Annotated in this window: 46 protein-coding genes; 29 read left to right on the top strand and 17 right to left on the bottom strand. The window is 71.9% G+C overall.

Annotation, left to right across the window (positions count from 1 at the left end):
• Positions 1-130: 130 nt before the first annotated feature.
• A complete protein-coding gene (gene tkt, locus RIN80_RS09370; RefSeq protein WP_309095063.1) occupies positions 131-2,218 on the bottom strand; it encodes a transketolase in 2,088 nt (695 codons plus the stop codon).
• 346 nt (positions 2,219-2,564) lie between these two features.
• On the opposite strand from tkt, the gene RIN80_RS09375 reads away from it, so the two are divergent.
• From RIN80_RS09375 to RIN80_RS09385, 3 genes are all read left to right on the top strand, one after another.
• On the top strand, positions 2,565-3,518 hold the full coding sequence (locus RIN80_RS09375) for a heme o synthase (protein ID WP_309095064.1): 954 nt from the start codon (positions 2,565-2,567) through the stop codon (positions 3,516-3,518).
• 67 nt (positions 3,519-3,585) lie between these two features.
• Positions 3,586-3,918 carry a hypothetical protein gene (locus RIN80_RS09380; protein ID WP_309095065.1) on the top strand — a complete coding sequence of 111 codons (333 nt, stop codon included), beginning with the start codon at positions 3,586-3,588 and terminating at the stop codon, positions 3,916-3,918.
• A gap of 157 nt (positions 3,919-4,075) precedes the next feature.
• Positions 4,076-5,191, top strand: a complete 1,116-nt coding sequence (locus RIN80_RS09385; RefSeq protein WP_309095066.1) for an amidohydrolase family protein — start codon at positions 4,076-4,078, stop codon at positions 5,189-5,191.
• Positions 5,192-5,200: 9 nt separating this feature from the next.
• Here the strand turns inward: RIN80_RS09385 and RIN80_RS09390 are convergent, their stop codons facing one another.
• The 4 genes from RIN80_RS09390 to RIN80_RS09405 are packed head-to-tail and all read right to left on the bottom strand — an operon-like array spanning position 5,201 to position 8,795.
• The gene (locus RIN80_RS09390; protein WP_375141655.1) at positions 5,201-6,250 is read right to left on the bottom strand and encodes a heme A synthase; all 1,050 of its coding nucleotides are present in this window, start codon (positions 6,248-6,250) and stop codon (positions 5,201-5,203) included.
• Between the two features lie 4 nt (positions 6,251-6,254).
• Complete coding sequence (locus tag RIN80_RS09395; RefSeq protein ID WP_309095068.1) at positions 6,255-7,031, bottom strand: ABC transporter permease; 777 nt, start codon at positions 7,029-7,031, stop codon at positions 6,255-6,257.
• Complete coding sequence (locus tag RIN80_RS09400; protein ID WP_309095069.1) at positions 7,028-7,951, bottom strand: ABC transporter ATP-binding protein; 924 nt, start codon at positions 7,949-7,951, stop codon at positions 7,028-7,030. Before RIN80_RS09400 ends, RIN80_RS09395 begins: the two co-directional genes overlap by 4 nt.
• A gap of 49 nt (positions 7,952-8,000) precedes the next feature.
• Complete coding sequence (locus RIN80_RS09405; protein WP_309095070.1) at positions 8,001-8,795, bottom strand: AAC(3) family N-acetyltransferase; 795 nt, start codon at positions 8,793-8,795, stop codon at positions 8,001-8,003.
• 161 nt (positions 8,796-8,956) lie between these two features.
• On the opposite strand from RIN80_RS09405, the gene RIN80_RS09410 reads away from it, so the two are divergent.
• From RIN80_RS09410 to RIN80_RS09445, 8 genes are read left to right on the top strand one after another with little or no spacing between them, the layout of a single operon-like run.
• Positions 8,957-9,700: an ArsR family transcriptional regulator gene (locus RIN80_RS09410; protein WP_309095071.1), complete on the top strand. Its 744-nt coding sequence runs from the start codon at positions 8,957-8,959 to the stop codon at positions 9,698-9,700.
• Positions 9,697-11,118 carry a Fe-S cluster assembly protein SufB gene (sufB, locus tag RIN80_RS09415; RefSeq protein WP_309095072.1) on the top strand — a complete coding sequence of 474 codons (1,422 nt, stop codon included), beginning with the start codon at positions 9,697-9,699 and terminating at the stop codon, positions 11,116-11,118. The genes RIN80_RS09410 and sufB overlap by 4 nt, the downstream gene beginning before the upstream one ends.
• 54 nt (positions 11,119-11,172) lie before the next feature.
• Positions 11,173-12,393 carry a Fe-S cluster assembly protein SufD gene (sufD, locus tag RIN80_RS09420; protein ID WP_309095073.1) on the top strand — a complete coding sequence of 407 codons (1,221 nt, stop codon included), beginning with the start codon at positions 11,173-11,175 and terminating at the stop codon, positions 12,391-12,393.
• On the top strand, positions 12,390-12,707 hold the full coding sequence (locus RIN80_RS09425) for a non-heme iron oxygenase ferredoxin subunit (protein WP_309095074.1): 318 nt from the start codon (positions 12,390-12,392) through the stop codon (positions 12,705-12,707). Before sufD ends, RIN80_RS09425 begins: the two co-directional genes overlap by 4 nt.
• A gap of 7 nt (positions 12,708-12,714) precedes the next feature.
• Positions 12,715-13,479 carry a Fe-S cluster assembly ATPase SufC gene (sufC, locus tag RIN80_RS09430; RefSeq protein ID WP_309095075.1) on the top strand — a complete coding sequence of 255 codons (765 nt, stop codon included), beginning with the start codon at positions 12,715-12,717 and terminating at the stop codon, positions 13,477-13,479.
• Positions 13,476-14,732, top strand: coding sequence for a cysteine desulfurase (locus RIN80_RS09435; RefSeq protein ID WP_309095076.1), 1,257 nt, complete (start codon positions 13,476-13,478; stop codon positions 14,730-14,732). Before sufC ends, RIN80_RS09435 begins: the two co-directional genes overlap by 4 nt.
• An 18-nt stretch (positions 14,733-14,750) precedes the next feature.
• A complete protein-coding gene (gene sufU, locus RIN80_RS09440; protein ID WP_062926164.1) occupies positions 14,751-15,221 on the top strand; it encodes a Fe-S cluster assembly sulfur transfer protein SufU in 471 nt (156 codons plus the stop codon).
• Positions 15,218-15,550: a metal-sulfur cluster assembly factor gene (locus RIN80_RS09445; RefSeq protein ID WP_006131178.1), complete on the top strand. Its 333-nt coding sequence runs from the start codon at positions 15,218-15,220 to the stop codon at positions 15,548-15,550. Before sufU ends, RIN80_RS09445 begins: the two co-directional genes overlap by 4 nt.
• Positions 15,551-15,607: 57 nt before the next feature.
• Here the strand turns inward: RIN80_RS09445 and RIN80_RS09450 are convergent, their stop codons facing one another.
• Entirely contained in the window at positions 15,608-16,441 is an 834-nt protein-coding gene (locus tag RIN80_RS09450) for an AbfB domain-containing protein (protein ID WP_309095077.1), read from the bottom strand.
• A 199-nt stretch (positions 16,442-16,640) separates the two neighbouring features.
• Between RIN80_RS09450 and RIN80_RS09455 the strand changes: the two genes are divergently transcribed.
• The 4 genes from RIN80_RS09455 (at position 16,641) to RIN80_RS09470 (ending at position 19,111) form a co-directional block, all read left to right on the top strand.
• Positions 16,641-16,961, top strand: a complete 321-nt coding sequence (locus tag RIN80_RS09455; RefSeq protein ID WP_309095078.1) for a multidrug efflux SMR transporter — start codon at positions 16,641-16,643, stop codon at positions 16,959-16,961.
• Positions 16,961-17,512, top strand: coding sequence for a TetR family transcriptional regulator (locus tag RIN80_RS09460; protein WP_309095079.1), 552 nt, complete (start codon positions 16,961-16,963; stop codon positions 17,510-17,512). The genes RIN80_RS09455 and RIN80_RS09460 overlap by 1 nt, the downstream gene beginning before the upstream one ends.
• Positions 17,513-17,785: 273 nt before the next feature.
• Complete coding sequence (gene dapD, locus RIN80_RS09465; RefSeq protein ID WP_309095080.1) at positions 17,786-18,775, top strand: 2,3,4,5-tetrahydropyridine-2,6-dicarboxylate N-succinyltransferase; 990 nt, start codon at positions 17,786-17,788, stop codon at positions 18,773-18,775.
• A gap of 105 nt (positions 18,776-18,880) precedes the next feature.
• A complete protein-coding gene (locus RIN80_RS09470) occupies positions 18,881-19,111 on the top strand; it encodes a hypothetical protein (RefSeq protein WP_309095081.1) in 231 nt (76 codons plus the stop codon).
• Positions 19,112-19,236: 125 nt separating this feature from the next.
• On the opposite strand, the gene dapA is transcribed toward RIN80_RS09470, so the two are convergent.
• Complete coding sequence (gene dapA / locus RIN80_RS09475) at positions 19,237-20,133, bottom strand: 4-hydroxy-tetrahydrodipicolinate synthase (protein ID WP_309095082.1); 897 nt, start codon at positions 20,131-20,133, stop codon at positions 19,237-19,239.
• A 152-nt stretch (positions 20,134-20,285) separates the two neighbouring features.
• On the opposite strand from dapA, the gene RIN80_RS09480 reads away from it, so the two are divergent.
• The 5 genes from RIN80_RS09480 to RIN80_RS09500 all read left to right on the top strand — a co-directional run bounded on the left by RIN80_RS09480 (position 20,286) and on the right by RIN80_RS09500 (position 23,039).
• Positions 20,286-20,462, top strand: coding sequence for a hypothetical protein (locus tag RIN80_RS09480; RefSeq protein ID WP_309095083.1), 177 nt, complete (start codon positions 20,286-20,288; stop codon positions 20,460-20,462).
• Positions 20,459-21,172, top strand: coding sequence for a hypothetical protein (locus RIN80_RS09485; RefSeq protein WP_309095084.1), 714 nt, complete (start codon positions 20,459-20,461; stop codon positions 21,170-21,172). Before RIN80_RS09480 ends, RIN80_RS09485 begins: the two co-directional genes overlap by 4 nt.
• A 52-nt stretch (positions 21,173-21,224) precedes the next feature.
• Entirely contained in the window at positions 21,225-21,644 is a 420-nt protein-coding gene (locus RIN80_RS09490; RefSeq protein ID WP_309095085.1) for a phage holin family protein, read from the top strand.
• On the top strand, positions 21,641-22,012 hold the full coding sequence (locus tag RIN80_RS09495; protein ID WP_309095086.1) for a DUF3618 domain-containing protein: 372 nt from the start codon (positions 21,641-21,643) through the stop codon (positions 22,010-22,012). The genes RIN80_RS09490 and RIN80_RS09495 overlap by 4 nt, the downstream gene beginning before the upstream one ends.
• A 328-nt stretch (positions 22,013-22,340) precedes the next feature.
• Positions 22,341-23,039, top strand: coding sequence for an antibiotic biosynthesis monooxygenase (locus RIN80_RS09500; protein WP_309095087.1), 699 nt, complete (start codon positions 22,341-22,343; stop codon positions 23,037-23,039).
• Between the two features lie 43 nt (positions 23,040-23,082).
• On the opposite strand, the gene RIN80_RS09505 is transcribed toward RIN80_RS09500, so the two are convergent.
• Positions 23,083-24,912 (bottom strand): endonuclease/exonuclease/phosphatase family protein, encoded by a 1,830-nt coding sequence (locus RIN80_RS09505; protein WP_309095088.1) that lies wholly within the window; start codon positions 24,910-24,912, stop codon positions 23,083-23,085.
• Positions 24,913-25,217: 305 nt separating this feature from the next.
• Here RIN80_RS09505 and RIN80_RS09510 point away from each other — a divergent pair, with 305 nt between their 5' ends.
• From RIN80_RS09510 to RIN80_RS09525, 4 genes are all read left to right on the top strand, one after another.
• Entirely contained in the window at positions 25,218-26,633 is a 1,416-nt protein-coding gene (locus RIN80_RS09510) for a hypothetical protein (RefSeq protein ID WP_309095089.1), read from the top strand.
• Positions 26,634-26,784: 151 nt separating this feature from the next.
• The gene (locus tag RIN80_RS09515; RefSeq protein WP_309095090.1) at positions 26,785-28,227 is read left to right on the top strand and encodes an alkaline phosphatase PhoX; all 1,443 of its coding nucleotides are present in this window, start codon (positions 26,785-26,787) and stop codon (positions 28,225-28,227) included.
• A gap of 113 nt (positions 28,228-28,340) precedes the next feature.
• On the top strand, positions 28,341-28,982 hold the full coding sequence (locus RIN80_RS09520; protein WP_309095091.1) for a GntR family transcriptional regulator: 642 nt from the start codon (positions 28,341-28,343) through the stop codon (positions 28,980-28,982).
• 29 nt (positions 28,983-29,011) lie between these two features.
• Positions 29,012-30,028: a 1-aminocyclopropane-1-carboxylate deaminase gene (locus RIN80_RS09525; protein ID WP_309095092.1), complete on the top strand. Its 1,017-nt coding sequence runs from the start codon at positions 29,012-29,014 to the stop codon at positions 30,026-30,028.
• A gap of 31 nt (positions 30,029-30,059) precedes the next feature.
• On the opposite strand, the gene RIN80_RS09530 is transcribed toward RIN80_RS09525, so the two are convergent.
• Positions 30,060-30,575, bottom strand: a complete 516-nt coding sequence (locus RIN80_RS09530) for a DinB family protein (RefSeq protein ID WP_309095093.1) — start codon at positions 30,573-30,575, stop codon at positions 30,060-30,062.
• 314 nt (positions 30,576-30,889) lie between these two features.
• Between RIN80_RS09530 and RIN80_RS09535 the strand changes: the two genes are divergently transcribed.
• The 3 genes from RIN80_RS09535 (at position 30,890) to RIN80_RS09545 (ending at position 33,100) form a co-directional block, all read left to right on the top strand.
• Entirely contained in the window at positions 30,890-31,294 is a 405-nt protein-coding gene (locus RIN80_RS09535) for a VOC family protein (RefSeq protein WP_309095094.1), read from the top strand.
• 108 nt (positions 31,295-31,402) lie between these two features.
• Positions 31,403-32,440: a LacI family DNA-binding transcriptional regulator gene (locus RIN80_RS09540; protein ID WP_309095095.1), complete on the top strand. Its 1,038-nt coding sequence runs from the start codon at positions 31,403-31,405 to the stop codon at positions 32,438-32,440.
• Positions 32,441-32,524: 84 nt separating this feature from the next.
• Complete coding sequence (locus RIN80_RS09545; protein WP_309095096.1) at positions 32,525-33,100, top strand: helix-turn-helix domain-containing protein; 576 nt, start codon at positions 32,525-32,527, stop codon at positions 33,098-33,100.
• Between the two features lie 154 nt (positions 33,101-33,254).
• On the opposite strand, the gene RIN80_RS09550 is transcribed toward RIN80_RS09545, so the two are convergent.
• The 8 genes from RIN80_RS09550 to RIN80_RS09585 all read right to left on the bottom strand — a co-directional run bounded on the left by RIN80_RS09550 (position 33,255) and on the right by RIN80_RS09585 (position 40,924).
• Positions 33,255-34,457: a TerD family protein gene (locus RIN80_RS09550; protein ID WP_309095106.1), complete on the bottom strand. Its 1,203-nt coding sequence runs from the start codon at positions 34,455-34,457 to the stop codon at positions 33,255-33,257.
• 64 nt (positions 34,458-34,521) lie between these two features.
• Positions 34,522-34,743 carry a hypothetical protein gene (locus tag RIN80_RS09555; RefSeq protein WP_309095097.1) on the bottom strand — a complete coding sequence of 74 codons (222 nt, stop codon included), beginning with the start codon at positions 34,741-34,743 and terminating at the stop codon, positions 34,522-34,524.
• A gap of 74 nt (positions 34,744-34,817) precedes the next feature.
• Positions 34,818-35,807: a zinc-dependent alcohol dehydrogenase family protein gene (locus RIN80_RS09560; protein WP_309095098.1), complete on the bottom strand. Its 990-nt coding sequence runs from the start codon at positions 35,805-35,807 to the stop codon at positions 34,818-34,820.
• Entirely contained in the window at positions 35,804-36,655 is an 852-nt protein-coding gene (locus tag RIN80_RS09565; RefSeq protein WP_309095099.1) for a carbohydrate ABC transporter permease, read from the bottom strand. Before RIN80_RS09565 ends, RIN80_RS09560 begins: the two co-directional genes overlap by 4 nt.
• A complete protein-coding gene (locus RIN80_RS09570; RefSeq protein WP_309095100.1) occupies positions 36,652-37,593 on the bottom strand; it encodes a sugar ABC transporter permease in 942 nt (313 codons plus the stop codon). Before RIN80_RS09570 ends, RIN80_RS09565 begins: the two co-directional genes overlap by 4 nt.
• A complete protein-coding gene (locus RIN80_RS09575; RefSeq protein WP_309095101.1) occupies positions 37,590-38,963 on the bottom strand; it encodes a sugar ABC transporter substrate-binding protein in 1,374 nt (457 codons plus the stop codon). Before RIN80_RS09575 ends, RIN80_RS09570 begins: the two co-directional genes overlap by 4 nt.
• A gap of 81 nt (positions 38,964-39,044) precedes the next feature.
• Positions 39,045-39,812 (bottom strand): DeoR/GlpR family DNA-binding transcription regulator, encoded by a 768-nt coding sequence (locus RIN80_RS09580; protein ID WP_309095102.1) that lies wholly within the window; start codon positions 39,810-39,812, stop codon positions 39,045-39,047.
• Between the two features lie 302 nt (positions 39,813-40,114).
• The gene (locus tag RIN80_RS09585) at positions 40,115-40,924 is read right to left on the bottom strand and encodes an NAD(P)-dependent oxidoreductase (RefSeq protein WP_309095103.1); all 810 of its coding nucleotides are present in this window, start codon (positions 40,922-40,924) and stop codon (positions 40,115-40,117) included.
• A 223-nt stretch (positions 40,925-41,147) separates the two neighbouring features.
• Here RIN80_RS09585 and RIN80_RS09590 point away from each other — a divergent pair, with 223 nt between their 5' ends.
• Entirely contained in the window at positions 41,148-42,089 is a 942-nt protein-coding gene (locus RIN80_RS09590) for a 5-dehydro-4-deoxyglucarate dehydratase (protein WP_309095104.1), read from the top strand.
• A complete protein-coding gene (locus RIN80_RS09595; protein WP_309095105.1) occupies positions 42,086-43,249 on the top strand; it encodes a hypothetical protein in 1,164 nt (387 codons plus the stop codon). Before RIN80_RS09590 ends, RIN80_RS09595 begins: the two co-directional genes overlap by 4 nt.
• Positions 43,250-43,371 lie beyond the last annotated feature (122 nt).

The raw sequence follows: 43,371 nt of genomic DNA on the forward strand, positions 1-43,371 counted from the left end.
CTCGGCGAGGTTGCCGGACGTGATCCGCTTGCGCGACAGGTCGTCCAGCCAGATCGCGACGCCCTCCTCGGAGAGGCGCTTGAGTGCGTCTGTCATGGAAATTCCATCTCCTACGTGTCGTATATGAGCGTCAGCGCTGGGCTGCGGCGATCGATTCCCGGGCGGCGGCGGCCACGTTCTCGGCAGTGAAGCCGAACTCCCGGAAGAGCACCTTGCCGTCGGCCGAAGCACCGAAGTGCTCCAGGGAAACGATGCGGCCGGCGTCCCCGACGTACTTGTGCCAGGTGAGACCGATCCCGGCCTCCACCGCGACACGCGCCTTGACGGACGGCGGCAGGACGCTGTCCCGGTACCCCTGGTCCTGCTGCTCGAACCACTCCACGGACGGCATCGACACCACGCGCGTGGGCACGCCGGCGCCCTGGAGCTGCTCGCGCGCCTCGACGGCGACGTGCACCTCCGAGCCGGTGGCGATGAGGATGACCTCCGGCTCGCCGCCCTCGGCCTCGAACAGGACGTAGCCGCCCTTGGCCGCGTCGTCGTTGGGCTCGTAGGTCGGCACACCCTGCCGGGTCAGCGCCAGGCCGTGCGGCTGGCCCTTGCCGAACTCCTTCGTCCAGCGCCGGAGGATCTCGCGCCAGGCGATCGCGGTCTCGTTGGCGTCCGCCGGGCGCACGACGTTCAGGCCCGGGATGGCGCGCAGCGAGGCGAGGTGCTCGACCGGCTGGTGGGTGGGGCCGTCCTCGCCGAGACCGATGGAGTCGTGCGTCCACACGTACGTCACCGGCAGGTGCATCAGCGCCGACAGCCGCACCGCGTTGCGCATGTAGTCGGAGAACACCAGGAAGGTGCCGCCGTAGATGCGGGTGTTGCCGTGCAGCGCGATGCCGTTCATCTCCGCGGCCATCGCGTGCTCGCGGATGCCGAAGTGGATCGTGCGGCCGTACGGGTCCGCCTCCGGCAGCGGGTTGTCCGCCGGGAGGAAGGAGCTGGTCTTGTCGATGGTGGTGTTGTTGGAGCCGGCCAGGTCGGCCGAGCCGCCCCACAGTTCGGGGACGACCGCGCCGAGGGCCTGCAGCACCTTGCCGGACGCGGCACGCGTCGCGAAGCCCTTGCCGACCTCGAAGACCGGGATCTTCTCCTCCCAGCCCTTGGGCAGCTCACCCTTGGCGACGCGGTCGTACTCGGCGGCGCGCTCGGGGTTGTTGTCCCGCCACTGCTGGTACGCCTTGTCCCACACCGCGCGGGCCGCCTTGCCCCGCTCCAGCGCCTTGCGGGTGTGCTCGATGACCTCGTCGGAGACCTCGAAGGACTGCTCCGGGTCGAAGCCGAGGACGCGCTTGGTGGCCGCGACCTCGTCGTCGCCGAGCGCCGAGCCGTGGGCGGCCTCGGTGTTCTGCGCGTTCGGCGCCGGCCAGGCGATGATCGAGCGCATCGCGATGAACGACGGCCGGTCCGTGACGGCCTTGGCCTGCTGGATCGCCTCGTAGATCGCGGCCGGGTCCAGGTCGCCGTTCTCCTGCGGCTCGACACGCTGCACGTGCCAGCCGTAGGCCTCGTAGCGCTTGACGGTGTCCTCGGAGACGGCCGTCTCGGTGTCGCCCTCGATCGAGATGTGGTTGTCGTCCCACAGCAGGATCAGGTTGCCGAGCTTCTGGTGGCCGGCCAGCGAGGACGCCTCGGCGGAGATGCCCTCCTGGAGGCAGCCGTCACCGGCGATGCAGTAGATGTAGTGGTCGAAGGGCGACTCGCCCTCCGGGGCCTCCGGGTCGAACAGGCCGCGCTCGTAGCGGGCGGCCATCGCCATGCCCACCGCGTTGGCGACACCCTGGCCGAGCGGGCCGGTCGTGGTCTCCACACCGGTCGTGTGCCCGTACTCGGGGTGGCCGGGGGTCTTCGAGCCCCAGGTGCGGAAGGACTTCAGGTCGTCCAGCTCCAGGCCGAAGCCGGCCAGGTAGAGCTGGGTGTAGAGGGTCAGGGACGAGTGGCCGGCGGACAGCACGAAGCGGTCCCGCCCGACCCAGTCGGCGTCCGCCGGGTCGTGCCGCATCACCTTCTGGAAGAGGGTGTAGGCGGCAGGCGCCAGGCTCATCGCCGTACCGGGATGGCCGTTACCGACCTTCTGTACGGCATCGGCGGCCAGGACACGCGCGGTGTCGACGGCCCGCTGGTCCAACTCGGTCCACTCGAGGTCTGTGGTGGTCGGCTTGATGCTCACCCTGGGTCAGGGCTCCTCTCCACATGTCGGATGCCGGTGTCTCGGGGCGCCCACCGGCCGCAGCCGAGCCTACCCCCGTGGGACGTGCGTTCTTCCGAGTCACTCCAGAGTGCAGGGACTCATTCCGATCCGCCTCCTGACCGGTCCGTACCGCATTCGACAGGTGAATACGGAGCCGCTCATCCGGGTGCTCAATCGAGCTTCCGGCCGCCCGTCGGAAGCCGCCCTCCAACACGAGGCGACCCCCGCGAATGTCCGACTCTGGGCAACGTCTAAAGTGGCGTGGTACGCGCGAGCCTTTACCGTCACTTCACACGGTGGGGCTCGCTGGACTGTCTCTGTAGGGGTGTGCGTGACGGCCGTTGAATCCCGTCCAGCGGGTCTGCTCGGGACGGACCAGAGCCCGGCCCACCGGCCGTTCGGGGCCCGTGTCATGGCGTTCGTGGCTCTCACCAAGCCGCGGATCATCGAGCTGCTGCTGATCACGACGGTGCCGGTGATGTTCCTGGCGCAGCAGGGCGTGCCCGACCTGACGCTGGTGCTGCTGACCTGCGTCGGCGGCTACATGTCCGCGGGCGGGGCCAACGCCCTCAACATGTACATCGACCGCGACATCGACGCGCTGATGGACCGCACCTCGCAGCGGCCGCTGGTCACCGGCATGGTCAGCCCGCGCGAGTGCCTCGTCTTCGGCATCACCCTGGCGATCGCGTCCACCCTGCTGTTCGGCCTCACCGTGAACTGGCTGAGCGCCTGGCTCTCCCTCGGCGCGCTCCTGTTCTACGTGGTCGTCTACACGATGATCCTCAAGCGCCGCACCTCGCAGAACATCGTGTGGGGCGGCATCGCCGGCTGCCTGCCGGTGCTGATCGGCTGGTCCTCGGTCACGAACTCGATGTCCTGGGCGCCGATCATCCTGTTCCTCGTCATGTTCTTCTGGACGCCGCCGCACTACTGGCCGCTGTCCATGAAGGTCAAGGAGGACTACGCGCGCGTGGGCGTGCCGATGCTGCCGGTGGTCGCCTCCAACAAGGTCGTGGCCAAGCAGATCGTGATCTACAGCTGGGTCATGGTCGCCGTCTCGCTCCTGCTGACCCCGCTCGGCTACACCGGCTGGTTCTACACGGCCGTCGCCCTGCTGGCCGGCGGCTTCTGGCTCTGGGAGGCGCACGGTCTGCAGAACCGCGCGAAGGCGGAGGTGACGGGCGCGAAGCTGAAGGAGATGCGCCTGTTCCACTGGTCGATCACCTACGTGTCCCTGCTGTTCGTGGCGGTCGCGGTCGACCCCTTCCTGCGCTGACGCGACCGGCGTACGTCACAGGGCCCTGCCCTCGCCAGCCGATCTACTCGTGAGTAGCATCCTGGTCATGGCAGAGACGCAGCAGGTTGACCCGAAGGCCGAGCGCAAGGCCGCCCGGCTCGCCCAGCAGATCAGCTCCTTCTCCAAGGCCCACGGCGGCGCCGAGGGCCAGGTCGCCTACCTCGGCGAGCGCGGCGCCCGCATCGTCCTGGTCGGCGAGGACGGCAACTGGGGCGACCTGGTCGCCCCGTCCTACGAGATCGCCGAGAAGGCCGTGGAGAAGTCGGGCATCACCCGCCACGAGTCCTTCGACGGCGAGTTCGCCGCGAAGGTGAGGACGGGCCGCTACGAGTGGTCGCGCATGGCGGGGATCCAGGTCGGCGGCCCGAAGAACGACTGACCTTCCTCCCAGGAGCGCGGGCGCGGGGAACGCCGCGAGCGACCACACTCGACCCGCACCCGCCGAACCACACCGGCCCCGCACCCGAACCGCGACCTCGAACCCGGTTCACCCGTTAGGACCCCTGAGAGCACAGGGTCCACACCGGGGAGCCCGGATGATCGAAACGCCGTCCCTAGTGGACCAGTACTGCCACGGAGTACTCCGCACGGAGCTGGGCCTCGGCACCTTCGAGGCCCACCTCTCCCGCACCGAGGGCCCGCCCGCCCCCGGCACCACCCTCTTCGACACCCAGACCGGCTTCGCCGTGCGGCGCTGGTGCCCGCCCCTGCTCGGCCTGGAGCCGCACTGCGCGCCGGCCCGCTACCTGGCCCGCCGCCGCGAGCTCGGCGTGCTGGAGTCCGGGCGAAGACTCCTGCGCGGCAGCGGCATCACCACGTACCTGGTCGACACCGGCCTCCCCGGCGACCTCACGGAACCCGGTGAGCTGGCCTCCGCCGGAGCGGCCGAGGCCCATGAGATCGTCCGGCTCGAACTGCTCGCCGAGCAGGTCGCCGACACCTCCGGCACCGTCGAGTCCTTCCTCGCCAACCTCGCCGAGTCGGTGCACGCGGCCGCCGCGCACGCCGTCGCCTTCACCTCCGTCGCCGGGGTACGGCACGGCCTCGCGCTGGCCCCGGAGCCGCCCGGGCCGGGGGAGGTGCGGGGGGCTGTGGGCCGGTGGCTCGCCGGGCGCGGCGTCGGCGGGGAGCTGAGCGACCCCGTGCTGCTGCGGCACCTGCTGTGGAGCGCGGTCGCCTCGGGGCGGCCGCTGCAGCTGCACGCGGGTCTCGGCGCACCCGGCCTGCGCACCGACCGTACGGATCCGGTGCTGCTGACGGACTTCGTCCGGGCCACCGCCGGGCTCGGCACGGACCTGGTGCTGCTGCACGGGTACCCCTACCACCGGCACGCGGCCCATCTCGCCGGCGTCTTCCCGCACGTCTACGTCGACTCCGGCGCCGCCCTGGTCCGCACCGGCGCCCGGGCCGCGACCGTCCTGGCGGAGATCCTGGAGCTGGCCCCCTTCGGCAAGATCCTCTTCTCCACGGGCGCCCAGGGGCTGCCCGAGCTGCACGTGGTGGGCGCCAGCCTGTTCCGTGAGGCGCTCGGGCGGGTCCTGGGCACCTGGGTCGCCGAGGGTGCCTGGTCCCTGCACGACGCGCAGCGCGTGGCGGGCATGCTGGCGTCGGCGAACGCGCGCCGGGTCTACGGGCTCGGCCAGGGCGGCTGAGCGCCCGGCCTAGGCCTTGGTGAGGGTGGCCTCGCCGGCGGGAGCCGGTACGTCGGCCAGGACCTCCGGGCGTTCGCGCAGCGCCAGCACCACGCGCAGCACCCAGATCCACATCACGGCCGAGCCGAACATGTGCAGGCCGACCAGGATCTCGGGCAGGTCGGTGAAGTACTGGACGTAACCGATGGCGCCCTGGGCGAGCAGGATCAGGAACAGCTCGCGGGTGCGGCGCAGCGGGCCCTCGGGCGCGTCGACGGCCTTGAGGACGAACCACAGGGCGAACGTCAGCGTCACCACGATCCACGCCAGCACGGCGTGCAGCTTGCTCACCGTCTCCCAGTCGACCGGCATCCGCTCGACCTCGCTGGAGTCGCCGGCGTGCGGGCCCGCGCCGGTGACCACCGTGCCGACCAGGATGAGCAGGACCGCCGCGGCGACCAGGAACCACACCAGCTGCTGCACGGCCTTGCCGACCAGCGGGCGCGGCTCCCCGTCGCCCTCACCGACGCGCTGCCACATCACCGTGGCCACCGCGATCAGCGCCGACGTCGCCACGAAGTGCGCCGCGACCGTGTACGGGTTCAGACCGACCAGCACCACGATGCCGCCGAGGATCGCGTTGCTCATCACGATCCAGAACTGCGCCCAGCCCAGCCGCACCAGGCCGCGCCGGTACGGCTTCTGCGAGCGCGCGGCGATGATGGCCCAGCCGACGGCCGCGCACAGCACGTACGTCAGCATGCGGTTGCCGAACTCGATCGCGCCGTGCACGCCCATCGCGCTGGTCGCGGTGAGCGAGTCGTCGGTGCACTTGGGCCAGGTCGGGCAGCCCAGGCCCGAGCCGGTCAGGCGTACGGCACCGCCGGTGACGACGATGAGCACCGACATCACGAGTGCGGACAGGGTCGCGCGCCGGACGGTCCGGGGTTCCGGGGTCCAGCGTGCGGCGATGAAGGCGAGCGGGTTCCGCAGGGCCGCCAGGGTGTCGGCGCGGGTCACTTTTGGCACGCGTCCCATCGTAGGCGGCCGCTTGTGCACGCTTTCACGAGGGTCCGTCATGGCCTCACTCCCAGCGGAAGAACGCTCCGGCGGCGGCGAGGGCGGCGACCGCCCAGACCGCGAGGATCCCCAGGTCGCCCCAGGGCGTCCCGGCCCCGTGCTGGAGGACGTCCCGCAGCCCGTCCGACAGCGCCGCGATGGGCAGCAGGCCCAGCACGTCCTGGGCGCCCTCCGGGAACTTGTCGAGGGGGACGACGACCCCGCCGCCGACGAGCAGCAGCAGGAACACCAGGTTCGCCGCGGCCAGGGTCGCCTCTGCCTTCATCGTCCCGGCCATCAGCAGCCCGAGGCCCGAGAAGGCCGCCGTGCCGAGGACGAGGAGCAGCAGCACCGCGAACGGGTTGCCCTGCGGCGACCAGCCGAGCGCGAAGGCGATCACCGTCAGAAGGATCACCTGGAGCACCTCGGTGACCAGCACGGACAGCGTCTTCGCCGTCATCAGCCCCCAGCGGGGCAGGGGTGAGGAGGCCAGCCGCTTCAGCACGCCGTAGCGCCGCTCGAAGCCGGTCGCGATCGCCTGGCCGGTGAACGCCGTCGACATCACCGCCAGCGCGAGGATGCCCGGGGCGAGGAAGTCGACCGCCTCCCCGGAGCCCGTGTCGACGATGTCCACGGTGCTGAACAGGACCAGCAGCAGCGTCGGGATGACGACGGTCAGCAGCAGCTGTTCGCCGTTGCGCAGCAGCATCTTCGTCTCGAGCAGGGCCTGGGCCGCGATCATGCGGGGGAGCGGGGCCGCGCCGGGCTTCGGCGTGTACGTCCCGGTGCCGGTGGCGGTCATGCGCGCAGCTCCTTGCCGGTGAGCTCCAAGAAGACGTCCTCCAGGGTGTGGCGCTCGACCGAGATCCGCTCCGGCATCACGCCGTGCTGGGCGCACCAGGAGGTGACCGTCGCGAGCAGTTGCGGGTCGACCTTGCCGACGACCCGGTAGGAGCCCGGTGTCAGCTCGGCGGCCGAGCAGTCGGCGGGCAGGGCCTTCAGCAGCGACCCCACGTCGAGGCCGGGCCGGCCGCCGAAGCGGAGGGTGTTCTCGGCGCCGCCCCGGCACAGCTCCTCCGGGGAGCCCTGGGCGATGACCCGGCCGGCGTCGATGATCGCCACGTCGTCGGCGAGCTGCTCGGCCTCGTCCATGTAGTGCGTGGTGAGGATCACGGAGACACCGTCGGCGCGCAGGTCCCGGACCAGGTCCCAGGTGGCGCGGCGGGCCTGCGGATCGAGGCCGGCGGTCGGCTCGTCCAGGAACACCAGCTCGGGGCGGCCGACCACGGCCATGGCGAGGGCGAGCCGCTGCTGCTGCCCGCCCGACAGCCGCCGGTACGTCGTACGGCCGCACGAGCCGAGGCCGAGGCGTTCGATGAGGGCGTCCACGTCCAGGGGGTGGGCGTGCAGCTTCGCCACGTGCCGGAGCATCTCGTCGGCGCGGGAGCCCGAGTAGACGCCGCCGGACTGCAGCATCACGCCGATGCGGGGCCGCAGGTCCCGGGACCGCCTCACCGGGTCCAGGCCCAGGACGCGCACCGTGCCGGAGTCCGGCTTCCGGTACCCCTCGCAGGTCTCGATCGTGGTCGTCTTGCCCGCCCCGTTGGGTCCGAGCACGGCGGTCACGCCCTGGTGGGCCACCAGGTCCAGCCCGTCCACCGCGGTCTTCGTGCCGTACCGCTTCACCAGGGCCTGGACCTGGACCACGGGCTCGCTTCGCATGACTCCAGAGTCTAGGTACGCGGCCGGAGGTCCGGGGCGGGGGGTGCGGCTACTCCTCCTCGCGCGGCCGGTGCGTCGCCAGCCACCGCTCGGCGTAGGCCACCGCGTCCTTCACCGGGAACAGCCGCGCCTCGGCCGCCCCGACCTTGCCGCGCACGACGGGACGGTCCCGCTCGAAGTCGTAGCCCAGTTCGTCGAAACGGTCCGAGCTGATGGACACCTCGGTCACGGTCTCCCAGCCGTCCCGGCCAGGACGGCCGACGGCCACGCGGGGGGACGGGATCCGGTACTCGGCGAGGTGGAAGCTGGTGCAGGAGGCGTAGCCGGCGCCGAGCAGCAGGACCCGGGCGTCCATGGCCTCCAGTTTCGCCAGCGGGCTGCGCTCGCCGAGCCGGCAGTCGCTGGCGTGCCCCTCGACGATCTCCGCGGCGCGCGGCCCGAGCGCCGCGAACGAGGTCTGCGGGTGCGCGCTGCGCAGGGCGCCGGGCCAGGTGCGCACGGTCTCCGGGACGACGCCGACGCCGCGGCTGGGCGTGATGAGCGGGTCGTAGGCGGGCATCGTGGCGCGGATGTCCGCCCACCACTCCGGGGGCACGGGAGGGTTGCTCCACAGGGCGGGGTCGGAGAGTTCGCCGGTCTGTGTGGGGACCACCAGCGTGCCGGTGGGGCCGAGCGCGTCGAGCAGTCCACGCACGACCGCGACGGCGCCGCCGTTGACCCAGCCGAGGGCACTGAGCGAGGAGTGCACGAGGAGGGTCTCGCCGGGCCGCACACCCAGCTCGCGCACCTGGGCGCGCAGGGTGTCGCGGGTGACGAGTGGGCCGGTGGGAGGGGATGTGGCCATGATGCCGGAGTCTCCCCGAAGCGGCTGCCCGATGCCACCGGTTCGATCGATCAGAGATCGTTTCCGCAGGTCGGATTAGGTATGCCTAAGTGACGCAGGGCACCGTCGGGCGAGCCGGACGCGGCTTGCCCGGTCCAGAGGAATTACGCAACAATGGCGTTGTGAAAAACGTCGGCGAGGCCCGGGAGACCCCCACGGGGGCACCGCAGGAGGAGCTCGCGACCGGTGAGCGGTCCACCCGCAACCGCGTCGCGCGATCCATCCTGGACCACGGCCCCTCGACCGTCGCGGAGCTCGCCGAGCGGCTGGGCCTCACGCAGGCGGCCGTACGCCGGCACCTCGACGCCCTCGCGGGCGACGGCGTCGTGGAGGCCCGCGAGCAGCGGGTCTACGGCGCGCGCACCCGCGGCCGGCCGGCCAAGGTGTTCGCCCTGACGGACTGCGGCCGGGACGCCTTCGACCAGTCCTACGACAAGCTCGCGGCGGACGCGCTGCGCTGGATCGCCGACCGCGAGGGCGGCAGCGAGGCGATCGCCGCCTTCGCCCGCGCGCGGATCGCCGCCCAGGCGGGTGTCTACCGCCGGGCGGTCGAGGCCGCCCCGCCCGAGAAGCGGACCGAAGCGCTGGCCAAGGCCCTGAGCGCGGACGGGTACGCTGCTACCGCGCGCAGCGCGCCCCACCCGCAGAAGGGTGAGCAGCTGTGCCAGCACCACTGCCCGGTCGCCCACGTCGCCGAGCAGTTCCCGCAGCTGTGCGAGGCGGAGACGGAATTTTTCGCGGAGCTGCTCGGTACGCACGTACAGCGGCTCGCCACCATCGCCCACGGCGACGGCGTCTGCACCACGTTCATCCCCAAGATTTCCCACAACGCATCTGCAAGCACGGCCGGGAGGAACCCCGCATGACTCTCCCCACGGAGACTGCCCACCCTGAGCTCGAGGGCCTGGGCAAGTACGAATACGGCTGGGCCGACCGGGACGAGGCCGGTGCGTCGGCCCGCCGAGGCCTGGGCGAGGACGTCGTCCGGGACATCTCCTCCAAGAAGAGCGAGCCGGAGTGGATGACCAAGCTCCGCCTCAAGGGCCTGCGCCTGTTCGAGAAGAAGCCCATGCCGAGCTGGGGCTCGGACCTCTCCGGCATCGACTTCGACAACATCAAGTACTTCGTGCGCTCCACGGAGAAGCAGGCGGAGTCCTGGGAGGACCTGCCCGAGGACATCAAGAACACGTACGACAAGCTCGGCATCCCGGAGGCGGAGAAGCAGCGCCTCGTCGCCGGTGTCGCCGCGCAGTACGAGTCGGAGGTCGTCTACCACCAGATCCGCGAGGACCTGGAGGAGCAGGGCGTCATCTTCCTCGACACCGACACCGCGCTGAAGGAGCACCCGGAGCTCTTCAAGGAGTACTTCGGGACCGTCATCCCCGCCGGTGACAACAAGTTCGCCGCGCTGAACACCGCCGTGTGGTCGGGCGGCTCCTTCATCTACGTGCCGCCGGGCGTCAACGTGGAGATCCCGCTCCAGGCCTACTTCCGCATCAACACGGAGAACATGGGCCAGTTCGAGCGGACCCTGATCATCGTCGACGAGGGTGCCTACGTGCACTACGTCGAGGGCTGCACCGCCCCGATCTACAAGTCGGACTCGCTGCACTCCGCGGTCGTCGAGATCATCGTCAAGAAGAACGCCCGCTGCCGCTACACGACCATCCAGAACTGGTCGAACAACGTCTACAACCTGGTCACCAAGCGCGCCGTGGCGTACGAGGGCGCGACCATGGAGTGGATCGACGGCAACATCGGCTCCAAGGTGACGATGAAGTACCCGGCCGTCTACCTGATGGGCGAGCACGCCAAGGGCGAGACGCTGTCCATCGCCTTCGCGGGCGAGGGCCAGCACCAGGACGCCGGCTCCAAGATGGTCCACATGGCGCCGAACACGTCGTCGAACATCGTGTCGAAGTCCGTGGCGCGCGGCGGCGGCCGCACCTCCTACCGCGGTCTCGTCGAGATCGGCGAGGGTGCCCACGGCTCGAAGTCCAACGTCCTGTGCGACGCGCTGCTCGTCGACACCATCTCCCGCTCGGACACCTACCCCTACGTGGACGTCCGCGAGGACGACGTGTCCATGGGCCACGAGGCGACCGTCTCCAAGGTCTCCGAGGACCAGCTCTTCTACCTGATGAGCCGCGGTCTGAGCGAGTTCGAGGCGATGGCGATGATCGTGCGCGGCTTCGTCGAGCCCATCGCCAAGGAGCTCCCCATGGAGTACGCGCTGGAGCTCAACCGGCTGATCGAGCTGCAGATGGAAGGCGCGGTCGGCTGACCCGCCCCCTCGACAGCAGACGTCCCATTCAGGAAAGCGAGCACTACGACAGCCATGGCTGAGGCCCAGAACTCCCCCACCTCCGGTTACGCTCCGGCGGGGGGACCCCCACCCGTGGGATCCACCACCGCGGGCTCGATCGCGGTCGCCGCGGAGTCGACCGTCGCCACGCGCATGAGCGCGCCGCCGTCCTTCGACGTCGCGGACTTCCCGGTCCCGCACGGCCGCGAGGAGGAGTGGCGGTTCACCCCGCTGGAGCGCCTGCGCGGCCTGCACGACGGCACCGCCGTCGCCACCGGCAACGGTGTGAAGGTCGAGGTCCAGGCCCCCGAGGGCGTCACCGTCGAGGCCGTCGGCCGCGACGACGCGCGGCTCGGCAGGGCCGGCGTCCCGGCGGACCGTGTCGCCGCCCAGGCCTACTCGGCGTTCGAGAAGGCCTCGGTCGTGACCGTGCCCAAGGAGACCGTCCTCACCGAGCCCATCCGCATCGCCGTGCACGGTGAGGGCGGCACCGCCTTCGGCCACCAGGTGATCGAGCTGGGCGCCTTCGCCGAGGCCGTCGTGGTCATCGACCACACCGGTGACGCGGTGCTCGCCGCGAACGTCGACTACCTGCTGGGCGACGGCGCCAAGCTCACCGTCGTCTCCGTGCAGGACTGGGACGACAAGGCCGTCCATGTCGCGCAGCACAACGCGCTCGTCGGCCGCGACGCCTCCTTCAAGTCCGTCGTCGTCACCTTCGGCGGCGACCTCGTCCGGCTCCACCCGCGCGTGCAGTACACCGGGCCCGGCGGCGAGGCCGAGCTGTTCGGCCTGTACTTCACCGACCGGGGCCAGCACCAGGAGCACCGCCTCCTGGTCGACCACAACGTCCCGCACTGCAAGTCGAACGTCGTCTACAAGGGCGCCCTCCAGGGCGACGACGCCCACGCGGTGTGGATCGGCGACGTGCTGATCGAGGCCAAGGCCGAGGGCACCGACACGTACGAGATGAACCGCAACCTGGTCCTCACGGACGGCGCGCGCGTGGACTCCGTGCCGAACCTGGAGATCGAGACCGGCGAGATCGTCGGCGCCGGCCACGCCTCGGCGACCGGCCGCTTCGACGACGAGCAGCTCTTCTACCTGATGGCGCGCGGCATCCCCGAGATCGACGCCCGCCGCCTGGTGGTCCGCGGCTTCTTCGCCGAACTGGTCCAGCAGATCGGCGTGCCCGACATCGAGGAGCGCCTGATCGCCAAGATCGAGGAGGAGCTGGAGGCGGCGGTCGCATGACCTTCGTACGCGCCTGCGGACTGGGCGAGCTGGAGGAGGACACCCCCAAGCGGGTGGAACTCGACGGCACGCCCGTGTCCATCGTGCAGACCGAGGGCGAGGTGTTCGCGATCCACGACATCTGCTCGCACGCGAACGTCTCCCTGTCGGAGGGCGAGGTCGACGACTGCCACATCGAGTGCTGGCTGCACGGCTCGCGCTTCGACCTCCGTTCCGGCAAGCCCGACGCCCTTCCGGCGACGCGCCCCGTCCCCGTATACCCCGTAAAGATCGATGGGGACGACGTGCTCGTCTCCCTCACCCAGGAGTCCTGAGGCACCCATGGCTACGCTTGAAATCCGAGACCTGCACGTCACCGTCGAGGTCGAGAACGGCACGAAGGAAATCCTCAAGGGTGTCGACCTCACCGTGAAGCAGGGCGAGACGCACGCCATCATGGGCCCCAACGGCTCGGGCAAGTCGACCCTCGCCTACTCCCTCGCGGGTCACCCCAAGTACACGATCACCGGCGGCACCGTCACCCTCGACGGCGAGGACGTCCTGGAGATGTCCGTCGACGAGCGCGCCCGCGCCGGCCTGTTCCTCGCCATGCAGTACCCGGTCGAGGTCCCCGGCGTCTCCGTGTCCAACTTCCTGCGCACCTCCGCCACCGCCATCCGCGGCGAGGCCCCCAAGCTGCGCACCTGGGTGAAGGAGGTCAAGGAGGCCATGGAGCGCCTCAACATGGACCCCGCCTTCGCCGAGCGCAACGTCAACGAGGGCTTCTCCGGCGGTGAGAAGAAGCGTCACGAGATCCTCCAGCTGGAGCTGCTCCGGCCGAAGGTCGCGATCCTCGACGAGACCGACTCCGGCCTGGACGTCGACGCCCTGCGCGTCGTGTCCGAGGGCGTGAACCGCGTCCGCGAGACGGGCGAGGTCGGCACGCTGCTGATCACCCACTACACGCGCATCCTGCGCTACATCAAGCCCGATCACGTCCACGTCTTCTCGGGCGGCCGGATCGTCGAGTCCGGTGGCGCCGAGCTCGCCGACAAGCTGGAGAACGAGGGCTACGAGGTTTACACGAAGGGTGGCGCATCCGCGTGACACAGCTGCCGGGCCTCCTCGACACCGAGGCGATCCGCAAGGACTTCCCCATCCTGGACCGCCAGGTCCACGACGGCCAGAAGCTCGTGTACCTGGACAACGCGGCCACCAGCCAGAAGCCGCGCCAGGTGCTGGACGCACTCAGTGAGTACTACGAGCGCTACAACGCCAACGTCCACCGCGGTGTGCATGTGCTCGCCGAGGAGGCCACGGCGCTGTACGAGGGCGCGCGCGACAAGGTCGCGGACTTCATCAACGCGCCCTCGCGCGACGAGGTGATCTTCACCAAGAACGCCTCCGAGTCGCTCAACCTCGTGGCGAACATGCTGGGCTGGGCCGACGAGCCCTACCGCGTGGACGCCGAGACCGAGATCGTCATCACGGAGATGGAGCACCACTCCAACATCGTGCCGTGGCAGCTGCTCGCGCAGCGCACGGGCGCGAAGCTGAAGTGGTTCGGCCTCACCGACGACGGCCGCCTGGACCTGTCGAACATCGACGAGATCATCACCGAGAAGACGAAGATCGTCTCCTTCGTGCTGGTCTCCAACATCCTCGGCACCCAGAACCCGGTCGAGGCGATCGTGCGCCGCGCCCAGGAGGTCGGCGCCCTGGTCTGCGTCGACGCCTCCCAGGCCGCCCCGCACATGCCGCTGGACGTGCAGGCCCTGCAGGCCGACTTCGTGGCCTTCACCGGCCACAAGATGTGCGGCCCGACCGGCATCGGCGTCCTGTGGGGCCGCCAGGAACTGCTGGAGGACCTGCCTCCGTTCCTCGGCGGCGGCGAGATGATCGAGACGGTGTCGATGCACTCGTCGACGTACGCCCCGGCCCCGCACAAGTTCGAGGCGGGCACGCCCCCGATCGCCCAGGCGGTCGGTCTCGGCGCGGCGATCGACTACCTCAACTCGATCGGCATGGACAAGATCCTCGCCCACGAGCACGCGCTCACCGAGTACGCGGTCAAGCGGCTGCTGGAGGTCCCCGACCTGCGCATCATCGGCCCGACCACGGCCGAGGAGCGCGGCGCTGCGATCTCCTTCACCCTCGGCGACATCCACCCGCACGACGTGGGCCAGGTCCTGGACGAACAGGGCATCGCGGTCCGGGTCGGACACCACTGCGCACGGCCGGTCTGCCTGCGGTACGGAATTCCTGCGACCACGCGAGCGTCGTTCTATCTGTACTCCACGCCGGCCGAGATCGATGCGCTGGTCGACGGCCTGGAGCACGTTCGGAACTTCTTCGGCTGAAGGGCGTGAGCTGAGACCGTGAAGCTGGACTCCATGTACCAGGAAGTCATCCTGGACCACTACAAGAACCCGCACGGGCGGGGCTTGCGGGATGGCGACGCCGAGGTGCACCACGTCAACCCGACGTGCGGCGACGAGATCACGCTGCGCGTGAAGTACGACGGCACGACGATCGAGGACGTCTCGTACGAGGGCCAGGGCTGCTCGATCAGCCAGGCGAGCGCGTCCGTGCTGAACGACCTCCTCGTGGGCAAGGAGCTCTCCGACGCGCGGAAGATCCAGGAGACCTTCCTGGAGCTGATGCAGTCGAAGGGGAAGCTCGAGCCCGACGACGCGATGGAGGACATCCTGGAGGACGCGGTCGCGTTCGCCGGGGTGTCGAAATACCCGGCCCGGGTCAAGTGCGCCCTGCTGAGCTGGATGGCCTGGAAGGACGCGACGGCCCAGGTACTGGGCGGAGCCGACGCCGAGAAGGAGACGACGGCATGAGCGAGACCGTGGAGATGAAGCCGGCCTCGGAGGAGGAACTCCGTGAGGCCCTGATGGACGTCGTGGACCCCGAACTGGGCATCGACGTCGTCAACCTGGGCCTGATCTACGGCATCCACATCGACGACTCGAACGTGGCCACGGTCGACATGACCCTCACGTCGGCGGCCTGCCCCCTGACGGACGTCATCGAGGACCAGGCCAAGTCCGCCACGGACGGCCTCGTCAACGAGTTGCGCATCAACTGGGTCTGGATGCCGCCGTGGGGCCCGGACAAGATCACGGACGATGGGCGGGAGCAGCTTCGGGCGCTCGGGTTCAACGTCTGAGATCCGTCTGACGTACGTGAGGGCGGCACCCTTCCCGGGTGCCGCCCTCACGCATGCTCAGTCCAGCCCGGACACGATCTGGAACGACGCGTCCGAGCGGTACTGGTGACTGTGCTCGTAGGGGTCCAGCCGGAGCTGGAAGTCGCGGTGCCGCAGGAAGCGCCCCGGGTAGTTGGCCGACTCCAGCGAGAGCGTTCCCGACGGGGACCAGACGCGGGGGCAGAACGTGGCGTCCTGGCGGAACAGGGGCGAGCCGTCGTCCCTGTCCGCGACCAGGACGAAGCCACGGTGGCGCAGGTGGCGGCCGTCCGACGTGGTGAACGAGTGGCAGGAGGAGTCGGAGAGGCCGGTGACGCGCCGGAAGGTGGCGTCTTCGCGCTGCTCGGAACCCGAGCCGATCCGGTCGAGGAGCACGGAGCCGTCGCGCACCCGCCAGTAGCGGTCGGGGAAGTCGACCGCGCGGATGGATATGCCGGGGGAGGCCGGGGGCTTCGGGCGCTTCGAAGGAGCGGTGGACGCCTTCGGCGGCGGCTCGGGGGCGTTGGCGGAGGGGCGGGGACTCGGCGTGACGCTGGGAGCGCTGCTCGCCGGGGTGGGGGACGGGCGGGCGCGGCCCGCGCCGGGTGTCGCGGTGCCGCCCTCGGAGGGCGTCGCGAAGGAGATCAGGCCGCCCGGGGCCGAGCCGCCGAGGGTGGTCGGTTCCGCCGCCCGGTGGGCCGGCTCCTCGGATTCGTCCATCACGGTGACGGCCGTGACGCACGCGGTGATCGTGGCCAGGGCCAGCGCACCCGCCAGCCAGAGCCGTCGCGTACCCGGGGCACGCGTGGTGTCCGGGGCCCAGCCGCTCTCCCAGGGACGGTCCTGGGGCGGGCGGGACTTCTCTTCCGACATGCGCGCTTCCTCCGGCGGGGCACCTCTGACGGCGGCGCAGTCGTGGTGGCCCGGTGGGCGATCGGTGACACCGTAGTGGACAGGTGAGAGGCCGGTGGCTCGTTTGCTGAGAGCGGTTTCCCGGCGATATCAAGCCGTTGTCCGCAGGTCCGTACCACTCCTGTGTACGCCTGTACAGATACTGTGTACGCTCGTACACATGGGTTATCTGCTGCTGGCCGGCGCCATCATCGCCGAGGTGGCCGCGACCACCGCCATGAAGTACAGCGACGGGTTCAGCAAGATCGGGCCCTCCCTGCTCACGCTCCTCGGCTACGTGGTCTCCTTCGCGCTGCTCGCGCAGACACTGAAGACCGTCTCCGTCGGCACGGCCTACGCCATCTGGGCCGGGGTCGGCACCGCCGCCATCGCCACGATCGGCATCGTCCTCCTGGGCGAGGGGATGACCGTCGCCAAGGCCGCCGGGATCGCGCTGATCATCCTCGGCGTCGTCGTGCTGAACCTGGGAGGTGCGCACTGATGCCCCGGCGGCACGACCCCGAGCGCCGGCAGCGGATCATCGACGCGGCGATCCGGGTCGTCGGCTCGAAGGGCATCGCCGGGCTGAGCCACCGCACCGCGGCCGCCGAGGCCGACGTGCCGCTCGGTTCCACGACGTACCACTTCAAGACCCTCGACGAACTGCTGGTCGCCGCACTGCGGCAGACCAACGAGGGCTTCGCCAAGGTGATCGCCTCGTGCGCTGACATGGACGACGCCTGGACCGACCCGGCCGCCGCACTCGCCACCTGGATCGGGCAGTGGCTCTCCGGTGACCGCACGGGGGTGGAGCTGGAATACGAGCTGTACCTGGCCGCGCTGCGCCGGCCCGCCCTGCGGGCCGTCGCCGCCGAGTGGGCCGAGGGCGTCGCCGAGCAGCTGTCCCGGCATACGGATCCCGTCACCGCGCGGGCCCTGGTGGCGGTCGTCGACGGGATCTGCCTCCAGGTGCTGCTGACCGGGGCGCCGTACGACGAGGCGTACGCGCGGGAGGTGCTGGGGCGGGTGCTGGCGGGGGCGTCCCGGGAGTAGTGAGGGGGTATTCCTGGGCGGGCGCCTCATGGGCTGGGCGTTCGTGGGCGGACGTTCGGCGACTGGCGTTCGAGGGCGACGGCGTTCGGCGGCCGGCGTTCGCAGGGGGACGGGCGACGGGGCCCGGTCGGTGCGGTGTCCGTCGGGAAGAGGCGTGCCGGTGGGGTGTCCGCCGCTGCCGAGGGGGGCTCGGGCGTGGGCGACGGCGACCGGCTCGTGAGACGTGCGGACACCGGTTCGCATCGACCCGTGTCCGCCGGTTAGGTTGCCCTCATGACCGACACGACTGCTCCTCGCACCACCGGCGCCGTGGCCGCCGGCCTCGCCACGATCGCCGCCGACGGCACCGTTCTCGACACCTGGTTCCCCGCGCCCGAGCTGGCCGACGCGCCCGGCCCGTCCGGCACCGAGCGGCTGTCCGCCGAGCGTGCCGCGGAACTGCTCGGGGGTGGCGCCACCGCGGCGATCGGCCCGGACGCCCGCCGGGGCGTCGAAGTGGTCGCGGTCCGCACGGTCATCGCCTCGCTCGACGAGAAGCCGATCGACGCGCACGACACCTACCTGCGCCTGCACCTGCTCTCCCACCGCCTGGTCAAGCCGCACGGCCAGAGCCTGGAGGGCATCTTCGGCCACCTCGCCAACGTCGCCTGGACCTCGCTGGGCCCGGTCGCCGTCGACGACCTGGAGAAGGTCCGGCTGAACGCCCGTGCCGAGGGCCTGCACCTCCAGGTGACCTCCGTGGACAAGTTCCCCCGCATGACCGACTACGTGGCCCCCAAGGGCGTCCGCATCGGCGACGCCGACCGGGTCCGGCTCGGCGCGCACCTCGCCGAGGGCACCACCGTCATGCACGAGGGCTTCGTCAACTTCAACGCCGGCACGCTCGGCACGTCGATGGTCGAGGGCCGTATCTCGGCGGGTGTCGTGGTCGGCGACGGCTCCGACATCGGTGGCGGCGCGTCGACCATGGGGACGCTGTCCGGCGGCGGCAACGTGATCATCTCCATCGGCGAGCGGTGCCTGGTCGGCGCCGAGGCGGGCGTCGGCATCGCGCTCGGCGACGAGTGCGTCGTCGAGGCCGGCCTGTACATCACCGCCGGCACCCGGGTCACCATGCCCGACGGCCAGATCGTCAAGGCCCGCGAGCTGTCCGGCGCCTCCAACATCCTCTTCCGCCGCAACTCGGTCACCGGCACCGTCGAGGCCCGGCCGAACAACGCGGTGTGGGGCGGCCTGAACGAGATCCTGCACAGCCACAACTGACAACCCGTACGAGGTACCCGGCGTGACCTCGTGGTCGTTTCGGCAGATGAACGGGTGGACGCAGCGTCCGATCAGAAGCCGAACCGACGAAACGAGGACCGGGGCATGAGGAACGAGCGGGGGCGGGGCGTGGTGCGCTCGGTGGTGGGGACCGTCGCAGTGCTGGCGGTGTCCTGGCTGCCGGCGGGTGCCGCGCACGCCGACGAGACCAACAAGGACTCGCACAACGGCCACCGGGTCGGTCTGGTCAACGTCAACGTCGGGCAGATCGACGACCCGGCGGAGGACGTGCTGGAGCACACGCTGCTCCTCGGGGACGGGTACGCCTGGAACTGAGACCGGGAGGCACCGGCCTCGCACCGACGGGACGGCCCGTGCCGCAGACACCTGCGGCACGGGCCGTCCCTTTTTTCCCGCGCGAGCCCCCGGGGGAAGAGGGAACGATGGTGGCCGAGCGGTGATCACCCGCTGATCAGGTCCCTGTGGAGCGAGAGCAGGCCGTCGGCCGTGGCGCGGTCGGCGGGGCGCAGGGGTGCGCGGACCGGGCCCGCGGGGAGGCGCTGAGCGGTGAGCAGCGACTTGGCGGTCACGGCCCCCGGCAGGCCCGCCGACATCATCGCCTCGATGAGGGGAGTGGCCCGCTGCTGGAGGCGGGCGGCCTGTGCCGTGTCGCCCGCGTCGAAGGCGTCCAGCACGGCTCGCAGGTGTCCCGGGATCACGTTGGCCACCGTGCTGACGTAGCCCGCGCCGCCCACGGCGTACAGCGCGAGGTCGTGTTCGTCGCAGCCCGCGTAGTACGCCAGGTCCGTGCGGGCCAGGACCTTCTGCGCGGCCAGGAAGTCGGCGGAGCAGTCCTTGACGGCGACGATCCGGGGGTGGTCCGCGAGGCGGAGGAGCGTCTCGGCCTCGACGCGGATGCCGGTGCGGGCCGGGATGTCGTAGAGCATCACCGGGAGTCCGGTGGTGCCGGCGATCTCGCGGAAGTGGGCTTCGACGGCGTCCTGCGGGGGCCGGCTGTAGTACGGCGCCACCACCAGCAGACCGTCCGCGCCCGCCTTCTCGGCCTCCCGGGCCAGTTCGGCGGTGTGGCGGGTGTCGGCGGTGCCGATGCCCGCGACGATCGTCGCGCTGCCGGCCACGGCCTCGCGGACGGCGCTGATCAGGGCGGACTTCTCGGCGTCCGTGGTGGTCGGGGACTCGCCCGTGGTACCGGAGAGGACGAGGCCGTCGCAGCCGTTCGCGACCAGGTGGGCGGCGAGCTGCCGGGCGCCGTCCAGGTCCAGGGCGCCGGAGTCGGTGAACGGGGTGATCATGGCGCAGAGCGTGCGGCCGAAGGGGGACGTGCGCGGTGGGGTCATGGGGGTAGTGTCGGCGGGATCATCGTGTAGCTCTACTTAGTTTTGGTACCGTGTATTGATAAGTTTTGCTTGATCGAAGGTGTTCTTCCCAGCCGGGTGTCGATGCGTCACCATGGCCAGGACGGTCGGCGACGGATGTCCTGGGAGGCGTCATGAAGCTCGGCAAGGCACTGGCCACGGGGATCGCGGAGGAGCAGCCGGAGGGGCGGGGCGAGGGCTTGGACCAGGGGTCCGGCCAGGACTTCGAGCAGCTGCGGGCCGACGGGACCGCCGAGGGCGCCGAGGTCCGCGAGGCTGCGGTGGTCGAAGAGGTTCCGGTCGTCCGATGAGGCTGCGGCTTCCCTCGGAGCGTCCGACGGAGCCGCCGACCGGATACAAGATCGCCCACCCGGTGCTGTCCCAGGACGGCGCCGGGGCCGGGTTCACCGGTGTGTCGCTGGGCGGTGCGCTGCCGTACGGCGTGGTGGCCGAGGCTGCCTGTGTGTACGGGCTGCGGCACCGGGCGCCGCACCGCCGCTGCGACTGCGGCTTCCACTGCGTGCACGACCGGTCCGCCGCCGAGGCGCTGCTGTGCACCGCCGAGCACCGGGCCGCCGTGCTGCTGGAGGTGTCCGTCCTCGGGGCCTACATCCGCTTCGAGCGGGGGTTCCGGTACGCGCGGCAGCGGGTGCGGGTCGTGACGGTGGGGATGTGCGGCTGCGGGGCGGGCGCGCGGGTGCTGGCCGATGCCGGATGGGGGCGGGCCGGGTGGCGGGGGCTGGCGCCCGCGTGCGCGGCGTGTGCGCGGGGGCGGGTCTCGGTGTCGCTCGGCCGGTTCGCCCGGCTGGCGGGTCACGGGGTGCGTGTCGTCGGCGCGGGTGGTAGCGCGCCCGGCGGTGGGGGCGCGGGTACGGTGCCGGCCGGGATCGAGGCGGCGGACGGGCTGGGCGTGCCCGAACTCGTGGCGGAGGCCGCGCTGTTGCAGGCGCGGCTCGACTGGTTCCAGACGCAGCTGGCACGGCTCGGGCAGCGGGGGGACTCGGCCGGCCCGCAGGGGTAGCCGCAGGGGGGCCGGGTACTCGGGGGTTCCTGCTTCGAGAGGAGGCGGAACCGTGACCGGGACGATGGATCATCGGGCCGTGCGCGACGAGCACCACTCCGTGGGCGAACTCGTCGGGCAGGCCGCGGAACAGCTTTCTCGGCTGGTGCGGCAGGAAGTGGCGCTGGCGAAGGAGGAGCTGGCCGAGAAGGGGCGGCGGGCGGGGCGCGGCGGTGGACTGCTCGGGGCCGCGGGTGCCGTCGCCTACGCCGGGTTCCTCGCGCTGGCCGGGACGGGCGCCGCCGCGCTCTCGCTGGTGCTGCCCGTGTGGGCCGCCGCGCTGATCGTGACGGGGGTGCTGTTCGTGATCGCGGCGGTGCTGGCCGCGCTGGGCCGTGGGCAGCTGCGGCGGGCCGCGCCGCCCACGCCTGAGCGGACGATCGGCAGTGTGAAGGCGGATGTCGAGGAGATCAGGGAAAGGGCGCACCGATGACGGAGCCGACGGGTGGCGCGAAGGGGCCCGACGAACTGCGGCGTCAGATCGAGCGGACGCGCGGCGAACTCGGGAACACGGTGCAGGAGTTGGCCGGGAAGGCCGATGTGAAGGGGCGTGCGCTGGCACGGGCCGCCGACCTCCGGGACAAGGCCGGGGCGATGACGGTGCAGTTGCGCAGCAGCGCGGCGCAGGCGGGGCACTCCGTGCAGGACCGGGCCGCGCAGGTGGGGCCCCGGCCGGTGCGGACCGCGGTGCAGGCCGGGTTGCGGCATCCCAAGCCGGTGCTGATGGCCGGGGCGGCGGGGGTCGTGGTGGCTGTCGGGGTCGCGCGGTGGAAGGCGCACGGGCACATCTCTTCGCGGTGAGGGCCGGGTCTTCCTCGGCCGTGTCTTCGTCTCTCCCCGGTGCGGGCCGGGTCTTCGCCTGACCGCGGTGGGGCGCGTGCGCCTGCGCGCCGGGGGTGGTCGCGGCCGCGCCGGGGGGTGTCCGTCCTCGGAACGGCGCGATCGAGTTGCGTGCCGACTGACTCCCCGTTGACGCGCCAACCGCTGCGGGCGGACCCCCGGCACGTCCCCTTACGCCGTCCCGCGGGTGCGGGCCGTCCCGGCTTTCGCCGCAGCCACTTGACCTCAAGTTCGGTCGAGGTCGGAAGGTGAGGGCATAGCGATCGGCCTACACGACTGGAGTGTTCCCATGGCCCGGCGGACCGAACGGCATCCGGATCTCACCGACCCCCGGATCGGTGCTCCCTTCTTCAGCACCTGGCGGGTCGGGACCCCCGAGCGGCAGCGGCTGGCCGTGGACGCGATCGCGCGGGCGTGGGAGCGGCGGCCCTGGCCGGCCGGCGACCTGCTGGGGTACCACGTGTACGCCGGGCACGACGGGGACGGCCTGCTGCACTACGCGCAGTGGCGCAGCGAGCAGGCCTACGAGGCGTTCGTGAAGACCCACCGGCAGGAGCGCGTCGACGAGATCGACACGGCCGTGCCGGGGATCGAGCGGGTGTGGCTCGGGCGGTACCGGCACTACCGCAGTGCGCGGCGGGAGGGCGGGGCCGTCCCGGGATGTGTCGTGATCGTCGACGTCCGGTTCGACGGGCCCGACGCGGAGCGGCAGCGTGCCTGGGTCGACGCGGTGTTCGAGGCCCTGGAGAGCGATCCAAAACAGCATCCCGGTGGGATCTCCGCCCACTTCCACCTCAGTACGGACGGCACCCGCGTGCTCAACTACGCCGAGTGGGAAAGCGCCCAGGCACACATCGACGCCCTGGCCGCACCGGGGGACGGGATCGGCTCGGCGACCGAGCGGTGGAAGCGGGTGCGGAACTGGCCGGGCCTGCTGGAGAGCGGCTCCGTCCGGCGGTACGACCACGTCCTCGGGCTGGTGCCCTGAGGGCGGGCCGGCCGAACGCCGTGTTCGGCCGGCCCTCGCCGTGTCAGGGGCGGAACCGCAGGACCTGCGGGTCGTGGTCGCTGATCTGGTCGTGGAACTCCGCGTTGACGTGCACGCTGTCGTACTCGAAGTCGCAGCCGCGGCGGATCGACGGGCTGATCAGGATCTGGTCGAGGACCTGGCTGTTGCCCTGGTAGACGTACGAGTAACGCTCGCCGCGCGGCAGGGACTTGATCGCCGACCAGAGTTCGCCCCGGCCCTCCAGGAGCTCGGCGGTCCGGGAGAACTCGAAGTCGTTGATGTCGCCGAGCGTGACGACGTCCGCGTTCTTCTGGGTGTCGAGGATGTCCTTGACGAAGGCGTTGACCAGGGTGGCCTGCCGGTGGCGCTGCGTCTCGGAGCTGCGGGACGGCGGCTGGTACTGGGAGGTCAGGCCCTGGTCGCCGCCCTTGGAGTTGAAGTGGTTGGCGATCACGAAGACCGTGCGGCCGCGGAAGACGAACTCGCCGGCCAGGGGCTTGCGGCTGTTCTTCCACGCCTCGTCGGCGGGGGCGATGCGGCCGGGGCTCAGTGTCAGGTGCGCCTTGCCGCGGAGCCTCGTCACACCGGTGGCCGTCGTGGCGTCACCGCCCGGGCGGTCCGCGAAGGAGACGCGCTCCGGGTTGAACAGGAACGCCTGGCGGATGTTGCCACCGGGCTCACCGCCGTCGGTGCCGTCGGCCGGGTCGATCGAGCGCCAGTCGTAGCGGGGGCCGCCGGCCGCGGCGATCGCGTCGATCAGCTTCGTCAGGGTCTGGTCGGCCGCGACCGTGCCGTCGTTCTTCGCGCCGTTGTTGTCCTGGATCTCCTCCAGGGACACGATGTCCGGCGACTGCAGGTTGTTCACGATCGCGGAGGCGTGCGCGGCGAACGTGTCGTCCGTCGGGTCGAGGTTCTCGACGTTGTAGGTCGCGACGGCCAGTTCCGAGGAGCGCTGCTTGCGGGTGGTCTCGCGCTGCAGACCGGCGCTCCTCAGGGTGCCGAGTTCGCTCGCGACCAGGGTGTAGCCGCCGAACTGGTTGTAGTCCAGGGGGCCTTCGGTGGTGCCCGTGAGGGTGTCGCCGACGTTCGCCTTCGGGAAGTCCGCCGTCGAGCCGAGGGACTGGATCTGCAGGCGGCCCGTGTTCTGGGCGTCGTAGGAGCCGTAGACCGTACCGCCGTGGCCGGTGCGGTTCTCGTGCGGCTTCACCGTCACCCAGAGCTCGGTGTACGGGTCGGTGGCGCCGACCACGCGGGTGTCGGCGACCTTGACGGTCATGCCCTCCAGGGACTCGTAGTAGTCCAGGGCGTACTTCGCGGGCTGGAGGGGGAGGGCGTTGATCGAGCCGTTCGCCGCGGTGTCGCCCGTGGGGGTGTAGGCGGCGGGGACCGACCGGGCCGTGACGGGTGTCGCGGCGGGCAGTCGGTTGCCGCTGGACAGGACCGTGGTCGTCGGCTTGGTGATCTCCGTCAGGGCCTGGTTGCCGGAGCCGGTGCCGCCGGGGACGTACTCCGAGACGGTGCCGCTGACCTTGACGGAGTCGCCGACGGCGACGCCCTTCGGGGTGGAGCTGGTGAAGACGAAGACACCCTCACTGGTCGCCGGGTCGGCGTCCGGACTCGGGTCCTGGATCCAGAAGCCGCGGGAGGAGCCGTAGGCGCGGACGCCGGTGACGATTCCGGTCACGTCGGTGACCTGCCGGCCGGCGTACGGGGACGTCCGGGTGTTGCCCTGGATGTCGTGGACGCGGACCGGCTCGGCGTGTGCGGGGGTGGTGAGGACGATCGTGGAGGCCGCGGAGCACGCGGCGGCGACGGTGAGCGCGGCGAGGCGCGCGGAGGACTTGCTCGGCAACGGGATTCCCTCCGGGGACGTGACAGGGCGCCGGGACGAGGGTGGTGCTCGGACTGTCTGCCGCTACCTGTGGGGCGGGCGGTATGACGCGCGTAGACGACGGTGGTGGGATGGCTGGTGGGGCAGGTCCGGTGAACAAGTGTCCGCCGACTTCTACGCGCGTCAATCTCCAGCCTGTCCATGTCACTTGTCAAGGTTTCGGCCATGTACGGCAGTCGACGGGGAGATGAAGTGGGCGGCATGGGTGGAAATCCGTCTAGGCTGAGCGGCTGAGTCACCTGAGGCGCGCTAGGAGAAACAAGCCGATGTCAGACAGCTCCCCCCTGCCGCCGGTGCGGCTGCACCCCGAAGCGGAGCTGGCGCGCGACGCGCTGTCCACACCCTTGCTGTCCCGGGCCGCCCGGCTCGCCCGCTGGGCCGGGCCGGACACCCGCGTGGACGCCGGGGGAGGGCTCGTCGACGAGCAGTTGCCCGCCGCCGCCGAGTTGCTCGGGCTGAGCGGGGACGACGCCGCCGCCGACGCCAGTGAGGCGTGGCGGGTGGCCGTGGACGCCGGGCTCGTCGAGGTCGTCGACGAGGAGGAGGGCACCGTCCGCGCGGGCGAGGACCTCGCGCTGCTCACCGGCGGCTCGCCGCAGGACGTGCTGGCCGTGTGGCTCGCGGCCGTGGAGACCGTGCTCGCCGACGCGAGCGTGCCCGACCTCGACGGGCTGCTGGACGCGGACGGCGAGGTCGACCTCTCCGCCCTCGACTGGGACCCGGAGGCCGAGGCCGAGTTCCTCGACGGGGTGCTCGGCAACCTCTACCTGCTGACCGCCGGCGACGCGTCCGGCGGGGCTCCGGTGCCGCTGCCGGCGCTGGCCGCCTCGGTGCTCGTGCCCGGCGACATGGGCGAGCCCACCAACGACGTCCTGGAGCGGGTCTCCGACGCGATGATGCGCCTGGACGACCAGTTCCGGATGCTGGAGCCGGTGGGCCTCGTGGAGTACCAGCCCGTCGACGAGGCGCTCATGATCGACGCCGACGAGGAGCCCGCCGGGCCCGTGGACGACACCGACGTCTCCCGTTACGGCATGGTCCGGCTCACCCCGCTCGGCCTGTACGGGATGCGGGCGCGGCTGCTGGAGGCCGGGTTCGAGGCACCGGCCGTCGGGGACCTCGCGGACAAGGGGGCCGACGCGCTGCTCGACGGCACGGCGGCGTTCCCGCCGGCCGCGGCGCAGGCCGAGACCGAGCAGTGGCTGCGGCGGCGCGAAGCGCTCACGGCGGCACGGGAGCTGCTGGCGGCGGCCCGCGGCTCCGACGCCGGGGCGCCGCTGCGCCGGCTGCGGTGCCAGCAGGCCCTGTCGCTGGTGGGACCGGCGGCCGAGCCGGCGCTGCGCGAGGTGCTCGGCGACGCCGAGCTGGGCGGGCTCGCCCGGGTGTGGCTGACCGAGCAGGGCGCGGCGGACGTGCCCGCGCCGACCGAGGCGATGGTGTACTGGCTGACCATCGACACGGTGGCCGCGCAACTGGCGGCGGAGGGGAACTCCGAGGAACTGCGGGCGCTGGTCGAAGGGCTGGCGCAGCAGCACAGCGGGTTCTTCGCGGCGGTGTGGCGGGTCGGTCACCCTGCCACCGCCGATGTGCTGGAGGCGATGGGGCGGCTGCATCCCGACAAGAAGGTGGCGAAGGAAGCGCGCAAGGCCGCGTTCAAGGCGCGGTCGCAGCAGGGGGGCTGACCCCCGGGGCCGCGGGTGCGGCGCCGTCGTGGCTTGTCGCGCCGTTCCCCGCGCCCGCGGGGTGTTGTTCAGCCCTCGTTCACGTGTGAGCGGGACGGTGTCGGCGAACGAGGTTCGCCACCCTCCACGGCATCCCGTCACAGGAGACACCATGTCGCTCACCCGCAGGGACTTCGCCCGAACCTCCGCGATCACCGGTGCCGGTGTCGCGCTGGCCGGCAGCGTCGGCGCCCTCGCCACCGCGCCGAACGCCCTCGCGTCCTACGACACCGACGGCGCGGAGGGTGCGGCGGACGCCCGGCACGGGGCCGGCTACGGGCCGCTCGTGCCCGACCCCCGGGGCATCCTCGCCCTGCCCGCCGGGTTCTCGTACCGGATCATCACGTACAGCGGCAGGACGAGGCTGGAGACGGGTGAGTTCACGCCGTCCAACCACGACGGCACCGCCGCCTTCGACGGCCCGCGCGGCACCACCCTGCTCGTCAACAACCACGAGCTGAAGGGCCCTCGCGCCAACTGGGCCCACCCGGTCCCGCTCGCCGAGGGCCTGGTCTACGACCCCGCCGCCTCCGGAGGCTGCACGGTCGTCGAGCTCCGCCCCGACGGACGGGTCGCCGAATGGGTGGGCATCGCCGGCACCTCCACCAACTGCGCGGGCGGCCGCACCCCGTGGGGCACCTGGCTCACCTGCGAGGAGAACTCCGACCGGGCCGGCACCAACGGCATGACCAGGGATCACGGCTACGTCTTCGAGGTCGACCCCGTCGACCGGCGCGCCAACCGCGACCCCAAGCCGCTGAAGTTCTTCGGCCGCTACGACCACGAGGCCGTCGTCATCGACCCCAGGCGCGGCCACGCCTACCTCACCGAGGACGCCGCGAACCCCAACGGCCTGTTCTTCCGCTGGAGCCCGCCCCAGGGCTTCGCCCACGGTCCCGGGAGGTTCCGCGCGCTCGCCGACGACGCCGGGGTCCTCCAGGCGCCCAAGTGCTACGACTCCGGCGGCCGGTTCGTCGACGACCTGTCCCGCGCCACGCGGATCGGCACCGTCTACGGCGTCGACTGGGTGGACGTACCCGACCGCGACGCCCGCACCACCCCCGTGCGCAAGCAGTTCGGCGCCGGCGAGGTCACCCGCGCCCGCAAGCTGGAGGGCATGTGGTGGGCAGACGGCGGCGCCTACCTCGTCTCCTCCTACGCCCGTGAGGAGAGCCCGGTCCGGCACGACGGGCAGGTCTGGTTCTACGACCCCAAGCGCCGGACGCTGACGCTGAAGGTCCTGCTGGGCGTGAACCCCGACCCGTCCCGCGACGGCGCCTTCGACGGCCCCGACAACATCACCGTCTCCCCGTACGGCGGGCTCGTCATCGCCGAGGACGGCGAGGGCGTGCAGCACCTGTTCGGAGCGACCGACAGCGGACGCACGTACCCGATCGCCCGCAACGAGCTGAACATCGGCACCCCCGGGGAACCGGAGTACAGCGAGTTCGCCGGCGTCACCTTCTCGCCCGACGGCCGGACCCTCTTCGCGAGCATCCAGACGCCCGGAATCCTGCTCGCCATCACCGGGCCGTGGAAGCGGCAGAAGCGGTAGCGGAACCGGTTCGCTCCTGCCGGTGAGTCCGTACGGATGCGGGCGCATGCCCTACGACGCTGGGCGTACGGCGCCCTTGTTCGGCAGAGCACTGACATCTAACATTTCAGTTCATGCAAGCCATCCGGCCCGTGCCCCGCACCCTGCTCAGGGACCGGGCCTACGCGGCGATCCGGGACGCCATCGTGGCCGGGGAGATCGAACCCGGCGCGGTGGTGCGCGACGCCGACCTCGCCGAGCGGCTCGGGCTGTCCCGGGCGCCGGTCAGGGAGGCGTTCTCCCGGCTCGTGGACGAAGGGCTGCTGGAGAGCAAACCGCAGAGCTACACCCGGGTGACCCCGCTCGTGGCCGCCGACGTCCGGGACGCCGCCGCGGTGGTCGGCGCCCTGCACGAGCTGGTGACCCGGGTCGCCGTGCCCCGGCTCGCCGACGCGGACCTCGCCGTGATGCGCGCCGCCAACGAGCGGTTCGCCGCGGCCGTGCGCGCCGGGGACGTGGACGCGGCCCTGCGCGCCGACGACGACCTGCACGAGGTCCTCGTCCGGGTGAGCGGCAACCGCGCGGCCGCCGCCACGATCGCCCGCTACACCCCGCTCATCCGCCGGCTGGAGCGCCGCCGCTTCGGCGAGGGCGGCAGCTGCCGCTCGGCCGGGCTGCACGAGCGGCTGATCGACGCCTGCGCGGCCGGTGACGCGGCCGGGGCGGTCCGCGTCACCGCGGACATCTGGCGGAGCCTCGAAGAGCTCGCCGACTGAGGCGGACCGACACCCACCCGGAGGGACCCATGCCCCTGTCCTCGTACGAGCGTTACCCGCTGCTCTTCGGGCCCTCGCCCGTCCACCCCCTGGAGCGCCTGACCGCGCACCTCGGCGGCGCCTCCCTCTGGGCGAAGCGGGAGGACTGCAACTCCGGCATCGCCTACGGCGGGAACAAGACCCGCAAGCTGGAGTACCTGGTCGCCGACGCCCTCGCCCAGGGCTGCGACACGCTCGTGTCGATCGGCGGCGTGCAGTCCAACCACACCCGCCAGGTCGCCGCCGTCGCCGCCCGGGCCGGGCTCAAGTGCGTGCTGGTGCAGGAGAGCTGGGTGGACTGGCCGGACGCCGTGTACGACAAGGTCGGCAACATCCTGATCAGCCGTCTCGCCGGGGCCGACGTCCGGCTGGTGCGGGCCGGGTTCGGGATCGGGTTCAAGGAGAGCTGGGAGCAGGCCCTCAGGGAGGTCGAGGAGTCGGGCGGCAAGCCGTACGCCATTCCGGCCGGGGCCTCCGACCATCCGCTCGGCGGTCTCGGCTTCGCCGCCTGGGCGCACGAAGTGGTGCGGCAGGAACGGGAGCTGGGCGTCTTCTTCGACACCGTCGTGGTGTGCTCGGTGACCGGGTCGACCCAGGCCGGCATGGTCGCCGGGTTCGCCGCGCTGGAGGAGGCGGGCGGGCGGCCCCGGCGCGTGCTCGGCGTCGACGCCTCGGCGAAACCGGCCGCCACCCGGACCCAGATCGCCCGCATCGCCCACCGCACCGGGCAGCTCATCGGCGTCGAACGGGAGTTGACCGAGGCGGACGTCGAGCTCGACGAGCGGTACCACGCGGGCACGTACGGTGTTCCCGACGAGACCACCCTGGCGGCCATGCGCCTCGCGGCCCGCACGGAGGGGATGGTCACCGACCCGGTCTACGAGGGCAAGTCGATGGCCGGGATGATCGACCTGGTCTCCCGGGGCGAGATCGGCCGGGACTCCACGGTGCTCTACGCCCACCTGGGCGGGCAGCCCGCGCTGAACGCCTACAGCGCGCTGTTCTAGCAGGCCGCGCGGCGGCCGGTGCGGGCACCGCCTAGTAGTACCCCTTCGTCCCGTCCAGCAGCTCCCGCACGATGTCCGCGTGCCCGGCGTGCCGTCCTGTCTCCTCGACGAGATGGATGAGCATCCAGCGGAGGTTGGCCTTGGCGGAGCGGTACCCGGGGTGGCGGCCGACGTCGTCCAGGGACGCCGCGGCCACGATCTCGTCGCTCCGGGCGCACTGCGCCTCGTACTCCGCGAGCACCTGTCGCAACGTGACGCCGTCGGTGCGCCAGTCGGCGTCCTCGTCCGTCTCGCCGAAGGACGGGTTCCGCGTCTCGTCGCCGCCGAGGAACAGCACCTCCAGCCAGGTGTGCTCGACCCACCGCATATGGCTGACCAGCCCGGCCATCGTCATCATCGGCGAGGTCGGGACGACGGAGCGGTGCGCGTCCGCCTCGCTGAGGCCCTCGCACTTCCAGCGCAGGATCCGGCGTTGCAGGTCCAGCCAGCCGATGAGCGCGGTGCGCTCGTCGGCCTGGAAGGGGGGACGGTCGAGTGAAGGGGTCATGCCGGCGGACGTTAGCGGGCCACGGCCCGGACTGTCGCCGGGTTTTCGCAGCCGCGGGGCGCACCGCGGGTACGGGGTGGCCGGAGCCCGTCCGCGCGGGCGCGTCGGTGCGGCCCCGACAGTCCCTGGTGGGTGCGCCGGATGTGGCTCCGCTCGTGTGTGCCGGGGGGCCGGGTGCGGCCTCGATCATCCGTGCCGGGCGTGCCGGGTGCGTCCCGACCGTGCGTGCCGGGTGCGCCGTGCCGCCCGGGTGGGGAATCAAGCGGTCGGTGGGCCGGTTGTCAGCGGTGATCCGACGTCACCGAGGAGCCGCCATGACCGACGAACCAGCCGTCCGGGAACTCCGCCTGGTCGTGACCGCCGACGACTACGACGCCGCGCTGCACTTCTACCGGGACGTGCTCGGTCTGCCCGAGCGGGGCGCCTTCGCCTCCGAGGACGGGCGGGTGACGATCCTGGAGGCCGGACGGGCCACCCTGGAGCTGACCGATCCGAACCACGCCGCGTTCATCGACGAGGTCGAGGTGGGACGGCGGGTGGCCGGGCACGTCCGGGTCGCCTTCCAGGTGGACGACTCCGCCGCCACCACCGCCAGGCTCGCCGCAGCCGGCGCCGAGGTGATCGCGGAGCCGACCCGCACCCCCTGGAACTCTGTGAACGCCCGGCTCGAAGCGCCGGCCGCCCTGCAGCTGACGCTGTTCACCGAGCTCGGCGACTGACGCGCCCACGGCCGCCCCGCCCGGCACCGGCCGGCCCCGCGCCGGCCGGGCTGGGGGCAGCCCGGCCGTCCTGCCGGGCCGCGCCCGCCGCCGGATAGGGTGCTGGGCGTGTGGACGGACGATCAGCGCGCGGAGCCGGGAGCCGAGCGGCCCGACGGTACGCGGCGCCGGGCCACGATCCACGACGTCGCCCGCCTGGCCGGGGTGTCACGCCAGACGGTCTCCCGGGCGGTCAACGACAAGGGTGAGATCGACCCGGCCACCAAGGAGCGGGTCCTGGAGGCGGCGCGGCTCCTCGACTACCGGCCCAGCCGGTTCGCGCGCGGGCTCGTCCGGAAGGGCGCGGTGACGGCCGGCCTGGTCATCCCGGACCTGCGCAACCCCTTCTTCCCTGAGGTCGCCGCCGGGGTGCTGGAGGCCGCCGAGCAGCGCGGCTGGCAGGTCGTGGTGTGGGACTCGCGGATCGACGGGGCCCGGGAACGGCAGGCGCTCGACGTGCTCTCCCACCAGGCGGACGCCGTCGTGGGCTACTTCAAGGACTCCGACGACGTGCTGACCCGGCACCTCGGGGGTGTCCCTCTGGTGCTGCTGGAGCGCGGCCCGCAGCAGACCCGGTTCGCGGCCGTCGGCATCGACGCCGCGGCCGGCGTCGCACAGGGCATGGACCACCTCTACCGCCGGGGCCACCGCAGGATCGGCATGCTGGACGGCGTGCACGGGCCCGGCCCCCGCCGGCAGGCCTTCCTGGAGCAGGCCCGGCGGTTCGGCCTGCCCGTCGACGAGGACTGGGTCGTCATCTGCCCCGAGCACAGCGTGACCGGCGGCGAGGCCGGCATGGAACGGCTGCTGCGGGCACGGCCCGGGATCACGGCCGTGCTCGGCTTCAACGACCTGATCGCCGTCGGCGCGATGCGCACCGCCCGCCGCCACGGCCGCCGGGTGCCGGGCGAGCTGGCCGTGCTGGGCTTCGACGGCCTCTCCCTGGGCGAACTCGTCGAACCCGCCCTGACCACGCTGCACATCGACAAGCGGCGGCTGGGCCGGCTGGCCGTGGAGCAGGTGGCCCGGCTGCGCGCGGGCGAGGAGCCCCTGCGCGGAGCGGACGCCTGGGTGACCCCCGAACTCCTGGTGCGCGCGTCCGCCTGAACCACCGCCCCGATGACCGGGCCGTGCCGCCGCTCGGTCTCGGTAGGGTGCGCGGAGAGTCCCCGGCCGGTGAGGAGTGGTTGCGTGGCGCAGGTCAGGCCCATGCGGGCGGATGCCCGGCGTAATCACGAGCGGTTGCTGCGGGTGGCCGCTGAGGCGTTCGCCGAGCACGGGGAGGGGGCGTCGCTCGACGACATCGCCAAGCGGGCCGGGGTCGGCTCCGGGACGCTGTACCGGCACTTCCCGACGCGGCGCGCCCTGCTGGAGGCCGCCTACCTGGACCGGATCGAGGCGCTCGCGGCCCGGGCCGACGCACTCGCCGCCCAACTGCCGCCGGGCGAGGCGCTGCTGGAGTGGCTGCACGAACTGGGCATCGGGATGATCCGCATGCGGGGCCTGAAGGCGCTCCTCGGCCCGGCCGTCACCGAGGGCGACTCGGCGGGGGCCACGGCCTGCGGCGACTCGGTGCGGAGCGCGGCGGGGCGGCTGGTCCGCGCGGCGCGGGAGGAGGGCACGCTGCGGGCGGACGTGGAGCCGATGGACGTGCTGCGGCTGGCCCACGGGGTCGCGACGGCGTCGGAACTGGCCGACGGGGAGGGGCGGCACATCCGGCGGTATCTCACGCTGCTGACGGAGGGGCTGCGGCCGCGGGGGCGCTGACAGGAGGACGCCGCAGCGAGGGAACCGGGGAGCCGGGACGAAGGGGCGCGGGCCGGTGCGGCCGGGTGGCGGTGCGGCAGGGTGCCGGTGCGGCCGGGTGGACGCCGGACGCCCCGCGGCAGGGGGCGTCCGGGACGTCGACCGGGGCGCGGTGTCACAGGGACTGCGCCGCGGGCTTCACCATGCCCCTCACCGTGCGGGACTTCACGAAGTCGCCCATCGCCGTCATGTCCCACTCGCCGGAGAACTGGCGGATCAGCTTGGCCATCATCACGCCGGTCTGGGGCTCGGCACTGGTGAGGTCGAAGCGGACCAGTTCCTCGCCGGTCGTGCCGTCCAGGAGGCGGCAGTACGCCTTGGCGACCTCGGTGAACTTCTGGCCGGAGAAGGAGTTGACCGTGAAGACCAGGCCGGTGACCTCCTGGGGCAGGCGGCCCAGGTCGACCGTGATGACCTCGTCGTCACCGCCGCCCTCGCCCGTGAGGTTGTCGCCGGAGTGCCGGATCGCGCCGCCGACGATCTGCAGCTTGCCGAAGTAGCAGCTGTCGATGTGGTTGCGCTGCGGCCCGTAGGCGATGACCGAGGCGTCCAGGTCGATGTCCTTGCCGCGGTATGCGGGCTCCCAGCCGAGACCCATCCTGACCTGGGAGAGCAGGGGGCGGCCTCCCTTCATGAGCGAGACCGTCTGGTTCTTCTGGAGGCTGACGCGGCCCTTGTCGAGGTTGATCTTCCCCGAGCCGGGCGCGGGCGGCGGGGGCGTGGCCGGGGCGGCCGGGGGCGCGGCGGGCGTGGTGACGGGCGGGGCCGGGGGCTGCACCGGGGCGGGCGGCGGGGCCACGGGCTGGGCCGGGGCGGCGGCGGCCGGTTCCTCCACGGTCACTCCGAAGTCCGTGGCGATGCCCGCCAGGCCGTTGGCGTAACCCTGGCCGACCGCGCGGGCCTTCCACTGGCCGTTGCGCTGGTAGATCTCCACGACCACCAGGGCCGTCTCGCTGCCCAGCTGCGGGGGAGTGAACGTGGCCAGGACGGAGCTGTCGTCCGCGTTGCGGATCGTGGCCGTCGGTTCGATGCCCTGGAAGGTCTGGCCCGCGGCGTCCGGGCTCGCCGTCACGACGATCTTCTCGATGCCCGGCGGGAGGGCCGAGGTGTCGACCACGATCGCGTCGGGTGCGGTGCCGCCGCCCGAGCGGTAGGTCACGCCCGGGCCCGACGGCTGGTTGTAGAAGATGAAGTCGTCGTCGGAGCGCACCTTGCCGTCGGCGGTGAGCAGCAGGCCCGATACGTCGAGCCGCACCGGGGCGGCGACGTCCACCGTCACGCGGGCGGCGGACAGGGGGATGTTCGAGCCGGGGGTCATAGCTGTCATGCCGGGTGAACGAGCGAGGCGGTTTTGCCGTTCCCTTACCTTGAGGCCAATCGGGTCAGCGGCGACTGCGCGGGTGGTCGCGGGCGGTGCGCTCGTCGCCCCGCTTGTAGTTGCCGGTCCAGCGGGCCATGACGAGCTGCGGGTCGGACGTCTCGACCTCGGCGAGGAACCGCGCGGCCCGGTCGCCGTTCAGGGTGGTGGCGGGATGGCCGCGGTGGGTGATGCGGACGGTTGTGCCGGTGTGCCGCTCGTAGGTGAATCCGTGGGGTCGTGGCATGCCGTGAGCGTACGGGGGCGGGGGCGGGCGCCCCACCGGTTTACGCCCACCCCCGCCTGTGCCGGCTCGTCGCCCTACGGCACGACCACGATCTTGCGGCCGACGCCGGCCGCGAACTGCTCCAGCGCCTCGGGGTAGCGCTCCAGCGGGATGCGGTCGCTGATGAAGACGTCGGGGTCGAGGACGCCGCCCGCGAAGAGTTCCGCCGCCCGCTCGAAACTGTGCAGCACCGCCATCGAGCCCGTGATGGTGATCTCCTGGTTGTAGACGCGGTACGGGTCGATCGTCACGCGGGTCGCGTAGTCGGCGACGCCGAACTGCAGGAAGGTGCCGGCCTTCGCCACGCGGTCCAGGCCGTCCTGGATCGCCGCCGCGTTGCCGGTGGCGTCGATGACCAGGTCCCAGCCCTGCGGGCGGTCCAGCTCGTCCGGGTTCGCCGCCGAGGCCGAGACGCCGAGGCGGCGGGCCGTCTCCAGGCGGGCCGGGTTCACGTCGACGACGTCCACGCTCGCCGCGCCCGTGCGCTTGGCCAGCTCCAGCATCATCAGGCCCATCGTGCCGGAACCGTAGATCAGCACGTGCGCGCCGAGGCGGGACTGCAGGACGTCGTAGCCGCGCACCGCGCAGGACAGCGGCTCCACGAGCGCCGCGTCCTGCGTGCGGATGTGGTCCGGGAGCTTCACGCAGTTCGCCACCGGGGCGAGGGCGTACTTCGCCGCGCCGCCGGCCGTCGTCACGCCGATCGCCGCCCAGCGTTCGCAGAGGTTGTTGTGGCCGGTGCGGCAGTAGCGGCACTCGTAGCAGTACAGGGACGGGTCGACGGCGACCCGGTCACCGACCGCCACCTCCGTGACCTGGGTGCCGACGCCGACGACTTCGCCCGCGAACTCGTGTCCGGGCACGATCGGCAGCTTCGGGGCGAACTCGCCCTGGAGGATGTGCAGGTCCGTGCCGCACAGCCCGCAGGCCGCGACCTCGACGACGACCTCGCGCGGCCCTGGCGTCGGGTCCGGGACCTCGGCGACGACGGCCCGGCCCACGGACTCGATGACGGCGGCCTTCATTTCACGGCTCCCAACGACAGGCCCTGGACCAGCTTGTCCTGGGCGGCGAACCCCGCGGCGAGCACCGGCAGGGAGATGACGAGCGACGCGGCGCACACCTTCGCCAGGAACAGGCCCTGGCTGGTGATGAAGCCGGTCAGGAAGACGGGGGCGGTCTCGGCGACCACGCCCGTCAGCACCCGGGCGAAGAGCAGTTCGTTCCAGCTGAAGATGAAGCAGATCAACGCCGTGGCGGCGATGCCGGGGAGGGCGATCGGGGCCACCACCCGCGTCAGGACCGTCGGCAGCCGGGCTCCGTCCACCCGGGCCGCCTCGATGACGGCGACCGGGATCTCGGCGAGGAAGGACTGCATCATCCACACCGCGATCGGCAGGTTCATGGAGGTGTAGAGGATGACGAGCAGCCAGATGTTGTCGAGCATCCCGGCGTTCTTGGCGAAGAGGTAGATCGGCAGCAGGCCCGCCACGGCCGGCAGCATCTTCGTGGAGAGGAAGAAGAACAGCACGTCCGTCCACTTGCGGACGCGGTTGATGGACAGCGCGTAGGCCGCCGGGAAGGCCAGCAGGAGGACGAGGAGGGTCGACGCCACGGACGCGACCGTCGAGTTGATCAGCGCCGGCCAGGGGCTCGCGCCGCCGCCCGCGCCGAAGAACTCGCGGTAGCCGTCCAGGGTCAGGGCGGCCGCGAAGGACGGCGGGTTGGTCGCCGCGTCCGCCTCCGAGTGGAAGGACGTCAGCGCCATCCACGCGATGGGCAGGAAGAACGCGATGCCGAGCAGCCAGGCCAGCAGGCCGAGGCCCGCTCCCTTGCCACGGGCACGGCGGGCTCGCAGGGCGGTCGTGCTCATGCGCGGGACACCTCCTCGCGGAACAGGGACGACACCACGCGCAGGGCGAAGGTCGCGATGACGATCGAGCCGATGACGACCAGGACGCCCGCGGCCGAGGCGAGGCCGTTCTCGTGGGCCTGGTAGAAGCTCTGGTAGACGGTGTAGGGGAGGTTGGCGGTGCCGAGACCGCCGGACGTGATCGTGAAGACCGCGTCGAAGTTCTGCACGATGTAGATCGAGCCGAGCAGGGCGCCGAGTTCGAGGTAGCGGCGCAGGTGCGGAAGCGTCAGATGGACGAAGATCTGCCAGTCGCTCGCGCCGTCGACCCGGGCCGCCTCGATCTGCTCGTGGTCACGGCTCTGCAGCCCGGCGAGCAGGATCAGCATCATGAACGGCGTCCACTGCCAGATGAGCGAGGCCTCGACGGCCAGCAACGGCGTGTTCGAGATCCAGTCCGGCTGCGGTCCGCCCACATAGTGCAGCAGCCCGTTGAACAGGCCGTACTCGGGGTTGTAGAGCACATGCTTCCAGAGCAGGGCCGCCGCGACCGGCACCACCAGGAAGGGCGCGATCAGCAGCGTCCGCACGATGCCCCGGCCGCGGAACCTGCGGTCCAGCAGGAGCGCCAGGACGAGTCCCAGCACCAGGCTGGCCAGCACGACCGCGACCGTCAGCAGCACGGTCGTCCACACCGAGTGGCGCAGGTCCGCGTCGGTGAGGACCTCCTGGTAGTTGTCCAGGCCCGCGAACCGCCGGGCGTCGGGATAGAGGCTGTTCCAGTCGAAGAAGGAGATCACCAGGGTGGCCACGAAGGGCAGCTGGGTGACGACGATCATGAAGATCAGGGCGGGCAGCAGCGGCGCCCGGGTCGCCCAGGCGCGCAGCCGGGCGGAGGGGCGGCCCGCCGGGGTGTGGATCTCGGGGGAGGCCGGGGGGGCCGTGGTCGTGGCGGTCATCGTCCCTCGTACTCCTCGGAGATCTTCTCGGCGAGCGCCTGCGACTTCCTCAGGGCCGACTCGACGGACTGGCGTCCGGCGATGGCCGCGCTGATCTCCTGGGAGACCTTGGTGCCGAGGTCGGTGAACTCGGGAATGCCGACGAACTGGATGCCGGGCGCGGGCCGCGGCTGCACGCCGGGGTCGTCGGGCCGGGCCTGCTCGATGGCCTCCCTGGTCATCTCCTGGAAGGCGGCGGCCTCGGCACGGTAGGCGGGGTTGGCGTAGGTGGACGCCCGCTTGCCGGCCGGGACGTTGGACCAGCCGATCCGGTCGCCGACCAGCTGCTCGTACTCCTTGCTCGACGCCCAGGAGACGAACTTCCAGGCGTTGTCCGGGTTGCGGGAGGCCTTCTGGATGCCCCAGGCCCAGGTGTAGAGCCAGCCGGAGGACTCCGTCTTCTCCACCGGGGCGGGGGCGTAGCCGACCTTGCCCTTGACGGGGGAGCCGTCAGCCTCCAGGGAACCGGCGGCGGAGGTGGCGTCGTACCACATGGCGACCTTGCCCTGGGTCATGTTGTTCAGGCACTCGGCGAAGCCGGACTGGGCGGCGCCGGACTCGCCGTGCTCGCGTACCAGGTCGACATAGAACTTCGTCGCCTTCTCGAACTCGGGGGAGTCGAGCCGCGCCTTCCAGTCCTTGTCGAACCAGGTACCGCCGAAGGTGTTCACGACGGTGGTCAGGGGGGCCATCACCTCGCCCCAGCCGGGCAGGCCGCGCAGGCAGATGCCCTTCATGCCGGGCTCGGCCCCGTCCGCCCGCGCCGCGAGGTTGGCCACCTGCTGCCAGGTGGGACGGGCGGGCATCGTCAGGCCCTTCTTCTCGAACACGTCCTTGCGGTACATCAGGAACGACGACTCGCCGTAGAAGGGCTGGCCGTAGAGCTTGCCGTCCTCGCCGGTGAGGGACTGGCGCATCGGCTTGAGCACGTCCTGCTCGTCGTAGCCCGGGTCCTTCGCCAGGTAGCCGTTCATCTCGTGCAGCCAGCCGTTGCGGGCGTAGATCGGTATCTCGTAGTTGGACAGCGTGGCGACGTCGTACTGGCCGGCCTGGTTGGCGAAGTCCTGGCTGATCTTGTCGCGGACGTCGTTCTCCGGCAGGACGGTGAAGTTGACCTTGACGCCCGTCTCCTTGGTGAAGTGGGCGCGGGTCAGCTTCTGCAACTCGACCATCTGCGGGTTGTTCACCATCAGGACGTTGATGGCGTCGCCGCCGGATCCGGCCCCGCCCGCCCCGACCCAGCAGCCGGAGAGCAGCGGGGCGAGCAGCGTCCCTGCGGCGGCCAGGGCGAGCGTGGCTCGCGGAGGCCGTCGTCGGCTCTGGGTTCGCATGGATCGCTCCTGGAATGAATGGGGAGATAAGGGGCAGCACGGGGCGTGGCTGCGCCCGGTGGGGGGGCGAAAGGGGGTGGGTCAGACCCGGATGACCTGGGGCCCGAGCAGTGAGTAGCGGTGGGCCTCGGCCGCCGGCAGCAGGGTGCTCGTCACGATCGTCTCCAGGGTGCCGACCTCGGCGAACCGGCAGAAGCTGACCGCTCCGAACTTGGTGTGCACCCCGGCGAACACGGTGCGCCGGGCGGCCCGGATCGCCTGGGCCTTGACCTCGCTGACGGCCGGGTCGGGGGTGGTGAGGCCGTGCTCGCGGGAGATGCCGTTGGCGCCGATGTACGCCAGGTCGAGGACGAAGCCGGCCAGCATCTTCGTCGTCCAGTGGTCGACCGTGGCGAGGGTGCCGGAGCGGACCCGCCCGCCGAGCAGCAGCACGGACACGCTGTCGGACCCGGCGAGGGCGCCCGCGACCGGCAGGGACGCGGTGACCACGGTCAGCGGCCGGTCCCGGGGGAGTGCCTCGGCGATGAGCTGCGGCGTGTAGCCCTCGTCGACGAACACGGTCTCGGCGTCCCCGAGCAGCTCGGCCGCGGCGGCCGCGATCCGGCGCTTCTCGGGGACGTGGCTGGTGGCACGGAAGGCGAGCGTCGTCTCGAAGCCGGCGCTCTCCACGGGGTAGGCGCCGCCGTGGGTGCGGCGGAGCAGGCCGTGGTCCTCCAGGACCCGCAGGTCCCGCCGTACCGTCTCCTTGGCCACGCCCAGCGCGGCGGCGAGGACGGTGACGTCGACCGAGCCGTCGCGCCGTGCGGCCAGCACGATCTCGCGCTGGCGTTCCTCCGCGGTCCTGTTCACGGCCGTCAACCGCCTTCCTGCCCTGCTGCCCGTTCGGGCCCTCGGTCGGGCCTTGGGGGAAGTTCTACAGCGGGTGTTCCACGGATGGCCAGGTCTGTTGCGCGCGGGATCCTGCCCGGATGTGCCCGTTCGGACCCGGGCACCTGTGCCGGGATGCCGGGGTGGCCGGGCTCGTCATGGCTGGTGGGGAGGGTCTTCGGACCCCCGGGAGCGCTGCCCGGCCGGGTCCGGGCCGTGCCCGAATGCCCGAGCGGACAGGCCCGTTCTGTGCCCGCCCGCCCGTGGGAGCCGCCTCTTTCCGGTCAGTACGGCCAGATCGGCGGGTCCGTCACGAAGTGGCCGCCGAGGCAGGCGTGCGCCTCGTTCCCCGGGTCCAGCTCGCCCTGCTCGGCGATGAGCTTCTCGGCCCAGGGCTCGGAGTCGTCCTGCGGCTCGTAGCCGAGCGCCCGGGCGGAGGTGAGGTCCCACCACAGGCGTGTGTTGGCGGAGGAGCCGTGGACGACGGTGTGGCCGACGTGCTCGGCGGTCAGGGCCGCGTGGAAGAGGCGGGCGCCGTCGGCGGGGCTCATCCACACCGAGAGCATGCGCACGCTGGTCGGCTCGGGGAAGCAGGACCCGATGCGCACCGACACCGTCTCCAGGCCGTGCTTGTCCCAGTAGAGCTGCGCCAGGTCCTCGCCGAAGCACTTGGACAGGCCGTAGAAGGTGTCCGGGCGGCGCGGGGTGTCGACCGGGATCAGCGGGTCGTCGCCCCGGGGGCGCGGGGTGTAGCCGACGGCATGGTTGGAGGAGGCGAAGACGATCCGGCCGACGCCCTCCTCGCGGGCGGCCTCGTAGAGGTGGTACGTGCCCTCGATGTTCGCCTTGAGGATCTTCTCGAAGGGGGCTTCCAGGGAGATGCCCGCGAGGTGGATGATCGCGTCGACGCCTCGGACCGCCTCGCGCACGGCGTCCCGGTCGGCCAGATCGGCGGTGATCGCTTCGGGTGCGCCCTCGATCGGGCGCATGTCGAGCAGGCGCAGGTCGTAGCCGTAGTCCGGGAGCAGGTCCCGCATCAGGGTGCCGAGGCCGCCGGCGGCGCCGGTGAGCAGGACGGTGCGGGGAGCGGGCATCCTCGGATCTCCTTGAATCGCCGATCGTGCACATGCGCGCACGGCATTCATATGCGTGGACACGCTAGGGAGCCATGATGGAGCCCGTCAAGTGGGCCGCGGAAGGGGCGAATCCGCTGGTGCGACGCGGGTACGCGCGCTTGACCGGCGCGGATGCGGCGCCTTAGCGTGGAGTCGTTCAGAAATATAGACGCCAATCATGAATATGGAACCGGGAGAGCTCGTGACGTCAGCCCCTCTCGCCGCTCGACTCAACATCCCCAGCGGGCCGCTGTTCTTCCCGGTCACCGCCTACGGCCCCGACGGCGCCGTGGACCTCGACGCCTACCGCGCCCACGTGCGCGACGGCGTGGCCGCCGGAGCCGCCGCCGTGTTCGCCTGCTGCGGCACCGGTGAGTTCCACGCGCTCACCCCCGAGGAGTTCGAGCGCTGCGTCCGGGTCGCCGTCGAGGCGGCCGAAGGGCGTGTGCCGGTCGTCGCGGGCGCCGGGTACGGCACCGCGCTCGCCGTGCGCTACGCCCGGCTCGCCCAGGCGGCCGGGGCCGACGGGCTGCTCGCCATGCCGCCCTACCTCGTCGTCGCCGCGCAGGAGGGGCTGCTGCGGCACTACCGGGAGGTGGCCGCCGCGACCGCCCTGCCGGTCATCGTCTACCAGCGGGACAACGCCGTGTTCACCCCGCGGACCGTCGTCGAACTGGCCCGCACGGACGGCGTCATCGGCCTGAAGGACGGGCTCGGCGACCTTGACCTGATGCAGCGGATCGTCAGCGCCGTGCGCACCGAGGCCCCGGGCGACTTCCTCTACTTCAACGGCCTGCCGACCGCCGAGCAGACCCAGCTCGCCTACCGCGCCCTGGGCGTGACGCTCTACTCCTCCGCCGTGTTCTGCTTCGTCCCCGAGGTCGCCCTGGCCTTCCACCGGGCGCTCCGCACCGGCGACGACGACCTGGTGGAGAGGCTGCTGGACGGCTTCTACCGCCCGTTCGTCGAACTGCGCGCCCAGGGCCGCGGCTACGCCGTCTCCCTCGTCAAGGCCGGGGTGCGGCTGCGCGGACTCGACGTGGGCGAGGTACGGCCCCCGCTGCACGAGCCGGCCGAGGATCATGTGAAGCAGCTCGCCGAACTGATCGAACGCGGCCACGCGCTGCTGGAGGAGGCCAAGTGAAGGCGTCCGCATTCGTCTACCCCTGGGACGTCAACGGCGACCCGGAGGCACCCGGACGGATCGCCGCGCTCGGCGTGGCCCGGGCGACGCTGGCCGCCGCCTACCACTCCACCCGCGCCCTCACGCCCCGCCATCCGCGCCACCGCGTCGTCACCGCCGAGCACGCCGCCGTGCTGTACCCGGCGGACGACCGCTGGAACGGGCGGGAGCTGCGCCCCTACCCCGCCGGTGACTGGGCCCCCGGCGACGCCTTCGGGGAGGCCGCCGCCGCGCTCGCCGGCGCCGGCCTCGAGGTGCACACCTGGGTCGTCCTCGCGCACAACTCCCGCCTGGGCGCCGAGCACCCGCACACCTCGGTCGTCAACGCCTACGGCGACCGCTACCCCTGGGCGCCCTGCATCGCGCAGCCCGCCACGCGCGCGTACCTGACCGACCTGGCGGCGGAGGCGGCCGTCCGGCCCGGGGCCCGCGGCACCGAGCTGGAGTCCCTCGGCTGGTACGGACTGCAGCACCTGCACGCCCACGACAAGACCGGCGGCGTCGGCCTCGGGGACGCCGGGCAGTACCTGATGGCGCTCTGCTTCTGCCCGTCCTGCCGGGAGGGCTACGGCCGCCACGGCCTGGACGCCGACGAACTGGCGGCCGCCGTGCGCACCGCGCTGGAGCCGGTGTGGCAGGGGGCGCCCTCGGACGGGGGCTGGCCGGGCATCGAGAAGCTCCTCGGCGAGAGGCTCGCGGGGACGACGCGCGCGTACCGCGACGAAACCGCCCGCACGCTCCAGGAAGAGACCGTCGCGGCGGTCCGGGCGGCCGCACCCGAGGGCTTCCAGGTGCTCCTGCACGCGGACCCGGTGTCGTACCACGTCGGCGCCAACGCCGGCGTCGACCCCGCGCACATCCTGTCCGTCGCCGACGGCGTGGTGGTGCCCTGCGCCGGCGGCACCGGCACCCTGACGCCCTTCGCGCGGCAGGAGAGGGCGGGCGCCGTCATCGCCGCCAACTTCACCGTCGTCTCCGGCATGGGCGGCAGCCCCGGCACCCTCGCCGCCGACGCGGCCGAGGCCCGGCGGCTGGGCGCCACCGAACTGCGGCTCTACCACGCCGGCCTGGCCTCCGACAGCGACCTGGACACGGTCCGCTCGGCCCTCGCCGGTCTCTGACGGGGGCGGTTGTCAGGGGGCGCTGTCGAGAGGGCCGCGGCGCCGCTGCCGTCCGCGCGGGGAGCGTCCTGGGTCCGGCCGGGGGGCCGCGGGCTGCCGCTGGTGGCCTGAGCGGGCGGGGG

The sequence above is a fragment of the Streptomyces sp. genome (assembly GCF_031181705.1).
Taxonomy (GTDB): Bacteria; Actinomycetota; Actinomycetes; order Streptomycetales; family Streptomycetaceae; genus Streptomyces.

What these genes read in the sequence shown, in the direction of transcription:
- RIN80_RS09535 (WP_309095094.1), top strand. Translation starts at nt 30,890, where the DNA reads ATGACCGACGAACCAGCCGTCCGGGAACTCCGCCTGGTCGTGACCGCC.
- RIN80_RS09450 (WP_309095077.1), bottom strand. Translation starts at nt 16,441, where the DNA reads ATGTCGGAAGAGAAGTCCCGCCCGCCCCAGGACCGTCCCTGGGAGAGC.
- RIN80_RS09380 (WP_309095065.1), top strand. Translation starts at nt 3,586, where the DNA reads ATGGCAGAGACGCAGCAGGTTGACCCGAAGGCCGAGCGCAAGGCCGCC.
- RIN80_RS09445 (WP_006131178.1), top strand. Translation starts at nt 15,218, where the DNA reads ATGAGCGAGACCGTGGAGATGAAGCCGGCCTCGGAGGAGGAACTCCGT.
- RIN80_RS09425 (WP_309095074.1), top strand. Translation starts at nt 12,390, where the DNA reads ATGACCTTCGTACGCGCCTGCGGACTGGGCGAGCTGGAGGAGGACACC.
- sufB (WP_309095072.1), top strand. Translation starts at nt 9,697, where the DNA reads ATGACTCTCCCCACGGAGACTGCCCACCCTGAGCTCGAGGGCCTGGGC.
- RIN80_RS09480 (WP_309095083.1), top strand. Translation starts at nt 20,286, where the DNA reads ATGAAGCTCGGCAAGGCACTGGCCACGGGGATCGCGGAGGAGCAGCCG.
- sufD (WP_309095073.1), top strand. Translation starts at nt 11,173, where the DNA reads ATGGCTGAGGCCCAGAACTCCCCCACCTCCGGTTACGCTCCGGCGGGG.
- dapA (WP_309095082.1), bottom strand. Translation starts at nt 20,133, where the DNA reads ATGACCCCACCGCGCACGTCCCCCTTCGGCCGCACGCTCTGCGCCATG.
- RIN80_RS09460 (WP_309095079.1), top strand. Translation starts at nt 16,961, where the DNA reads ATGCCCCGGCGGCACGACCCCGAGCGCCGGCAGCGGATCATCGACGCG.
- RIN80_RS09560 (WP_309095098.1), bottom strand. Translation starts at nt 35,807, where the DNA reads ATGAAGGCCGCCGTCATCGAGTCCGTGGGCCGGGCCGTCGTCGCCGAG.
- RIN80_RS09385 (WP_309095066.1), top strand. Translation starts at nt 4,076, where the DNA reads ATGATCGAAACGCCGTCCCTAGTGGACCAGTACTGCCACGGAGTACTC.
- RIN80_RS09470 (WP_309095081.1), top strand. Translation starts at nt 18,881, where the DNA reads ATGAGGAACGAGCGGGGGCGGGGCGTGGTGCGCTCGGTGGTGGGGACC.
- RIN80_RS09555 (WP_309095097.1), bottom strand. Translation starts at nt 34,743, where the DNA reads ATGCCACGACCCCACGGATTCACCTACGAGCGGCACACCGGCACAACC.
- RIN80_RS09500 (WP_309095087.1), top strand. Translation starts at nt 22,341, where the DNA reads ATGGCCCGGCGGACCGAACGGCATCCGGATCTCACCGACCCCCGGATC.
- RIN80_RS09390 (WP_375141655.1), bottom strand. Translation starts at nt 6,250, where the DNA reads ATGACGGACCCTCGTGAAAGCGTGCACAAGCGGCCGCCTACGATGGGA.
- RIN80_RS09585 (WP_309095103.1), bottom strand. Translation starts at nt 40,924, where the DNA reads ATGCCCGCTCCCCGCACCGTCCTGCTCACCGGCGCCGCCGGCGGCCTC.
- RIN80_RS09395 (WP_309095068.1), bottom strand. Translation starts at nt 7,031, where the DNA reads ATGACCGCCACCGGCACCGGGACGTACACGCCGAAGCCCGGCGCGGCC.
- RIN80_RS09515 (WP_309095090.1), top strand. Translation starts at nt 26,785, where the DNA reads ATGTCGCTCACCCGCAGGGACTTCGCCCGAACCTCCGCGATCACCGGT.
- RIN80_RS09405 (WP_309095070.1), bottom strand. Translation starts at nt 8,795, where the DNA reads ATGGCCACATCCCCTCCCACCGGCCCACTCGTCACCCGCGACACCCTG.
- RIN80_RS09510 (WP_309095089.1), top strand. Translation starts at nt 25,218, where the DNA reads ATGTCAGACAGCTCCCCCCTGCCGCCGGTGCGGCTGCACCCCGAAGCG.
- RIN80_RS09565 (WP_309095099.1), bottom strand. Translation starts at nt 36,655, where the DNA reads ATGAGCACGACCGCCCTGCGAGCCCGCCGTGCCCGTGGCAAGGGAGCG.
- RIN80_RS09575 (WP_309095101.1), bottom strand. Translation starts at nt 38,963, where the DNA reads ATGCGAACCCAGAGCCGACGACGGCCTCCGCGAGCCACGCTCGCCCTG.
- RIN80_RS09520 (WP_309095091.1), top strand. Translation starts at nt 28,341, where the DNA reads ATGCAAGCCATCCGGCCCGTGCCCCGCACCCTGCTCAGGGACCGGGCC.
- RIN80_RS09570 (WP_309095100.1), bottom strand. Translation starts at nt 37,593, where the DNA reads ATGACCGCCACGACCACGGCCCCCCCGGCCTCCCCCGAGATCCACACC.
- RIN80_RS09550 (WP_309095106.1), bottom strand. Translation starts at nt 34,457, where the DNA reads ATGACCCCCGGCTCGAACATCCCCCTGTCCGCCGCCCGCGTGACGGTG.
- RIN80_RS09530 (WP_309095093.1), bottom strand. Translation starts at nt 30,575, where the DNA reads ATGACCCCTTCACTCGACCGTCCCCCCTTCCAGGCCGACGAGCGCACC.
- RIN80_RS09455 (WP_309095078.1), top strand. Translation starts at nt 16,641, where the DNA reads ATGGGTTATCTGCTGCTGGCCGGCGCCATCATCGCCGAGGTGGCCGCG.
- RIN80_RS09495 (WP_309095086.1), top strand. Translation starts at nt 21,641, where the DNA reads ATGACGGAGCCGACGGGTGGCGCGAAGGGGCCCGACGAACTGCGGCGT.
- sufC (WP_309095075.1), top strand. Translation starts at nt 12,715, where the DNA reads ATGGCTACGCTTGAAATCCGAGACCTGCACGTCACCGTCGAGGTCGAG.
- RIN80_RS09400 (WP_309095069.1), bottom strand. Translation starts at nt 7,951, where the DNA reads ATGCGAAGCGAGCCCGTGGTCCAGGTCCAGGCCCTGGTGAAGCGGTAC.
- dapD (WP_309095080.1), top strand. Translation starts at nt 17,786, where the DNA reads ATGACCGACACGACTGCTCCTCGCACCACCGGCGCCGTGGCCGCCGGC.
- RIN80_RS09485 (WP_309095084.1), top strand. Translation starts at nt 20,459, where the DNA reads ATGAGGCTGCGGCTTCCCTCGGAGCGTCCGACGGAGCCGCCGACCGGA.
- RIN80_RS09525 (WP_309095092.1), top strand. Translation starts at nt 29,012, where the DNA reads ATGCCCCTGTCCTCGTACGAGCGTTACCCGCTGCTCTTCGGGCCCTCG.